This is a genomic window from Edaphobacter sp. FHG110511_03 (assembly GCF_059115365.1).
Genome location: NZ_JBZYWL010000001.1, coordinates 1,607,073 through 1,664,743, shown reverse-complemented (window position 1 = coordinate 1,664,743; position 57,671 = coordinate 1,607,073). Strand labels below are relative to the sequence as shown.

At 55.4% G+C, this 57,671-nt stretch carries 43 protein-coding genes and 2 pseudogenes (1 of these 45 only partly in view); 28 read left to right on the top strand and 17 right to left on the bottom strand.

What is annotated here, in order from left to right; all coding sequences use genetic code 11:
- Positions 1-2 precede the first annotated feature (2 nt).
- Both AC5S26_RS06820 and AC5S26_RS06815 read left to right on the top strand, forming a co-directional pair.
- Positions 3-1,223: a beta-ketoacyl-[acyl-carrier-protein] synthase family protein gene (locus AC5S26_RS06820; RefSeq protein ID WP_494184096.1), complete on the top strand. Its 1,221-nt coding sequence runs from the start codon at positions 3-5 to the stop codon at positions 1,221-1,223.
- A gap of 136 nt (positions 1,224-1,359) precedes the next feature.
- Positions 1,360-1,707 carry a DUF7684 family protein gene (locus AC5S26_RS06815; RefSeq protein ID WP_494184095.1) on the top strand — a complete coding sequence of 116 codons (348 nt, stop codon included), beginning with the start codon at positions 1,360-1,362 and terminating at the stop codon, positions 1,705-1,707.
- Positions 1,708-1,728: 21 nt separating this feature from the next.
- Here AC5S26_RS06815 and AC5S26_RS06810 read toward each other — a convergent pair whose 3' ends face one another.
- The 4 genes from AC5S26_RS06810 to AC5S26_RS06795 form a co-directional block, all read right to left on the bottom strand.
- Positions 1,729-2,055 carry a hypothetical protein gene (locus AC5S26_RS06810; RefSeq protein WP_494184094.1) on the bottom strand — a complete coding sequence of 109 codons (327 nt, stop codon included), beginning with the start codon at positions 2,053-2,055 and terminating at the stop codon, positions 1,729-1,731.
- Positions 2,056-2,202: 147 nt separating this feature from the next.
- On the bottom strand, positions 2,203-2,697 hold the full coding sequence (locus tag AC5S26_RS06805; protein ID WP_494184093.1) for an SRPBCC family protein: 495 nt from the start codon (positions 2,695-2,697) through the stop codon (positions 2,203-2,205).
- 36 nt (positions 2,698-2,733) lie between these two features.
- On the bottom strand, positions 2,734-3,189 hold the full coding sequence (locus AC5S26_RS06800; protein ID WP_494184092.1) for a GyrI-like domain-containing protein: 456 nt from the start codon (positions 3,187-3,189) through the stop codon (positions 2,734-2,736).
- A gap of 25 nt (positions 3,190-3,214) precedes the next feature.
- On the bottom strand, positions 3,215-3,625 hold the full coding sequence (locus tag AC5S26_RS06795; protein WP_494184091.1) for an ArsR/SmtB family transcription factor: 411 nt from the start codon (positions 3,623-3,625) through the stop codon (positions 3,215-3,217).
- Between the two features lie 124 nt (positions 3,626-3,749).
- On the opposite strand from AC5S26_RS06795, the gene AC5S26_RS06790 reads away from it, so the two are divergent.
- The 4 genes from AC5S26_RS06790 to AC5S26_RS06775 all read left to right on the top strand — a co-directional run bounded on the left by AC5S26_RS06790 (position 3,750) and on the right by AC5S26_RS06775 (position 12,170).
- Positions 3,750-5,528: a mechanosensitive ion channel family protein gene (locus AC5S26_RS06790; RefSeq protein WP_494184090.1), complete on the top strand. Its 1,779-nt coding sequence runs from the start codon at positions 3,750-3,752 to the stop codon at positions 5,526-5,528.
- A 39-nt stretch (positions 5,529-5,567) separates the two neighbouring features.
- Positions 5,568-6,773 carry an acetate/propionate family kinase gene (locus AC5S26_RS06785; RefSeq protein ID WP_494184089.1) on the top strand — a complete coding sequence of 402 codons (1,206 nt, stop codon included), beginning with the start codon at positions 5,568-5,570 and terminating at the stop codon, positions 6,771-6,773.
- Positions 6,774-6,844: 71 nt separating this feature from the next.
- Positions 6,845-9,253, top strand: coding sequence for a phosphoketolase family protein (locus AC5S26_RS06780; RefSeq protein WP_494184088.1), 2,409 nt, complete (start codon positions 6,845-6,847; stop codon positions 9,251-9,253).
- A gap of 466 nt (positions 9,254-9,719) precedes the next feature.
- The gene (locus AC5S26_RS06775) at positions 9,720-12,170 is read left to right on the top strand and encodes a TonB-dependent siderophore receptor (protein WP_494184087.1); all 2,451 of its coding nucleotides are present in this window, start codon (positions 9,720-9,722) and stop codon (positions 12,168-12,170) included.
- A gap of 130 nt (positions 12,171-12,300) precedes the next feature.
- Here AC5S26_RS06775 and AC5S26_RS06770 read toward each other — a convergent pair whose 3' ends face one another.
- A complete protein-coding gene (locus AC5S26_RS06770) occupies positions 12,301-13,119 on the bottom strand; it encodes a glycosyltransferase family 2 protein (protein WP_494184086.1) in 819 nt (272 codons plus the stop codon).
- Positions 13,120-13,340: 221 nt separating this feature from the next.
- On the opposite strand from AC5S26_RS06770, the gene AC5S26_RS06765 reads away from it, so the two are divergent.
- The 3 genes from AC5S26_RS06765 to glmS all read left to right on the top strand — a co-directional run bounded on the left by AC5S26_RS06765 (position 13,341) and on the right by glmS (position 17,082).
- The gene (locus AC5S26_RS06765) at positions 13,341-14,792 is read left to right on the top strand and encodes a lipase family protein (RefSeq protein WP_494184085.1); all 1,452 of its coding nucleotides are present in this window, start codon (positions 13,341-13,343) and stop codon (positions 14,790-14,792) included.
- On the top strand, positions 14,789-14,944 hold the full coding sequence (locus AC5S26_RS06760; RefSeq protein WP_494184084.1) for a hypothetical protein: 156 nt from the start codon (positions 14,789-14,791) through the stop codon (positions 14,942-14,944). The genes AC5S26_RS06765 and AC5S26_RS06760 overlap by 4 nt, the downstream gene beginning before the upstream one ends.
- 113 nt (positions 14,945-15,057) lie before the next feature.
- Positions 15,058-17,082, top strand: coding sequence for a glutamine--fructose-6-phosphate transaminase (isomerizing) (gene glmS / locus AC5S26_RS06755; protein ID WP_494184083.1), 2,025 nt, complete (start codon positions 15,058-15,060; stop codon positions 17,080-17,082).
- A gap of 16 nt (positions 17,083-17,098) precedes the next feature.
- Here glmS and AC5S26_RS06750 read toward each other — a convergent pair whose 3' ends face one another.
- Positions 17,099-19,036: a hypothetical protein gene (locus tag AC5S26_RS06750; RefSeq protein ID WP_494184082.1), complete on the bottom strand. Its 1,938-nt coding sequence runs from the start codon at positions 19,034-19,036 to the stop codon at positions 17,099-17,101.
- A gap of 731 nt (positions 19,037-19,767) precedes the next feature.
- Between AC5S26_RS06750 and AC5S26_RS06745 the strand changes: the two genes are divergently transcribed.
- Positions 19,768-20,178: a hypothetical protein gene (locus AC5S26_RS06745; RefSeq protein ID WP_494184081.1), complete on the top strand. Its 411-nt coding sequence runs from the start codon at positions 19,768-19,770 to the stop codon at positions 20,176-20,178.
- A gap of 310 nt (positions 20,179-20,488) precedes the next feature.
- Here the strand turns inward: AC5S26_RS06745 and AC5S26_RS06740 are convergent, their stop codons facing one another.
- From AC5S26_RS06740 to AC5S26_RS06710, 7 genes and pseudogenes are all read right to left on the bottom strand, one after another.
- The gene (locus tag AC5S26_RS06740; protein WP_494184080.1) at positions 20,489-20,794 is read right to left on the bottom strand and encodes a hypothetical protein; all 306 of its coding nucleotides are present in this window, start codon (positions 20,792-20,794) and stop codon (positions 20,489-20,491) included.
- A gap of 75 nt (positions 20,795-20,869) precedes the next feature.
- Complete coding sequence (locus AC5S26_RS06735; RefSeq protein ID WP_494184613.1) at positions 20,870-21,157, bottom strand: outer membrane beta-barrel protein; 288 nt, start codon at positions 21,155-21,157, stop codon at positions 20,870-20,872.
- A 61-nt stretch (positions 21,158-21,218) separates the two neighbouring features.
- Positions 21,219-22,724 (bottom strand): annotated as a pseudogene (locus tag AC5S26_RS06730) (TonB-dependent receptor domain-containing protein); the annotation flags it as partial.
- Between the two features lie 542 nt (positions 22,725-23,266).
- Positions 23,267-26,431, bottom strand: coding sequence for an efflux RND transporter permease subunit (locus AC5S26_RS06725; protein ID WP_494184079.1), 3,165 nt, complete (start codon positions 26,429-26,431; stop codon positions 23,267-23,269).
- A 24-nt stretch (positions 26,432-26,455) separates the two neighbouring features.
- Positions 26,456-27,610, bottom strand: a complete 1,155-nt coding sequence (locus AC5S26_RS06720) for an efflux RND transporter periplasmic adaptor subunit (RefSeq protein ID WP_494184078.1) — start codon at positions 27,608-27,610, stop codon at positions 26,456-26,458.
- 65 nt (positions 27,611-27,675) lie between these two features.
- Positions 27,676-28,947, bottom strand: coding sequence for a TolC family protein (locus AC5S26_RS06715; RefSeq protein WP_494184612.1), 1,272 nt, complete (start codon positions 28,945-28,947; stop codon positions 27,676-27,678).
- Between the two features lie 45 nt (positions 28,948-28,992).
- The gene (locus AC5S26_RS06710; RefSeq protein WP_494184077.1) at positions 28,993-29,754 is read right to left on the bottom strand and encodes a hypothetical protein; all 762 of its coding nucleotides are present in this window, start codon (positions 29,752-29,754) and stop codon (positions 28,993-28,995) included.
- A gap of 137 nt (positions 29,755-29,891) precedes the next feature.
- Here AC5S26_RS06710 and AC5S26_RS06705 point away from each other — a divergent pair, with 137 nt between their 5' ends.
- From AC5S26_RS06705 to AC5S26_RS06665, 9 genes and pseudogenes are all read left to right on the top strand, one after another.
- Positions 29,892-30,581, top strand: coding sequence for a response regulator transcription factor (locus tag AC5S26_RS06705; protein ID WP_494184076.1), 690 nt, complete (start codon positions 29,892-29,894; stop codon positions 30,579-30,581).
- Positions 30,582-30,618: 37 nt separating this feature from the next.
- Positions 30,619-31,986 carry an ATP-binding protein gene (locus tag AC5S26_RS06700; protein ID WP_494184075.1) on the top strand — a complete coding sequence of 456 codons (1,368 nt, stop codon included), beginning with the start codon at positions 30,619-30,621 and terminating at the stop codon, positions 31,984-31,986.
- Between the two features lie 61 nt (positions 31,987-32,047).
- Positions 32,048-32,275 carry a HAMP domain-containing protein gene (locus AC5S26_RS06695; RefSeq protein ID WP_494184074.1) on the top strand — a complete coding sequence of 76 codons (228 nt, stop codon included), beginning with the start codon at positions 32,048-32,050 and terminating at the stop codon, positions 32,273-32,275.
- 15 nt (positions 32,276-32,290) lie between these two features.
- Positions 32,291-32,802: pseudogene (locus AC5S26_RS06690) on the top strand (ATP-binding protein).
- A 231-nt stretch (positions 32,803-33,033) separates the two neighbouring features.
- Complete coding sequence (locus AC5S26_RS06685) at positions 33,034-34,431, top strand: hypothetical protein (RefSeq protein ID WP_494184073.1); 1,398 nt, start codon at positions 33,034-33,036, stop codon at positions 34,429-34,431.
- Positions 34,432-34,741: 310 nt separating this feature from the next.
- Positions 34,742-38,056, top strand: coding sequence for an outer membrane beta-barrel protein (locus AC5S26_RS06680; RefSeq protein WP_494184072.1), 3,315 nt, complete (start codon positions 34,742-34,744; stop codon positions 38,054-38,056).
- 271 nt (positions 38,057-38,327) lie between these two features.
- The gene (locus tag AC5S26_RS06675; RefSeq protein ID WP_494184071.1) at positions 38,328-39,704 is read left to right on the top strand and encodes a hypothetical protein; all 1,377 of its coding nucleotides are present in this window, start codon (positions 38,328-38,330) and stop codon (positions 39,702-39,704) included.
- A gap of 59 nt (positions 39,705-39,763) precedes the next feature.
- A complete protein-coding gene (locus AC5S26_RS06670; protein ID WP_494184070.1) occupies positions 39,764-41,170 on the top strand; it encodes a hypothetical protein in 1,407 nt (468 codons plus the stop codon).
- A gap of 650 nt (positions 41,171-41,820) precedes the next feature.
- A complete protein-coding gene (locus tag AC5S26_RS06665; RefSeq protein WP_494184069.1) occupies positions 41,821-43,323 on the top strand; it encodes a glycoside hydrolase family 140 protein in 1,503 nt (500 codons plus the stop codon).
- Positions 43,324-43,392: 69 nt separating this feature from the next.
- Here AC5S26_RS06665 and AC5S26_RS06660 read toward each other — a convergent pair whose 3' ends face one another.
- Complete coding sequence (locus AC5S26_RS06660; RefSeq protein ID WP_494184068.1) at positions 43,393-43,635, bottom strand: hypothetical protein; 243 nt, start codon at positions 43,633-43,635, stop codon at positions 43,393-43,395.
- A 32-nt stretch (positions 43,636-43,667) separates the two neighbouring features.
- Between AC5S26_RS06660 and AC5S26_RS06655 the strand changes: the two genes are divergently transcribed.
- The 8 genes from AC5S26_RS06655 (at position 43,668) to AC5S26_RS06620 (ending at position 53,935) form a co-directional block, all read left to right on the top strand.
- A complete protein-coding gene (locus AC5S26_RS06655) occupies positions 43,668-46,973 on the top strand; it encodes a PSD1 and planctomycete cytochrome C domain-containing protein (protein WP_494184067.1) in 3,306 nt (1,101 codons plus the stop codon).
- Between the two features lie 6 nt (positions 46,974-46,979).
- Positions 46,980-48,569, top strand: a complete 1,590-nt coding sequence (locus tag AC5S26_RS06650; RefSeq protein WP_494184066.1) for a DUF1501 domain-containing protein — start codon at positions 46,980-46,982, stop codon at positions 48,567-48,569.
- 5 nt (positions 48,570-48,574) lie between these two features.
- The gene (locus tag AC5S26_RS06645) at positions 48,575-50,053 is read left to right on the top strand and encodes a c-type cytochrome domain-containing protein (protein WP_494184065.1); all 1,479 of its coding nucleotides are present in this window, start codon (positions 48,575-48,577) and stop codon (positions 50,051-50,053) included.
- A gap of 396 nt (positions 50,054-50,449) precedes the next feature.
- A complete protein-coding gene (locus AC5S26_RS06640) occupies positions 50,450-50,923 on the top strand; it encodes a hypothetical protein (protein WP_494184064.1) in 474 nt (157 codons plus the stop codon).
- The gene (locus AC5S26_RS06635) at positions 50,920-51,363 is read left to right on the top strand and encodes a hypothetical protein (protein ID WP_494184063.1); all 444 of its coding nucleotides are present in this window, start codon (positions 50,920-50,922) and stop codon (positions 51,361-51,363) included. Before AC5S26_RS06640 ends, AC5S26_RS06635 begins: the two co-directional genes overlap by 4 nt.
- On the top strand, positions 51,356-51,718 hold the full coding sequence (locus tag AC5S26_RS06630) for a hypothetical protein (protein ID WP_494184062.1): 363 nt from the start codon (positions 51,356-51,358) through the stop codon (positions 51,716-51,718). Before AC5S26_RS06635 ends, AC5S26_RS06630 begins: the two co-directional genes overlap by 8 nt.
- 514 nt (positions 51,719-52,232) lie before the next feature.
- Positions 52,233-52,751 (top strand): hypothetical protein, encoded by a 519-nt coding sequence (locus AC5S26_RS06625; protein WP_494184061.1) that lies wholly within the window; start codon positions 52,233-52,235, stop codon positions 52,749-52,751.
- 314 nt (positions 52,752-53,065) lie between these two features.
- Complete coding sequence (locus AC5S26_RS06620) at positions 53,066-53,935, top strand: CPBP family intramembrane glutamic endopeptidase (RefSeq protein ID WP_494184060.1); 870 nt, start codon at positions 53,066-53,068, stop codon at positions 53,933-53,935.
- Positions 53,936-54,183: 248 nt separating this feature from the next.
- On the opposite strand, the gene AC5S26_RS06615 is transcribed toward AC5S26_RS06620, so the two are convergent.
- The gene (locus tag AC5S26_RS06615; protein WP_494184059.1) at positions 54,184-54,720 is read right to left on the bottom strand and encodes a hypothetical protein; all 537 of its coding nucleotides are present in this window, start codon (positions 54,718-54,720) and stop codon (positions 54,184-54,186) included.
- A gap of 258 nt (positions 54,721-54,978) precedes the next feature.
- Between AC5S26_RS06615 and AC5S26_RS06610 the strand changes: the two genes are divergently transcribed.
- Positions 54,979-55,536: a PEP-CTERM sorting domain-containing protein gene (locus AC5S26_RS06610; RefSeq protein WP_494184058.1), complete on the top strand. Its 558-nt coding sequence runs from the start codon at positions 54,979-54,981 to the stop codon at positions 55,534-55,536.
- A 211-nt stretch (positions 55,537-55,747) separates the two neighbouring features.
- On the opposite strand, the gene AC5S26_RS06605 is transcribed toward AC5S26_RS06610, so the two are convergent.
- Together AC5S26_RS06605 and AC5S26_RS06600 are read right to left on the bottom strand one after the other, a co-directional pair.
- Positions 55,748-56,125: a hypothetical protein gene (locus tag AC5S26_RS06605; protein WP_494184057.1), complete on the bottom strand. Its 378-nt coding sequence runs from the start codon at positions 56,123-56,125 to the stop codon at positions 55,748-55,750.
- A gap of 508 nt (positions 56,126-56,633) precedes the next feature.
- Positions 56,634-57,671, bottom strand: the 3' portion of a protein-coding gene (locus AC5S26_RS06600; RefSeq protein ID WP_494184056.1) for a hypothetical protein. 627 nt of this gene lie beyond the right edge of the window; 1,038 of the gene's 1,665 nt are visible here — the last part of the coding sequence; the start codon falls outside the window, past its right edge — the gene reads right to left on this strand; it ends in the stop codon at positions 56,634-56,636.

The window sequence follows — 57,671 nt, the reverse complement described above, 5'->3', positions numbered from 1 at the left end:
TCGTGAACCGTGTCGTCATCACAGGACTTGGCTGCATCACTCCCATCGGCTCCTCCGTCTCCGCCTTTCGCCAGGCTCTCTTTTCGGCGGCAAGCGGAGTCGCGCCTATCGCCGCTGTCCCTGACGCGCCTGACGGAAATCCCGGCATCCGCTATACCCAGGCTGCGCAGGTCTTCGACTTCGATCCTGCCCAGCACCTCGACTCCGGCATCATCACCGCGACCAATCGCAACACGCAATTCGCCATCGTGGCCGCACGCCAGGCCGCGCAACAGGCAGAGTTGATGAAGCACCACGCTCCAGGCGACATCGCCATCATCATGGGCTGCGCCTGCGGGGGCCGCTCCTCAGAAGAACACGAAGTCAAAGGGCTCTATACCCGCAACGCCCGAGCGCATCCACTCACCATCGTTCGCACCATGTCGTCGGCCGGTGCCAGCAACATCTCCATCGATCTCAAAATTACCGGCCCCACGCTCGACATCTCCACCGCCTGTGCCTCCGCGACCCATGCCATCGGTCTTGCGTTCCATATGGTCAGGTCCGGTATGTCCACCGCAGCCATTGCGGGTGGACACGAGGCACCCCTCAGCTGGGGCTTCTACCGCGCCTGGGACTCCATGCGTGTCGTCTCCCCTACACGTTGCCGCCCCTTCGCAGCCGACCGCGATGGTATGACTCTCGGCGAAGGAGCCGCCATGCTGGTCCTCGAGACACTCGAATCCGCCCAGGCCCGCAATGCCCCTATCTTCGGTGAGATCGTCGGCTTCGGCATGTCCGCCGACGCCAACCACATCACCCAGCCCCAGGCCGAAGGCGCCGCCGCCGCCATGCGCAAAGCATTGGCCGATGCAAGCGCCTCGCCCGAAGACGTCGGCTACATCAACGCCCACGGGACCGGGACCCAGGCCAACGACGCCACCGAAGCCAAGGCCATTCACCAGGTCTTCGGAGCCCGCGCCACACACATCCCCATAAGCGCCACCAAAGCCCTGCATGGACACTCCATCGGGGCCAGCGGCGCACTCGAAGCTCTCGCCACCCTACTTGCCCTCCAGGAAGGACGCCTTCCTCAAACCGCCGGCGTCACCAATCCAGATACTTCGCTGAACGTCGATGTCATCATCAACGAACCGCGGCCAACCGGTCCGACGCTCGCTCTCTCCAACTCACTCGCCTTCGGTGGCCTCAACGCCGTCATCGCCCTCCGCTCCTGGCGGTAGCTTCCGTGCAGCTAAACCCCATCAGAGTGAAAAGGGGACAGTCGAATCTTCCAAGTTGGTAATGTCCCTGACATAGAATCTTTGCCGTCATGCCTTAGCTGGCTTTCGAAACCCTTTGTTTTGTTGTTAGCAATGAATGCGTCAGGTCTGTCTGACAATAAGATCCTTGAAACGGCAAGGGATTGTTCCAATCGGCCTTTGCTATTTTTGCGCGTGGGGACCCGATTGCGAGCGAGTTCACGATCTGTTCGACCAAGTGATCATTCCATTTGAGATCAGTGCTCAAAACCCTTTGCAAAAGCTGATCATGACGACTTGGCACGAGCGGGAATCGCTACGTAAAGCGGCTTGGTTCTTTCAAAATTGTGCATGGCCGTCAGAGGCCAAATTACAAGACGACGTCGAATGGGTAGCAATCTCAGTCAAGAACATGCTGTGGCGAAACAAAATTAGCGACACTCTCCTTGGAAATACGCGCCGTTAGCCGTTCAAGCTGTATGTTCCTTCACTGTCCCAGTCCGCAGGCGCCCCCAATCCAGGCACATGGTAACGCCGTCACCGCCAGCAATACCGAATACCAGTGCGGCCCAAGGTCCGTGTTCCACGTGGTGGCGGCTCCTCCAATACAAAGAACCAGTCCAATCGTTCCTCCCACCAGTGCGTGCAGAATCGGCCTGTCGGGCGCGAGTCTGGCAATGACATAACAGCCCAGTACGCTGAAGAGAAGCCGATAAGCGGTCGCTAATACAAACAACCCATCAGACATCGGCCTGCCCCACGGCGGATACACGCCTGTTACATGCAATACCTCATCAACGCCAAGACTGAGCATTGCGCCGACCGCAATCCCCACGACCACGGCGACGACACTGCGGCCCCCAGCGCTGCGATGTTCCGGTCTCGCTCATCTCTCTTCCTCCTGAGTTGAATACGAAGCAGTTCCGGCATGAGCGCCAAGCTCATGCCGGAATATTCTCATCTATGCGAAGCTCGTCTCCAGCAGCTTCTCCAGCCGGTCGTAGCTCGCCGCCACGCCCGTATCCATCGGTGACTGCAGCACACCATCCCGGGCTTCTTTTGAGTCATACCGGACCGTCGTCTCCGCCGTCGTCACTCCCTTTTCCTCGACCAGGATCGTCGTTGTCACGGCGCCACCGGGATACCACGACTGGTCAAACTTCTCCGTCGCCACCAGGCGCTCCTCAGGAACGATCTCGCGGTAAACGCCTCCCATGCCCATCTGACTTCCATTCTCATGGGTCCACTCGTAGCGATACGATCCTCCGACCTTCAGGTCGATCTCGCACACCGTCATCGTCCATCCAACCGGGCCGGCCAACCATCGCTTCAACAATTCGGGCTTCGTCCAGGCGTCGTACACCAACTTGCGTGGCGCGTTGAAATCACGGGTCATAACGATCTCGCGATCGCCCGTCGCAGCAAGCTTCAGTTTTCCTGTCTCTCTCGTCAGCATTCTGTCCTCCTCGGAATATTTTGGTTGGGGCCTGGATTAGGCAGTTGGAACAAGAATCTCGGTCATCAATTTGTCTTCTGGTGTCGTCCTTGGGTCGTTCATGTAGTTCTCGATGGCGAAGTCATCACGCAAAGGAATCTGCTTTTCGGAAACGATCGACCACACGCGGCCAGAGGCTTCCGGCAAATTGGAATAGGGGCCGGTCAGCACGAAGCGGCTGTACTTTCCGCCCCCGAATTGCAGGTATTGGACATCGGGCGGCAACTGTTGCGGCGCGGCTGCAAGCAGGAAGCCGGCGCGATAGATCTTCGGTCCCACCCTGTAGAGGGCCATGGCTCCGTTGATCCGATTGTGTTTTGAAATGGCGGGCTCAAGTCGATGCAGGTCCTGCCAGGCCTGGCCAGCAGTGCTGGAGAACGGCCCGACTCTTTCGAGAAACGCGTAGTGAGTTTCGGGTTGGGTTACAATCTCAGGTTCTGTTGTGAGGTTCATGCCATCTCCTTTTGTGGGCTTCGTCTCAGTTCCCTTTATGGCTCTTTCTCTTCTGTCGTGTGTTCACACTTCTCGTTCGTCCTTCTTCAGCCTTCATCTCTTCCAGCAGGGCATCCAGGCGTTGAAAGTTCTGCTCCCAGCACTCCCGATAGCGCTCCAGCCATTCGTTTGCCTCCTCAAGTGCTCTCGCCTCCAGCCTGCACGGCCTCCGCTGCGCATCCCGCCCGCGCGAGATCAACCCCGCCCTCTCCAGCACCTTCAAGTGCTTTGAAATCGCAGGCTGGCTCATCGCATACGGCTCCGCCAGCTCAATCACCGTGGCCTCTCCCTGAATCAGTCGCGCCAGGATCGATCTCCGCGTTGAATCCGCAAGCGCCGCGAAGATCGCGTCCAGATGTTCTGCCCGTCCATTCGCAGCTACTATTCCATAACTCATAAGTTTTATAACCTATCGGTTATATACACAGGACAGCCAGGCTTCGTCAAGGGTTCAATTAAAATTCATCGAGCCTAAACGCCCCCCTTTGTAGACCACCGCCCTCCCGGTATAGGGTGGGAAGATGAAGGCGTTGAAGAGTCTATCTATTATTGTCCCGGCCCTCCTGCTCGTCGCCGCTCTCATCGGTCTCTTTCTTACCCGGGGTTCCATGGCCAACCTGCCCTTCCTCAGGGGTAAGGGACTTTCCAGAAATACCGCGGGCAGCCTTGTCGATCAACGTCCCTGGCAGACCATCGAGGCGCTCTCCCCTCTCGCTGTCTCCTCCGAAGAAAAGCGCCTCGCCCGGGAAGCCGAGCGGCTCGCCGATCACGAAGTCGACCAGGCTTTCGCCCACGCTCTCCGCCAGGCCACGCTCAATACCCGTACGCTGACTGGCAAGGCGCTTGAGGTTCAGCAGAAGGTCACTGCCCTGCAGGCAGTCATCAAGGAAGATCAGGCCAAGGTCGACAGCCTCACCGCCGCACTGAAGAACCCCACTGTCCCTGGCACGGCCGCTCCCACCAGTGATGACCTCGACATCGCCAAGGCGCAGTTGCAGCTCGACAGCGACAATCTGGACGATGCCAACGAAGAGCTCGCCCGTCTCAGTGGAGACCATCGCGACGAGATTCAGCGCGAGCTCGCCACTCGCCAGGCCGCGATGAAGAAGCGCGACGAGCAGGCCGATGCCGCCGGTCCTTCAGCCGTACAGACCGCGAAGGGTTACCGCACTCTCGCAGGCCGCATCTCTGCCTGGTTTGACCAGCGCAGCCGCACAGATTCCATCGCCCAGGCTCAGGCGCAGGCCAATGCCGATGCAGCATCCTTGGCCGCTCAACAGGCCGAGATTGAAGCGAAGCTGAACGCCGCAAATTCTCCCAACGGCCAGAACGCCGGTGCCATGTCCCGCGTCGCGCGCCTCGCGCAGATGCACTCCCTCTCGCAGATCCGCTCCATTCTCGATGATCGCGTGCAAACCCAGAAGGAGCTCTCCGCCGTCTACGGACGATGGGTAGATCAGGTCGGACGCCAGCATCAGATCGTTGTCCATCTCATCCTTCAATCCGTCGCGGCGATCGCCTTCCTCCTCCTCTGCTCCGCCGTGATCACCGTCCTCGTCGGCAAGCTTCTCGACCGGCTGAAGATCGACCGCCGCACCCTGCTTACGCTACGCACCATCGCTGTCCTGGCCATCCAGTTCGTTACATTGCTTCTCGTTATCCTCATCATCTTCGGGGTCCCCAGCCAGATGCCGACCATCCTCGGCCTCGTCACCGCCGGCCTCACCGTTGTCTTCCAGGACTTCATCCTCGCCTTCTTCGGCTGGTTTGTCCTCATGGGCAAGAACGGTATTCGCGTGGGCGACTGGGTCGAGATCAATGGCGTAGGCGGCGAAGTCCTCGAGGTTGGCCTCTTCCGTACCTCGCTGCTCGAAACCGGCAACTGGACCGACAATGGCCATCCCACCGGTCGCCGCATCAACTTCATCAACAGCTTCGCCATCCGCGGGCAGTACTTCAACTTCTCCACCTCTGGCCAATGGCTCTGGGATGAAATTCACGTCAACATCCCCCCCAGTGAGCACAGCTATAAGGTCATCGAAGCCATCCGCACCGCTGTTCGGCTGGAGACCGAGAAGACTACCAAGCTTGCAATCTACGAGTGGCAGCGAGCCACCGGGTCCCATGACCTCAGCCACTTCAGCGCCGAGCCTTCTGTCGATCTTCGCCCGGCCTCATCCGGAATCGATCTCATCGTCCGCTACATCACTCGCGCCGGCGACCGCTTCAACGTACGCAACCGCCTTTACCAAACCGTCATCGACCTCATGCGCAAAGACGACGAAGCTGCCGCATCCTAATCCGGAGTGAAACAAAGTTAGCCAACGGGGGGAATCATCTTGAACCTGCTCGTCATCAACAGCGGATCGTCCTCCATCAAGTTCTCCATCTTTGCCGCCGACGGCGAATCCCCTCGCTCTCTGTATGAGGGCGAAGCCCTCGGAATCGGTTCCGGTCACGCCACCTTCAGCTTTCACCCCAGCGGCAAAAAATCTCCTCCATCCAGCATCCAGGCCAACGACTCCGTCGAAGCCATCGGGAAGGTCGTCGAGGCCGTCACCCAATCCGGTACTCCATCCATCCATGCCGTCGGCTACCGCGTCGTGCATCCCGGGCCAAAACTGGATCACCACGTCCGCATCGACGATTCCATACTGCACGACCTCGACAAAGCCGCCCTCTTCGCCCCGCTCCACGATCCCTCGGCCGTCAAAATCATCCGCGAAACCATGGCACGCTTCCCCGGTATCCCGCACTTCGCCTGCTTCGACACCATCTTTCATCAGACCATGCCCGAGGTCGCCACCGCCTATCCCATTCCCTCTGAATACCGGAAGCAGGGCGTCCGGCGTTATGGCGCCCATGGCCTCAGCTGTGAATCCATCGTTGAGCAGATGCGCCGATCCGGCGCACCCATCCCAAAACGTATGGCCATCGCCCATCTCGGCAGTGGCTGCAGCGTCACGGCCCTCATGGAGGGCCGCTCCATCGACACCACCATGGGCCTCACTCCCACCGGGGGGGTCGTCATGGGAACCCGCCCCGGCGATCTCGACCCCGGCCTCGTCCTCTATCTTCTGCGCCAGATGCAGGGCGACCGCGACCAGGCCCTCGGCTCCGTCGAGCAGCTCCTCAATCACAACTCCGGAATCGCCGCGCTCTCCGGCCTCCCCAACGACATGCAATCCACCCGCAAGGCCGCAGCTGAGGGCAATGCGCAGGCACAGCTCGCCATCGCCGTCTTTACTCGCAGCGTTCGTAAGGCCATAGGAAGCTTCAGCTGGCTTCTGGAGGGTCTGGACGCCATCGTATTCACCGGCGGCATCGGGGAGCATGACTCCCAATCCCGCGTGGAGATCCTCGACCGACTCCACCCGCTGGGCATCCACATCGATCCTGAGTTAAATGTCGCTGAAAAGAAGGATGTAGAGAGTCCTATACAGAAGATCTCGGCATCTCAATCGAAAACAGAAGTTCTGCTCGTTCCGGCCAAAGAAGACTGGATGATCGCCATACATGTCCAGCGCATGCTCGGCGCAAACTGAACGCCTGCACCACTTCTGCCTGACGGGTCATTGAAGTTGAGTCCTTTTACCTCACTCGAAGGAGATCGCACATGCCGGCAACGCGTCCCGAAAAAACCAGGAAACCAGGAGCAGGCCCCCTCAGCAGCGACGAACTCCGCAAGATGGACGCCTACTGGCGCGCCTGCAACTATCTTTCCGTCGGCATGCTCTACCTTCAGGAAAACCCCCTCCTGCGCCAGCCTCTCAAGCCCGAGCACATTAAAAACCGCCTGCTCGGCCACTGGGGATCCGACCCCGGCCAAAGCTTCACCTGGGTTCATCTCAACCGGCTCATCAAAAAGTACGACCTCGACCTGATCTATCTCTCCGGCCCAGGCCACGGCGCGCCCGCCACCCTCTCCAACTCTTACCTCGAGGGTGTCTACTCCGAGGTCTATCCCGACAAGAGCGAAGACGAAGCCGGGATGCAGAAGTTCTTCAAGCAGTTCTCCTTTCCCGGCGGAATTGGCAGCCACTGCACCCCTGAAACTCCCGGCTCCATCCACGAAGGCGGTGAGCTCGGATACAGCCTCTCCCACGGCTTCGGCGCCGCCTTCGACAATCCCGAGCTCATCGTTACCGTCGTCGTCGGCGACGGCGAGGCCGAGACCGGGCCCTTGGCCACCAGCTGGCACGCTAACAAGTTCCTCGACCCCGTCCGCGACGGAGCCGTTCTCCCCGTCCTGCATCTCAACGGCTACAAGATCGCCAACCCCACCATCCTCGCCCGCATCTCCCACGAAGAGCTCGACGCCCTCTTCCGCGGTTACGGCTGGACACCCTACTTCGTCGAAGGTGACGATCCCGAGCTCATGCACCAGCTCATGGCAGAGGTCACCGAGCGCTGCATCACCGAGATTCGCGACATCCAGTCCAAAGCCCGCAGCAGCAAATCCAAGTCACCCGAGCGCCCCCGCTGGCCCATGATCGTCCTCCGCACCCCCAAGGGCTGGACCGGCCCCAAAGAAGTCGACGGCCACAAGGTCGAAGGCTTCTGGCGCGCACATCAGATTCCCATCCTCGACCCCAAAACCAGTCCCAAACATCTCAAGCAGGTCGAGCAGTGGTTGAAGAGCTATAAGCCCGAAGAGCTCTTCGACAAAAAGGGCCGCCTCATCGAAGAGCTTCGCGAGCTCGCCCCCAAAGGCACGCGTCGCATCACCGGAAATCCCCATGCCAACGGCGGCCTTCTGCGCAAGCCGCTTGAGATGCCCGACTTCCGCAAATACGCCATCGACGTCAAAAAGCCCGGCCAGCTCGAGGTCTCTTCCACCTACACCCTCGGAACCTTTCTCCGCGACGTCATGCGTCAGAACATGACCAGCTTCCGCGTCTTCGGCCCCGACGAGACTGCCTCCAACCGCCTGCAAGTCGTCTACGAAGCCAGCCCTAAAACCTGGATGGCCGAGATCCTCCCCGAGGACGCCGACGGAACCGACATCGCTCCCGATGGCCGTGTCATGGAGATGCTCTCCGAGCACACCCTCGAAGGCTGGTTCGAAGGCTACGTCCTCACCGGACGCCACGGCTTCCTCTCCAGCTACGAGGCCTTCGTCCACATCATCGACTCCATGTTCAACCAGCACGCCAAATGGCTCGAAAAGAGCAAGCTCGAGCTCCGCTGGCGCGCCCCCATCTCCTCCATCAATCTCCTCATCACCTCGCTCGTCTGGCGGCAGGACCACAACGGCTTCACCCACCAGGACCCCGGCTTCATCGACGTCGTCTCCAACAAGAGTCCGCACGTCACCCGTATCTACCTTCCACCCGACGCCAATTGCCTTCTCTCCGTCGCCGACCACTGCCTGCGCAGCGAAAACTACGTCAACGTCATCGTCGCCGATAAGGCTCCTCACCTGCAGTACCTCGACATGGACGAGGCCATCAAGCACTGCACCAAGGGCATCGGCATCTGGGACTTCGCCTCCACCGACGCCGGCACTGAACCCGACGTCGTCATCGCCTGCGCCGGAGACATTCCTACCGCCGAAGCCCTCGCCGCAACCGCCATCCTCCGCGAACACTGCACCGGCCTCAAGATCCGTTTCGTCAATGTCGTCGACCTCTTCCGCCTCATGCCAGATACCGAGCATCCCCACGGCCTCCCCGAGCGCGAGTTCAACTCCCTCTTCACCCTCGACAAGCCCGTCATCTTCAACTTCCACGCCTACGCCTCGCTCATCCACAAATTCACCTACAAGCGGAGGAATCACAGCAACATCCACGTGCGCGGCTACAAGGAGCAGGGCAATATCAACACACCGCTGGAACTTGCCATCCTCAATCAGATCGACCGCTTCGACATCGCTATCGACGTCATCGACCGTGTCCCCGCACTGCAGTCTTCCGCCGCGCACCTCAAGGAGTGGCTCAAAGACCAGATCATCGAGAGCGTCAACTACGCCCACGAAAACGGAATCGATCGCAAGGAGATCACCGACTGGAAGTGGCCTTTCTAACCTTCGCCATCAGCCAAAGAATCACCTGAATTCTCCGAACCTCTGCAAGGTCATCCTTGCAGAGGTCTCTTTCTTGTGCGATCCGTTCACACCCTGCGAAATTTGTCGCTCATCATTGCTGGAAGCGTTGCGTCATGCTACCTTCGCATATAGGACTAATTTAGTCCTGTATTGCCTTCAGAGATCAATTCATGCGGAGTTTTTGGCGAAGCGCCGCGCGATTTGAAGAGATCGACAGAGGATTCCGGCCACGCCTCGGTGTGTGCCGTGTCCTCACACCGGGGAGACGACCATGACCTCTCAATAATTTTGCTCGAGATCACTGCCTGCCCTGCTCCAGCTTCGGGAATGAGGCAACACGTTCCTTTCCTTGCACTCCCAGGCAGGAAGCAGCGGCACGCACGACTCAGTGTGCGACTCGCAGGCTGTCACCCTGAACATTTCAAAAAATATTGGAAGGCTCTTTATGCACTCAAAATCTCTGGTCAAATCCTCCACAGAAATTCTCCGCATCAGCTTCTTCATCTGTCTTCTGTCTGCAATGACAGGCGGCTACGTTTGGGCAGACGGAGAGAAGATCACGCATACCCCGGTTGATTCATCGATGGCAGAGAGCGCGGCCGTTCCCTGCACGAACGCCTCCAACGGCACTCTGCGCAAGCTCACGGGACTCGTCACCGACCAGACCGGAGCCCGCATTCCCTACTCGCAACTCACGCTCGCATGCGGAGACTTTCACGCGAAGGCGACGACCGACGCCAATGGTGCCTATTCGTTTGCAATTCCCGCAGGCGCCTATCAGCTGCTCATCGAAGCCATGAACTTTAGCAACGTCGTTCAGGAGATCACGGTTGCGGATGCGGAGTCCCCCACCGAGCTGAACCCGGTGCTTCAACTTGGTCAGATCCGAAGCGCGGTAACTGTGTCTGCAGGAAATGAGTACGCTACAACCGAGACTCTCAGCGGCACCAAGACCGAGCTTTCGCTCAATGAAGTTCCGCAGGCCATCAGCGTAGTCAACCGCCAGGTCATGGATGCCCAGGACGTCGTAAAGCTTGACGACGCGCTCAAAAACGTCGCCGGTGTCATGCCTGGCGGCTACTACGATGGTTGGGATTACTACCGTATCCGCGGCTTCGACGCTTCGTTTAATACCTACATCGACGGCCTGCGCGGCGGCAACGGCATGATGGAAGAGACCTGGGGACTCGAGTCCGTGGAGGTGCTCAAGGGGCCGTCATCTGCGCTCTATGGGCAGAGCGTCCTCGGCGGACTAGTGAACATCGTGACCCGCAAGCCCGTGCCGGACCGCTTCGCCCACGTGCAGCTCACGGCAGGCTCCTTCAACTTTCTCGATCCGGCCATCGATGTCGGTGGCTCGCTGAACTCCTCGCACACCGTCTACGGACGTCTCGCTGCGCTCTATCACTCCGCGGACTCATATGTGAACTACGCCTACCGGCACCGCTACTACTTCGCACCGTCAATCACCTGGCGACCCGCGCCAACCACTTCGCTGACTTTGATCGGCCGCATTCAGCGTGACAACGGTCGCAATGGAATGCCGCTGCCTGCTCTCGGTACAGCTCTTCCCAACATCAACGGCCCCATCTCCATCCACACATACAACGGCGAGCTTGATGCCAATGCCAACAAGCTTGCCCAGGCGAATCAGCAGTTCGGCTTCCAGTTCCGGCACAGCGTCAACGAGCATCTCGCCCTGCGGCAGAACGCTCGCTTTGCCTGGTACCAGCAGGACTGGAACCGCATCTACTACCCATCTTTTCTGGGTGATGACCAGCGCACACTCTATCGCTACCCGCTGAGCTGGCATGGACCATGGCAGAACCATGAAGTCGATACCAGCATGGAGGGCCGCGCCAGCTTCTGGAACATGGAGCACAGTGCTCTGCTTGGCGTCGATTTCTATCGCAATCCCAACACCGCGCGCGGCTACTCCATCGACTTCGCCGATCCGTCGCAGTATGAACCGATCGATCTCTACAACCCTGTGTATGGCGCCAACCCAATTCGCCCTCTCGCGCTCTACACCAGCAGCGATACCGTAACCCAGTACACAGGCATCTACCTGCAGGACCACGTTCGTCTGCCAAAGCAGCTCACGGTCACCGCGGGCGGCCGCCTCGACTTCGCCAAGAACGAGAGCAAAGGCTCGCCAAACCAGAACGCCACTGGCCTTACTCCGCGCATCGGCGTCACCTGGCAGGCCATCCCGTCGACGACCATCTATGCCAGCTTCAGCAAATCGTTCATGCCGCAGTCAGGCTTCGTCTTTGATGGCTCCGTTACCGGCAGCTTCATCGCTCCCGAGCGCGGCCAGCAGTGGGAAGGCGGCATAAAGAGCGCGGCATGGGGAAGCCGTGTCGTGACGACACTTGCCATCTTCCAGCTCGATCGCCGAAACGTGGCCACGACCGACCCCGGTCATCCGAACTTCTACCTCGTAACCGGCCAGCAGCGCAGCCGCGGCGTGGAGCTTGAAGCGACGCTGCATCTTCTCGCAGGCTGGAACCTGACCACCGCCTACTCCTACATCAACGCTGAGGTGACGCGCGACACCTCGCTCCCGGCGGGAACGCCGACGCTGAACGCACCCAAGAATCTCTTCAACATCTGGACGACCTACGAGATCCCTCGAGGAGTTGCGCGCGGCCTGGGCTTCGGTATCGGTGGACGCCACTACACCGATCAGTCGGGCGATCTGGCCAACAGTTTCCAGCTGCCCGGCTACGGCGTCGTCGATGCTTCGGCCACCTACCGCCGCGGCCATGCCCAATGGCAGCTCAACGCAAACAACCTCGGCAACAAGCGTTACTGGGCAGGCTCCTACAGCGATGTCTACGTGAAACCGGGCGAGCCGCGCGTCATTCGCGGTACTGTCTCATGGAACTTCTAAAAACCTCGGATGTCCGGTTCACTGAGAATGGGGTGATCTCCTCGTCGGGATCACTCCGCTCCTCTGCTGAGTCGTAAAGATCTACGAATCGTCTTACCCACCGCGACCGTTCCGTGGCGATTAGATACTCCTAAGCGCCGCCCCGCTCCAGCTCCCGCGTCTTCACCACAATCAGGTACTCATAAAACGACTGCAGCGTCGAATACATCAGCCCCGCCGCGCCGTCCAGAATCGCCCGCCGGTAAAACATCATGTAAGCCCACTTGATCAGCGGTCGCCCCGGCATCCTGTAAAACAAAGCCTTCTGGTGCAGCCTGCGCGTATGGAAGTCCGGATCGCGTAATGCACTGATCCACGATGGCTGCCGCAGCCCCTGCTGCTTGTAGATCAGCTCCGCTTCCATCGTCGAATACAAATTGTGCTTCGTCACCCAGTGCCCGATTCCCTTCGAGAAGGGATAGTGATCCAGCGGATAACCCAGCTCCGCCACTCGCCCTTCTACCTCCAGCACTTCATTGATCGCTCGCGTAAATCGCGCTTTCTCGGGTCTCACCAGCCGGATGTAAAACGGAGAGATCTGCGCATGCTTCAGCCAGGTCCCGAACAGGAAGTCCCGTCGCCGCATCCGAAATCCCGACACATCATTCCCCGCGGCCACAACAACCTGCTGCATCTCCCGCGAGAGCTCCGGGGTCGGCCGTTCGTCCGCATCCAGCAGAAACACCCAGGGATACTTGAACTTCAATTGCGTCAGCGCGGCGTTCTTATGCGCCGCATAGTTATCGAAGACCCGCTGCGTCACCGTCGCTCCCGCAGCCTTCGCAATCGCCACCGTCTCGTCCGTCGAGTAGGAATCGAACACGTGAACATCGTCCGACCATGCCACCGATTCCAGACACTCCGGCAGGTCGCGCTGCTCATTTTTGGTAAGAATGAGGACCGAGATCATGAGTCTTTATTAGACCATCCTTCCGTCCACCAGACCTACCTGCGTCCGTCCCCAAAAGTCTCACGTCCCTTAGGGTTTGCGCTTGCCTCTCTCAACTGCCTATAATCTCCACCCTCTCCCAGAAAACGGGCCGCGAACCGGGCTTCGATGTGGGCTCCGTATCGCGATGGATAGTGAGCCATTCGTGTGCGGCATTCCTAAGAAACCTGAGGTCAACCTTTATGTCTCAACGAAGACAGCGTTCTGCTCCATGCGGCGTAGATCGTCGCGGCTTCCTTCTTCAGCTCGTTGTCTTTTTGCTCGCCATCTGCGGCTCCGCAACAGCCGCTCCCTCCGTGCCTGTCCTCTTCGTCCCCGGATACGCCGCCTCCTCTCCGCATCAGGGAACGACCCTCCAGTTTGTCTTCAACCGCGGAGCCAACCCGCAGACCCTCGACCTCTCCCCTTCTTATTCTCCCTTCGTTCGCAGCCTCACCAACGCCGGGTACATCGAAGGCAAAACCTTCTTCGGCGCCGTCTACGATTGGCGCATGCCCATGGCGCCCAACGATGGCGTCTACGATGGCAACCTCAATCTGGTCACGCCGCAATTCATCACAAGCGGCAACTACTCCTACGCCATTAATTATCTCGGCTACTGGCTCATGCAGGCCGCAGAGGCGAACCCCGGTCTGCAGTATGTCGACGTCGTCACCCACAGCACCGGCGGATCTCTCATCCGTTCCTACATTCAGTCTCCCGCTTACGGCGCCACCTATACCAATAAGCGAGGACAGAAACGGCTGCTGCCCAGAATTCGCTTCCTCATCCTTGGCGCATGCATTCACTTCGGAACGGTCCATTCCTTTCGCCCCTGGGGCGAAGACTTCCAGGATGTTCTCGGAGGTTTCATTCCCACCACGGAGATCGAAGGCCGCATCACCGCTACCGCATTCGCCTTCGTCAGCTCCGGTGGAACCATCAGCGGCCCCGATCGAAACATCACTCTCAAAGACATCCTCAAAAAAGACAAGAACGGAAGACTTCGCCCCGATCCAGTCACCTTCTTCCGCCTTTACACCACCATGCGGCAAAGTCTCATGCCCATTACCGATTTCCTCACACCACCGGGATCGAACACTCCCCAGAACGTCAATGACGCCCCCTCCGTCCGCAGCGACGTTCTCCTCGACCTCAACACCACCTCATCGCCCGGCAACAACCCTTGGGCACAACTCATAGGAAACCCCGGCATTCCCGGCACGCCCAACATCGACGGCGACGTCATCAACACCTTCTCCACCGGAGCCCGCCAAAAAGGCAGCGACCTCGACTTTCTTGTCGCCGGTCTCGTCGATCGAAACGACTACATCTGCAGCCCGACTGGCATCACGAAACTCAGTAACAATCGAGGCAAATACCTTCCCCTGCTCAACCTTCTCGACCTCAATCCCCGAACCATAAACGTCTCGCAAGCGCTCTTCCCTCGAATCGGCGATACCGAGATCAATCAACCCTGGGCAGGCGACGGAAACGGCTACTTCACTTCCTATGAGGGCTACGTCTATGGCGATCCGCACATCACGCGCGTGCAATGGGGAACGGGCCCTATCCCTCCCGTCCTCCCGGCAAAGGCACCTGCACCAACCCCGTCAGCCTTCCCATTCCCGCCAGCCTCCCCTGGAACCACGTGACCAACTATCCCGTCTGGCACGACGTCCTCTTCTACAACCCCGACGTACGCAAGTACATCGTCACTATTCTCACCGGCAACGTTCCTCCACCTGAGCAGGTCATCACTGCACGAGAGCTCCTTGGCCTGCTCGGCTTTCTTAACGGACTGTAGATCAGCCTTTGCGGGAAGGTTCCTACGCTTCCATGCACCTTCCCCGGTCCCCCTTCTACAAAAGTGATAGAGCTTCTTAGCAAAAATCTGCACTCTCCATCTACACTCAACGCATGTGTGGAATTGTCGGTTACATCGGCCCCCAACCCGTCGTGCCTGTCATCCTTGAAGGCTTGCGTCGTCTCGAATATCGCGGTTATGACTCTGCCGGCATCGCCGTCGCCGGAAACTCTGCCGGACTACAGCTTCGCCGCGCCCCCGGCAAGCTCCGCAACCTTGAAACGGTCATCGCTGACAATCCCCTCCACGGCACCTTCGGCATCGGCCACACCCGCTGGGCCACCCACGGTCGCCCCACCGAAGAGAACGCCCACCCCCACCGCGACTGCACCGGCTCCCTCGTCGTCGTCCACAACGGCATCGTCGAAAACTACCTCGCCCTCAAGAAAGAGCTCACCGACCAGGGCCACAAGTTCGTCACAGAGACCGACACCGAGATCATCGCCCACCTCATCGAGCAGGAAATCACCAACGCAGCCTCCAACGGAAGCAGTCAGGCCAACGGCTCGGCATCCGGACCGCTGCCACTCGAAGAGGCTGTAAGAAGAGCCGTCAAACGCCTCTCCGGAGCCTTCGCCATCGGCGTCATGTCCGCCAACGACCCCGATAAGCTCGTCGCCGCCCGCATGGGTCCACCCGCCGTCATCGGCATCGGCGAAGGCGAGTTCTTCCTCGCCTCCGACGTCCCCGGAATCCTCCACCACACCCGCAACATCCACTTCCTCGCCGACGGCGAGCTCGCCGTCCTCACCCGCTCCGGCGTCACCCTCACCGACTTCAAAGGCCGTCCCCTCCCGCTCAAAGTCCAGCGCATCGCCTGGGATCCCTTCCAGGCCGAAAAAGCCGGCTACAAGCACTTCATGCTTAAGGAGATCAACGAGCAGTCCCGAGCCGTTCGCGACACCACCCTCGGCCGCGTCTCCTTCGACACCGGCAAGGTCTTCCTCGACAACCTCGACCTCACCGACCACGACATCCGCCGCGCCTCCCAGGTCACCATCGCCGCCTGCGGTACCTCCTGGCACGCCGGACTCGCCGGAAAGTTCATGATCGAGCGCCTCGCCCGCCTCCCCGTCGACGTCGACTACGCCTCCGAGTACCGCTACCGCGACCCCATCGCCGACCCCCACGCCATCGGCCTGCTCATCACCCAGTCCGGCGAGACCGCCGACACCATCGCCGCCCAGACCGAGCTCATCGACAAGGGATCCAAGACCCTCGCCATCTGCAACGTCGTCGGCTCCGCCATCACCCGCCGAGCCTCAGGAACCCTCACCACCAACGCCGGCCCCGAGATCGGCGTCGCCTCCACCAAGGCCTTCACCTCGCAGCTCACCGCACTCTTCATCCTCGCGCTCCACCTCGCGCAGGTCCGCGGAACCATCACCCCCGAGCAGTCCCTCCACCTCGCCACCGAGCTCTCCAAAATCCCCGGCAAGCTCGAGTCCATGCTCTCCCTCAACAAGCCCAACATCACCGGCATGTCCGAGGGAGTCGCCGCGCCTTCCCCGCTTCCCCCTCCGGACGACACCGTCCCCCCACTCTTCGTCGAGCGCCGCAAACGCCCCCGCATCTCCCTCGACGAGCACTGCCAGCACCTCGCCAAACTCTTCCACGGCGCCAACGACTTCCTCTTCCTCGGCCGGGGCATCCACTACCCCATCGCCCTCGAAGGCGCCCTCAAGCTGAAGGAGATCTCCTACATCCACGCTGAAGGCTACCCCGCCGGCGAGATGAAGCACGGCCCCAACGCCCTCATCGACGAAGCACTCCCTGTAGTCTGCATCGCCACCAAGGACCCCAACGATCCCGCCAGCGTCCTCAAATACGAAAAGACCCTAAGCAACATACAAGAGGTAACCGCCCGCAGCGGCCGAGTCATCGCCATCGCCATCCAGGGCGACCACGAGATCCAGAACCTGGTAGAACACACCATCTACATCCCCCAGGCCCCCGAACTACTCCTACCCATCCTCGAAGTAGTACCGCTACAACTCCTCGCCTACCACATAGCCGTAAGAAGAGGATGCGACGTGGATCAACCGAGGAATTTAGCAAAGAGCGTGACGGTCGAGTAGCTGCCACGTTGGTCTTTCACGTCGTCGTATTGATTGACAGAGGAATGAACAGTGTCGCAGTGCATTTACGTGCGACATCTTCTATCCCCTTATCTGAAAGCAACGTCTCAAGCTCGTCGGGGGTTATTACTCTAGGAAACTCTGGACGAATCCAATACCGATCTGTAAGCGATGGCATAAATTCTTTGAATGGAGTTACAACTACTGGCAAAATGGCTTCGTAGCCTCTTACGTCGTAATTAGTCCCACTACTGTGTAAAGACAACCACCTGGCTTTGTCATCTACCTGGTCGAGCGCCTTTTCAAATTTTTTGCGACGAAACTCAAGGGCTGCAAAATCTCCTCGTTCATAGCCAATCGATTTCGCATTTGCCTTGCATTCAACAATCACAAGGATTTTCCCACGCCCAAATGCGGCGTCGAATTCTCTCGACTCGCCGTCAACACTTTTGCATTCGCCATCAGGTAGAACGGAAGACGTACCTCCGACTAGAGCCTCAAGCATCTTTCCCTTGAGATCATGCTGCGGGAATGGAACTCCTAAGAATAAATAGTGCAGGCTTGCACTTAGCCATGCATAATCGACGATAAATTTTCCGTCTCCTGCAGGAAGAAAAAGGTATTTAGGTCCGCCAGTGATCAGCGAAATTCCAGAACGATTTTGTTCATCTAAAATTAGAAAAAGAAGCGCTTTTTCCAATTCCCCTTCAGACGGACTTTCGACGGCCAACTGATGTGCGCTCGCCTCTAACCCCTTCCGAATTACCAGACGTATATCTTCCAGCGTTGAGGGGCCCGAATAGGCCCGCTGAAACGCTTGAATAAGATATCTTCGATCGCCGGACCATACCTCTGCCATCCGGTAAAACAAAGACATGACGATTAGAAGCAAGACTTCAAAGCGAAACCCATGTTTTCCGAGAAAAGTTTTAGTAAATATTCTATGAGCTTTGCAAAATCCACCTAGATCAAATAGTTTCCACTCGAAGTTTAATTCGTAATCGGGGCTTACCTTCCACTTAAGGCCCTTAAACAAACTTGCATATGTTCCCATTTTTTTATGTTCAACATTGTATTGGGCTAAAAGGATGTACCCATTCCGTTCAAATTTTCCAAAACTAGATCGAAAAACTGCGGCGGCAGCAGACGCTATGAAAGGGCTTGGACGGTCATCATAATTAACCACTAGCTGATTCAATTCCTCAGATCGGCCGTCAAAAAAGCAGGCCTCAATTTCGTGGTCGACTATGAGCGGTGCACCTTTGCTAATAATCCTTAAGGTTGCCCCACACCGCCACAACTCATAAGCCAACTTTTCGCACTCATAGAATTGAATAAGTTGGTCGAGGCCGAAATTTGTCAGGAGCTGTTGACGAGGACCACCTATGAACTGCTCAATAACAGTTGGAATCCTAAATTCATCCGGAACACCACTGAGAACCTCCTCCGGTTTAAGCTCGGTAGACCAGCCTATGCCATTGCAGCCACTTAATAATCCATATTTTTGGAAAGCAGCTTCAAGTATTCCACGGACAAGCATCACTGTAGCTTGAGATTGGCTGTTCCCAATTGAATAAGGCGCCAACCTTCTATAGACGTGGATCCAATAAGAAATAGAGTGCTTGGTGATCTCAGCGGCAAGCCGTCCTTCTACGGATTTTGCATAGCTGAGTACAAGACCTTGAGCTTCGTGATCGAGGTATAGACCATGAGGTACTAAATGCCAGAACGATTTTCGAATGCCATGTACGGACCCAAGATTCGATGGCAATTGTCCGTGTAGCCATGTGAATGGCAGAGTATAGTAGTCCACGAGTGAAACAGCTGAAGGCTCATCCTCGGAATTTCCGCTCTTACGCGTTCCCAAAGTTGTTGACTGCCCCGGCGTAACGTTTTGCTCAGCCCACTGAAAACGCCTTAGCTTTCTCTGATTCGGCGTCGATATTTTTTTCACCTAGTCCTCGTTCGATAATGCTGTCAACTCTCATATTTTCTTTGGGCGGTGGCCCATACATCGTATCCCACCCATAAGGGTGAGCGGGTGGCCCACACATCGAATTCTACCCACTACGGGTGCCCATTCATGCGGCCTCATTGCATGAGTGGGCATTCGAGCGAAGCTCGAACCCGATAAAATCCAATCCATGCCTATAGGCCTCGAACGAAGACAAAACACAGGCCAACTCCACTTCATCACCTTCAGTTGTTACCGCTGTCTTCCCTACCTCGCACACCCAAACCCAAAGACATCCTCGAACAAGTCATTGAGAAGACACGACGCTGCCACAGCCTCATCATCTGCGGACGGGTGGCCCAGACACGATCTGGGCCCGTCTTTACGAATTACTTATGCCTTTCTCGATAACATAGATTCCATGATGTCGATGAGGTCAGCTATTTTCAAAATGGCCTAAAACAAAACATGGAATACCGGTGGCAAAGGTAGTTCCAACTTACTTTTGGAATGAATTGTCTGCAGAGTGCGATAGCGCCAGCGTGGCCCCTTTTTTCGAAGAGATGTAGGCCTCGCAGAAAAGCATCCAATGCACCGAATTGTAGGTGCATGCACACCGGAGATTCTGCCTCCTGACGAAAGTAGGAGTATGAGTTTCTCCGGAATAAACACCAAACCCCGGTGTTCTTCTTACAACAAGACCTGACGAGCGATCGACTGAAATCAGGGTCATGCTCTATGGAAAGATGTGTGTTCTTAAATTTATCCTCCCCCTGTTTTTGCAAGAAGAAAGGCTTATGAAATTTATTGCGTCAATCTCCCCAATGCTTATTGCTCTAACACTGATGGCACCTCAAGCCGCACATGCCGGAGTAGGGCATCTTGATCTTCTCGCGAACGCTGCAATCGGCAAATCGAAGGTAGTGAAGTTTTTTCTGATGAATGAATCAGGCGCTCCATTAGTGCTTAAAGATGGAGACGATATCATCAAGCTGAAACCGGGTAAGTCCGCCGATGTTAAAGAACCGATAGGCAGCCGTATAGTCGTCGTCGACGGTCCCATGCAGTCACATAAGCCGGGAGACGTGATTGTAGAAGTATCAGGGACGTTGAGTGGTGCGATTCTGCACATTGGGAAATAGTTTTATTTTCGGATCAATTCCGTAGGCCGCCATCCAACCATGGCCAACGGGTCCTATACAGAAAACCCATCATAACGATAGACGGATGACCCACATCTGAAATCGGGTGCCCCATCTTAGTCGGCGGGTAGCCCACACATCCAATCCAACCCATAACAGGTGCCCCATTCATGCGGCCTCATCGCATGAGTGGGGCATTCGAGCAACGCTCGAACCCGTTCCCCGCAGCCCGAAAAAATCCAGACCAGCCCATAGGCCTTCGGACGACCGACAATCAACTACTATCAAAGTCAAAAATGAGCTTCAGTCTTTACTCGAAGAAATGCGCGATCTTCTTCCCTGCGGTCTCTGAGTAATACACCGTAACGTGAGCTCCTTCTTCGCTCCCCGTTGCTATATCTTTTCCCGCCGTTTTTGCAGCATCATCGGTCACGGCGAACGTTGTTTGAGCGCCGTCCTCGGATTTCACCATGATGGTCTTACCCGTCCGGTCGATACTCTCTACCGCGCCCTTCGATTCCTTCAGGCCGTCATCGCCAATCTTGTCAATCGCCCCTGCCGTCTCTTCCGATCCCCGCTTGGTGTAGTGAACCACCACTTCGGAGCCCTTTTGCAATCCGTGCCAGGAATCCTTTAGATAAAAGAATGCGGCCTAATCATATGGGCCGCACAGTAGGGTGAGAGGAGAACATCAGAATGCAAGGCGCGTATTGATCTGAATAAAGCGCGGCTGCGTAACAGCGGTAGCCTGACCGAATGCGGCGTCGGACCAGGTCGTATCGAAGGCAGAGAAGCGGTGCCTGTTGAAGGCATTGAAGAAATTTGCCCCAAATGTCCATGTTAGCCGTTCGGTGAGCCTAGTGTCTTTGATGATCGCGAAGTCTTCGTTGAGGATGTTGAACGCACGGATGTCTGCGTACTGAGGACGTGCGTTGCCGAATGTATATGCAGCCGGTTGTGCGAACGCCGCCGGATTGATAATACGGCTCGACCCAGGCCTTGAACTGGTTCGCGGAGATGTGCATGTTGCGATCTACGCCGGAAACAACATTGGGACGGAGTACACGATTGAAGATCGCCAATCCGTTCGTTGTCTTGATCGGCAACGGGAAGCCGCTCTGATAGCGCTGGATTCCCGTGAACTTCCATCCACCCAACAGCGCATTTCCCACAGCACTATTGGTGAGGAACTTACGATTGCGGCCGAATGGTAGTTCATAAGAGTAAGTGATCACCAAGGCGTGACGCACATCAATCGGGCTGATCGCATACTCCGAATCTGGATCATAGGCATTCTGCAATACATTGTCCGTGGTGCTGTCCATCCAGCTTGGGCTGTTTATGCCCATATTTTTCGAATACGTATAGTTGGCGGAAAGACGCAGACCGAAGCTGAGGCGTTTGGTCGCAATCAACTGAAGCGCGTTGTAGTTCGAGTAAGCCGATTTCGCGGCCACACTGGTCAGTGTCAGGTACTGTGGATAAGGTCGGAGTGCCTGCGCCACCGTACCAGTGAAGCCTGGATACGGCAGCGCGATACCGGCGGCCTGCGCCGCAGGCGAAGTCGCGGAAACAGTCAACAGTGAACCCAACGAAAGATACTTCGGATCGAGTTGGTTGATGTTACGGAATTGCGGATCAAGCTGTTTGTGCGAGCTTGTGCCCACATATGCCGCTTCCAACACCCAGCTTGGCGACGGACTGTACTGCAGGCTGCCGCTCCACTGCTCGATATAAGGCATGTAACCAACGTTCGATTCGAAAACGTCGCCACTCTGTCCATTCAGAAGCGTCGGCGAAATCGAAGGTTGAAGACTCGGTGAGCCAGGAAAGCCCGTAGCAAACGTGAATGCTGGCGTGATGCCGCGGTTTGGCGAACTATAGCTTGCAGCTGGCGTAAAGCCGTAATTATCAAGCCCCGACACCGAGCTCCATCCCAAGTCGGCGTAATATAATCCCGCGCCAGCGCGGAACAGCAGCTTCGGCGTAACACTGTATGCCATGCGAAGGCGTGGGCTGAAGCCTACATACCGCGCAGAAGCGAATGTCGAGCGACCGCTGCGGCCAGTACCATTTCCAGCAAAGATGAGCGCGCCCCCACGATTATTCGCCGCTGGGTTCGGCGTGCTTAGATCGATGAGGGAGCTCTTGTTTTCCTGCTCGTTTGGAATGGTTTCCATCTCCCAACGTACACCAAGGTTGAGAGTAAGTCTTGACATGATCTTCCAGTCATCTTGAAAAAACACACCGCCATAGGAGTAGCGCATGGAAGTAACAGCTGGAGCCACGAGCGATCCACTATCCACCTGCCCAAGTAGGAAACTCGCAAACGCATCACCTGTGGTGGCAGAATTCGTTGGGTCGGCGGTCTCCAGGTTCGAAAGCGAGAGGGTGTTGGTACCTGGATTGGGGATGAGCAGGTTCAGGTGAACGCGTCGGAATTCACCACCGATCCGAAAATTATGCGACCCCTTGTTGATGTACAGTACATCGCTCACGAGGTACTGATGTTCCGCTGTCTTCTGTCCGTTATCAGTGGAAATCGCACCGTAGCCATTAGCAAATGAACTGCAAGACGGAGATTCAACCTATCTCTTTTACCAAGGCAATTCAGATCATGGCAAAAAATCTACTTTATCTCGGTGGTGCGCATCGTGTGGAAATGGGAAGCCGTCGGTTGATGCCAAATGGGCTAATGAACTGAACGCAGAATGAGCATTTCTCTGGGGGGATTGTGCAAACGGTAACAACATGGCGGAAACGAAGCTGCACGGTGAACGAGTGACAAATCGCCAATGCACTCATCGACTTGTCAGAATCGACGGTTTATGAGTCCCTCTATATCACTCCATAAGCCCTGTCACAAACCGACCGAGAAAGTAGTCGGATGCGTGGACAATCGAAAACACTGAGGTTGATCCCTAGCATAGTTATCGACGTCACTTTTCGAATGTAATTTTTGACTGAGCAGAGAGTGGCTCAATGAAGGATATGCCCTGTATATAACATTTAGTAATAACATGCGCGATTGGTCAACGTAAGCTGACCCTATTGGAACTTATCGCCGCGGCCTCCCACGATCACTAATCTAAATGACCGCGTTGTGACTCCTGTAAGCGAGATAGAAACCTGCTGGAACCAGAAAGATGGTGAGCAGAACTGACATGGTCAGACCACCAATCAATGCCTGTGCCAAAGGAGCGTAGGACTCGCTGCCTTCGCCGAGCTTCAATGCCATCGGCAGTAGACCGATCAGCGTGGCGAGCGATGTCATGAGAATTGGTCGGAGGCGAACACGGCACGACGTGACAATGGCATCGCGAACATCTCGCCCATGTTTCATCAGATGATGCGCAAACTCAACGATCAGGATGCTGTTGGAGAGCGCAATACCCGCGAGCATCACGACGCCCATAAGCGACATAACATTCAACGTCGTTCCCCACAGCAACAGAGCGAAGATGACTCCGGCGATACCCGGCGGAAGAGCCAGAAGGATGATGAAGGGATCGAGAAAGGAGCGGAACTGGGCAACAAGAATCAGGTAGAGCAGTACGACAGAGAGTGTGAGGCCGATGGCGAAGCTCTTGAAAGAAGCATTCATGGAGGTCACGCTCCCGGTCAGGGTCACGTCAATGGCGTGTGATGCGTTGGCGCCATCAACGATCTTCTGAATCTGCTTGGTGATAGTCCCAAGGTCTTCTGATCGCGGTCGAACGTAGATGTCGAGGTTGCGCCGGATCTGCGTGTGATCCATCTCCGTAGGCGCGTTGAACTGCTCGATGTTCGCGACCATATCCAGGCGCGTCGGCTGCGTGATGTTCAAGCCGTGCAGTGGGATTGCCTTCAGGTCCTCAAGCGATTTGATCTGGCCTTCCTTGTACATGACAGTTAGAAAGTAGTTGTTGCCGCTGTTCGGATCGATCCAGATGGATGGTGCGATCATCTGGTTTGAGGTCAATGCGGTGATGATGTTTGAGACAGTTTCCTTTTCAGTAAGACCAAGTTCGCTGGCTCGTGTTCGATCGATTGAAATCCGCAACGAAGGATAGTCAACGTCCTGCGGGATGAACACGTCAGCCGCGTCGCGCAGTTGGCGGATTTGTCGAGCGAGCTTTTGAGCGAGAGTGTAATCTGCAGTCACATCGTTGCCCGTGATACGGACGTCGATGGGAGCGGGCGCTCCCATGTTCAACACGCCATCAACGAGACTTCCCGAAGAGTAGAACGTCTGGACTTCAGGAATCTCCTTCGCGATGGCGGTCTTGACCTCATCGATATAGTGGAAGCTGCTCTCTTTGTGGCCATCTGTCAATGCCACCTGCGTAAAGCCGGTATGCATCGCTGCGTTCGGAGAGAAGAGTGCGGAGAAACCTGGATCGACGCCGATGTTTGTAACGACGATACCGAGGTCGTGCTTGTTGACAATTCTGTGTACGATCTCCTCGATGCGTTTGGCTTCATCTTCAGTCGCTTCGAGCTTAGTGCCGGATGGTGCCTTGAAGCTGATCACGAATTGCCCCGCATCCGTACGTGGGAAGAACGAGACCCCCATGAGCGGGAAAAAGCACAAAGAGATAGCTAGGAGTACGGCTCCCGCGCCCAGCATTTGCCACGGTCGTTCGAGAACCTTCGCGACGAGTCTGTCGTAGCGGTGCAACAACGCATCAAAGCTACGCGTGAACGCAGCGTTGAAACGTGCCCACAGGCCGTGATGGGTACTCTTTGGGTCTGCGGTAATGGCAACCTCATCTTCAGCCGACTCGTGCACTACCTCGCCGTGTGGGCTCTTGATGAAGCGAGCGCAAAAAAGAGGCACGACCGTAAGCGCGACGAAGTAAGACGCGAACAGAGAGATCACGACAGCCAGAGCGAGCGCCGAGAAGAGAAACTTGCTGACCCCGTAAAGCATACTGACCGGGAAGAAGACGACGACGGTAGTGAGGGTGCCCGCGAGCACGGGCATTGCAACTTCTCGACCGCCGTTTTCTGCCGCGACCACCGGCGACTCACCTTCTTCCATGTGCCGGAAGATGTTCTCCAGCACGACGACCGAGTTGTCGATCAGGCGAGACAGTGCGAGCGCCAGGCCGCCAAGGACCATGCTGTTCACAGAACTGCCCGTGAGCCTGAGGATGAAGAACGTTCCGAGCAGCGAAAGCGGTATAGAGAAAAAGACAGCGACCGTCGCGCGCATGCTGCCTAGAAAGATCAGGATCATCAAGCAGGTCAGGAAGAGACCAACCCCTCCTTCGTGGACCAGCGTTTCGATGGCGGTCTTCACAAACCGCGATTGGTCGAACTCGACATCGGTCCTGAGAGCCGCAGGCACGTCCACTAGTTTCTTCAGCGTGTCTTTTACTCCGTTGACGATCGCGATAGTGTTCGAATCACCGCCTTGCTTGAAGATAGGCAAATACACGCCGCGCTGACCATCAATTCGGACTATGTTGTACTGCAGGCCGAAGGAATCTTGAGGCGTTGCGACGTCGCCCACGCGAACCGGTGACTGTCCCACCATCTTGAGTGGAACCTGCGCGATGTCCGAGGCGCCTTTGAGCATGGAGTTCGTGTAGATGTTGTAGTCGTAGCGACCGATCTGCACATCGCCAGCCGGAAGAATCACGTTGGCATCGTTGACGGAACGTACCACGTCCATAGGGCTCAGCTGATTCGCTTCGAGCTTGTATGGGTCGGCGTAGAGCATGATCTGCCGCCAGCGCCCGCCGAAGGGCTGCGTTACCGAAGCACCTTGCACGCTAGCCAGTTGGTTGCGTACAAAGTTCTGGCCAACGTCCTTTAGTTTGCTCTCGTTGAGCCCTGATCCACTCAACGTGACCAGCGCGACCGGTGTGCTGGCGGCATCCTGTTTTAGCACGATAGGAGGATAGGTGCCCGGAGGCATGTCGCGGAGATCGCTGCTGGCGAGCGACGAGATGCTCGCCGCGTCTGCATCGGCGTCCGTTCCTGCACGGAAGTAAACCTTGATGAGCGACACACCCGGCAAGGACCGTGACTCCATGTGATCGATGCCTGCCGCGAGTGTGAACTGCCTCTCGAGATGGTAGGTGATGTTCGTCTCGATCTGCTGCGGCGGCATGCCGGAGTAGAACGTGGCTACGGCCACCACAGGAAGATTGACTGCTGGGAACATGTCGACCGGCATGTCCCCAACGCTCACCGTGCCGAGGATTATTACGACCAGGCACAGCACCACAATCAGGTACGGGTTGCGGATGGAGAATCCTGACATGCTACGCTCACGCGTCCTTTCCGGTTAGTTCTGGCTGCTTTCGTATGCCGCTGGACGCGCATCCACCCTCTCGCCATCGGATAATCCGGTATGGCGGCCCACGATGACGGTGTCCCGTTGCTGCAGACCAGACAGGATCTCGACGCGATTTGGTGTTTGCAGTCCAACCTTCACCGTGACCAGATGAACGATTCCATCGCGGACAACATATGCCTGCTGCACGCTGGTTCCCAGCCCATCGACGGCATCCAGCGGGACACTGAGCGCGGCAGGACGATCCGACAGATGGAGATGAACTTCCGCATACATTCCGGGGACGATCGTTCCATCAGGGTTCGGAACATCGACTTCAGTGTCCATCGTGCGTGTTGCCATTTGCACGGCATCGGCGTATCGCGCGATCTTGCCCTGCAGATGGCGTCCGGTGCTCGTTACATTGACATCCACCGTCTGGCCGTCACGGATGTCGGCAACGGCACTCACAGGCACCGGAAGACTGAGGCGCAACACTTTGTTCTGAACGAGGCGGATGACGGGCATCGCCTGTGTCTGCGAAGAGATGCCGGCCTGAATCATAGAGCCGGTGTTGGCGTAGCGCTTGGTTACAACTCCTACAAACGGCGCACGAATCGTTGCGTACCGAACCATCGCCTGAGCGCGAGAGTATTCAGACTCCGCTTGCACCTTACTCTGTTGCGCTGACTTTAGGCTCGACATAGCGCTGGCAAGCTGGGCAGCTGCATCAAGCTGCTTCGCCTGCGCCACGTCGATCTCTTGCCGGGGTACAAGCCCTTTATCGCGGGTGGCGACATCCTGGATGCGCTGAAACGACAGCCTGGCTATGTTCGCACCGGCTTGTGCTCGCTGGACCGTAGCTTGCGCCGTAGAAATGTTCGCCTCAGCAGCGGAAACTCCGGCCTTCGCTTTGGCAAGGTCATCTTGAATTTCAGGAACGTCCAATGTCGCGAGGACGGCGTTCTGCTCCACATGACTGCCGATATCGACGTTGATAGCTCGCACATAACCGGCGACCTTCGCCATCACGTCCACCTCCTGGAAGGGACGAAATTCCGCTGACAAAACGAGGTTGTTCTCGAGGTTTGCCGGTCCGGCGACAGCGACGGGCACGGTTGGAATGGGCGCCGCCGATGGCGGAGCTGACTTGCAGCCCTGCAACATGATTGCGCTTGTGAATAGGCCTGCAGCCAAAGCTCGTTTTGAGTGCTCCACCAATACCTGTCCTTTCAATTCAGAAGCCCTGCCGCGAAGTCGAGCTCAGCCCGTCGTGCAAGGTACGTGTAGTTCGCGTCGGCTGCGCTGATCTCTGCGGATGTCTCATTGAGCTGCGCCTCGTTTAGTTCCACAATGCTGCCGAGACCGGCCTGGTAACGGTCCTGCGCCAGCCGAAGTGCTTCTCTGCTTTGCGCAACTAGGCGCGCCGTCACGTCCAGACCGCGAAACGCCTCGTCCGCCCGGTACCACGCATTGCGCACCTGTTCGCTCACCTGCAGCTGTAGTTCCTGCGTGTCGCGCGTTCTTGCCTGAGCTTGCAGTTCGGCTTCGGCACGGCGGGCGGCGAACAGGTTTCCATTGAAGACAGGGATGTCCAGATTGAACCCGGCCGCAGCATAGTCATCGTGCAGAGTGTGGTCGTGATACGGAATCTTTCCTGCCGCTCCGAGGACATTCAAGGAGGGATAACTGAGCCGCTTTTCCGACAGTGCGAATTCCTTCGAAGCTTTTTCCTCGGATTTGGCCGCTCCGAGATCGGCCCTCTGCGAAAGAGCCTGACGCTGAAGGTCGTCTGGTGACGGTGGAAGTGCATCCCCGCTGGGAGACACCTCGGCGAGCGAAACACTCACGGGTTGTGACGCTCCCATGGACGTCGCGAGCCGCGCTCTCTCTTGCGCCACAGCGCTCTCGGCACGGACAACGGCGAGGTCAGCCTCACTTTCCAGGACTTTGGCAAAGTTTACATCGAGCGTGGAGCGCAACTCACTCTGTGCGAGAGCGCTCAACTGACGTGAGACGAGCTGGCGATTTCCTTGCGCAGCCTTCGCTGCGCGCAAAACGGCTTCGGCTCCCAGCACGCGAAAGTACGACTCTCGCACATTGAGGCAGACTTGTGCGCGGGTCAAAGTCGCAAGGTCGTTCTGTGCGGCAGCCGTATCGCGCGTGCTGTTTACCAGCGCACTCGTGCGGCCGAAGTCCGTGACAAGTTGCGCGAGGCTGGCACCAAACGCGAAGCGATCAGACAACGCGGAAGTGGTGATGTTACCGACTGCGGTGGCTGTGCCTATATCCGCGACCAAAGCTCCTGTCGCATTGAACTGTACCGTCGGAAACAGGCCGGAGCGTGCCTGACGGATTCGCTCCGCCGAGCCACGCGCCCGGAGTTGTGCCGCCAGCAACCGCGGTTGATTCGTCAGGGCGATGCTCTCAGCTTGCTCCAGGGTTAATGGGGATGCTTGTGGAACTACGGAGGGCTGCTGTCCTAAGCAGGGCAACAAGAACACTCCGAGCAGACAAAGGATAGCGAAAGCTCGCGGGATCATCCGTGCTTATCGCTCCAGTGACGCCGTCTGTTGTGGCAGAACTTCCAGCAGTGCGGTTGTGTGCTTCCAAATCTCGGGAGAGCCGTGCATGGAGACAAGAGTCAGCGTGGAAGGCTGGGCGGCCGTACCTCTCCCAGCAAGGCTGACATTGCCGAAGCCGTAGGCCCCGCAGGCTGACGCGGAGAAGATGGCCACCGAAACCTCTACGTCGCTGCCGTCGCAACCACCACCCGCGATCAGGTGTGCGTACACGCCATCGTGCTTGTTGTAGGCCACCACATCGCCATCCATATTGCGAACTTCAGACTGAGAAGGAATGAGCTGATCGCCACCGATCTGGGTGGTAGTGCCCAACGAGTCCATGTCACTGGCTTGCGGCTTCTGCGCGTCCCAGGTGGCGATGGGGCCGGCAATGGCTCGCACTGTCACATTGAGCGGAACTGCCCGGCCGTTTACCTGGATCGAGTCGAAGTGAACGCTGAGGGCAGAGGCCTTCTGACGCGCGTAGGGCGTCTTGTCGTAGGTGAAGCCGTTGGCGCTCACGACATGGCCAAGGACGCGCGCACCGGAGGGGATGCTGCTTTCGTCGGGAAGCTGTACGCGCTGAATCGTTCTGGCTTCGATTGTGTCGCCTACCTTCGCATGGCTCGCGTTAACCGTCCTGGTAAACTCCACCGGAAGAGTGGCAGGAGTAGCCAATGTAGGATTTTGGGCAAGGGCTACGGCTACGCTCGAAGTGAAGACAAGAGCGGCGAAAGGACGAAGCATGGAAACCTCCGGGCAAGAACGCTTGACCGGAGTAAATCAAGTCTTTGACTTACATAGCCTTACATCTTTCTGACATTAAATCCTGGTCTCTTGCCGCATGCGCCATCCCTGATAAATCATAGGATGAGGCCAGGTGAATGGATCAACGAGCTCGCATTCTCATCATTGAAGACGACAGGAAGCTTTCCGCTGCACTCGTCTCCGGGATCGAGAGCGCCGGTTATCAGGTCAAAGCAGCGTCGTCTGCCGAAGAGGGATTCTTCCTTTTCCACCGGTTGCAGCCGGATTTGATCCTGCTCGACCTTACGTTGCCTCAAAGGAACGGTCTCGACATTCTTCAACAACTCCGCGAAGAGGGTGTGGATGTCCGGGTACTCATCCTCACCTCGCATAACGCAGTCGAAGATCGTGTCGCCGGATTGAAAACGGGTGCCGATGATTACATGGGCAAGCCGTTTTCATTTCCTGAACTGATAGCCCGCATCGAAGCGCTTCTGCGCCGCGTGCTTCCGTCTACGCCAAGACGGCTAACCATTGGTGATTTAGAGCTGGACGCCACCGCGCGGAGCGCCTGGAGAGATGGCCAGAAGCTGGATCTTACTGCGCGAGAATTCGACCTGCTCTTTTACCTCTCCAAGAACAAGGGGCGTACTGTATCCCGTGAGATGTTGGCGAAAGACGTGTGGCAAGAGACCTCACGCTACACGCCAATTGACAATGTTATTGATGTCCAGATGGCTCGTCTCCGCAAGAAGGTGGACGACCCATTCCGGGTAAAGCTCCTTCAAACCATTCGTGGCATCGGCTTCTGCCTGCAGGGGCCATAGGATGACTGTCGATGCGCGTTGGAGCATTCGAACACGATTGACCGCATGGTACGTGAGCGTTCTGGCGATCCTGCTCCTCATCTTCGCTATCATCGTCTTCATCTTTCAATACGTGACTCTGACTCGTCAGATCGTCCACGACGAGATGCTGGACGCCGTCACCATTGAGGGTCTCTTGTACTTCGATGGCCATGGTCAACTTCAACTGCGGCAGGATTACTACACGCGTCCACGATCACACCTCCTCGTAGATCGTCTGATGGAGGTCCTTGACTTGAATGGGGCCGTTCTGTATCGCAGTAGTGCACTCGACGGCCAATCTCTGGGAGGGTCTCTCCTTCCTGGTGAAGGTGATGGTTCTTCAAACGAGCGCATTGTGTATCTGAGGGGTGGATCCCATGTCCTGACCATAAGCCATATCCATGGCATGAACGGGCGCGATGTTGTGATACGCATCGGTTATAGTCTTCGTCCCCTGCGGGAACGGATGTGGCAGTTCGTCTGGCTCCTCGGAATTGCGCTACTGACGACGATCCTGCTCGCCAGCATCACCGGACAATGGATTGCAGCCAAAGCCATGAGCCCGATTGCGCTCATGGCGGAACGCGCCGAGGGCATCACGGCGAAGAATCTCCATGATCGTCTCGTTGTCACAAATCAGCGAGATGAGATGGGAGCTCTGGCCACTGTATTCAACCATTTGCTCGAGCGTCTCGAACAGTCCTTCCAACAGCTTCAGCATTTTACTGCCGATGCCGCCCATGAACTGCGCACGCCTCTCGCCTCGCTTCGGACAGTGGGAGAAGTCGCTCTGTCCGAGCTGCGTTCCGTGGAGCAATATCGGGATGCAATCAGCAGCATCTTGGAAGAAACGCAGCGGCTCAACCATACGATCGACAGTCTACTTTTGCTGGCGCGGGCCGAAGCCGGCAATTCTTCATCTACCTCGGAGAACATTGCTCTTGCCCCGCTGGCAGTAGAGGTAGCAAACATGCTATCGGTGCTGGCCGAAGATAATGAGATTCTCCTTCTACAGGAGGAGCAAGGTAGTCCTACGGTATATGGCGATCGAAGCCTTCTCCGAGTCGCGCTAATCAATGTCGTGCATAACGCCATCAAGTTCTCACCACAAGGAGGAACTGTCCAGATCACTATAGCTATTGATCAGAGGGTCGCTTCGATCACCGTTGAAGACCAAGGACCAGGACTTCGGGAAGACGAATGTGAAGCTGTTTTCGAACGGTTTTACAAAGGCCGAATAGACTCTCCAAACAGTGGCAACGGTCTGGGGTTGGCGATCGTCAAACTGATCGTAGAGCGGTTTGGAGGATCGGTGAACTTCGATCGGACAGTCCGTAGCGGAGCCTCGGTAATCTTGCGGATGCCGATAGCAGCGCAGCACTGAGAACACTTTCTATGGACACTTGGGAACTACTCAGTATCGCTCTCGTAGCTGCCATGGCCGCATGTTCTCTGCGAGACAGCTTGCCGAAGGCGACCTGACCACGAGGGTCGAGAAGACTATTGTGGGGAAGGGCTCGCTCGCTCAATCGGATGAGTTTCAGGGACTGGTGCATGACTTCAATCACATGGCAGCGCGTCTGGAATCCCTAGTGGGAGCGCAGATTTGTAATCAAATCGTTCCAGATGCAGACTATGAAGCACAGCAAAGATCATGCACGATCGTCCTCTAAGAAGAAGGACAGTGCATGATTCCGGGAGATCGGGAGCTTCTTTACCTAGCTATCGAAAATGTGGTCCGTAACGGAATTCGATACACCGCCCTAGGAACGCATGTGACGGTTCGAGTCGCACAGAAGATGATCGAGGGCGTGGGGTTTGCGACAGTGTCGATAACTGATCAAGGACCTGGGATTCCGGAGGCAGAGCTACCGCATATTTCCGTCCTTTTTATCGTGTTGACCGGGCTCGCAGCTCCACAACCGGTGGTTATGGCGTCGGTCTGGCAATTACAGAACGCGCGGTGTTCTTGCATGGCGGAACTGTGCGAGCCATCAATCGAAAAGACCAAGGAACGCTTATAGACATTATGTTTTCCCCTCAGCTAGATTTTTCGGCGATCGGAAGATGCAGTACGTATGTCCCAGTCCAGAGCATAGTGTCGCGATCGAGGTCTCCTGCGCGAAAAAGCCCACTCATGACGGTTACTTGCAAGTGCAGACGATTGGGGCCACCGAGATGCCTATATGGTTTGAGATGATCGGGAGCCCTCTCTATTATGCGTAAGCGACTCTCTCACAACGATCAAGGAAGGCATCTCTGATGTGCTTGTGCTGTCAATACGAAGTGTCGTCAGCTTCCTAAATCCGGCTGAGTGAGAATGCATTCTGTTGTGGCAAAAAGCTGCGAACATTCAACTATGGCCTTTGAGAATCCTTGTAGTTGATCCTTTTCTCGATGAAATGCTACGATCCTGATTTTCGAGGGATACTTGAACACGGAGTTCGCCAGTAGCGATAAATCGATTGTGCCATCTGTTGAAGAATGCAGAGAGCAGGTCCGCCGGGTCCTTCTGTCCACAACGTTTCATAATGCGGCCACACTTCAACTTTTATTACAATTTCTTACCGACAGGACTCTTGCAGGCAGTGCAGCCAATCTGAAAGAGTACACCATCGGCGTTGAAGCTTTGGGACGCAAGGAAGACTTCGACCCAAAACTTGATCCGATTGTCCGCGTCCAAGTCCATCGAGTTCGGGTGAAGCTCAGAGAATACTACGATGACGAAGGATCACGAGACCCGATAGTTATCCAGTTCCCAAAAGGCCATTACACCCCGACATTCCAGTTGATGCCAACGACTAGGATCGATAGCCAGCTCGATAAACCCGACACAACCTTGCAAACCGGATCATCCCAAGAATCTGAGACTACAGAAACTCTGAAGAGAGCGGCTGCTCTGGTTCCAATGAAACGCCCGGTCATCATCGCGGTCTGCGCGATGGCATTCTTGGCCCTGGGATATTGGCTCGGCATTTGGCATGGGGCGAGGCGCTTTACCCTAACAGGTTATGCCATTCCGATGCGGCATGACGATCCGGTTGGACTATTTTGGGCACGTTTTCTCGGTAACGACCGTACGCCAGTCATTGCCTACCCAGATGCCGTCTTTCTCCTCGATGATTCCAACGACCTCTTCTGGTTTAGCCATGGTGCAACTGACAGCCGCGGCGCTAAAGTCGATCCGCATGTCGCAAGCCAGGTTTCATCCGTCTCCGCAGTTCTCGCCCAAGAAGGCCATCTATATTATGAAAACGGATACACAGGAACCGGTGAACTCGAATCCATTGCCATGCTCACCCGGCTATTCGGTCAAATGGGCGTCGAGCCAATTGTCAAATCGAGTCGAGATATCACCCCGGATGATCTGAGCCAACATAACGTAATCTTGCTTGGCTCTCCCTTTCAGAATCCCGCTGTGGAGCAACTTCTTACATCGGGCGATTTTAGTTTCAATAACTTGGGAAACCATCGGGCTTGGGGTTCTCAAATTTCGAACGCACGGCCCAAGAACGGTGAAGCGGCTGCGTACCAGACGGAACGAGATCCTGTGAGTCGGGTGCTCCTTGGAGATTACAGTGTCATCACTATCGCTCCCGGAGAGGTACCGGGTAAACGGATCGCAATCTTGGGAGGTCTGGACACCAAAGGTACTCAGGGTGCCACCATGTTTCTGACTTCCGAACATGGAATAGAGCAGTTGAATCGATCAATAAATCCCTTACAAGGGGTTCCATACCAAGCCCTAATTCACGTTCGTTTAGCCAAAGGCTACCAGGTGTTAGGAGCCGATTTGATTTCTGTTCATCCCATCGTCGCCAAGAATTGAACGTCTCGGCGACGTCCTCCTTCTCCCCATGAAATATCCCACCAAAGATTAGCTTCCTAGCCCAGCATTGGGTTCGAATCGCCCCACATGACTTTCGAGGCGCGAGAGTTAACTCTCTGATTTCAATAACTTGGCCGAATAATCTCTGTGTAACGTCCTTGTAACGCGGCTTGAAACGTTGAAGAAAGTGATGGAAAACCCCGGATGTTGCTGCACGGTATCCCTACGTAACTAGTCGATCGTTCCATTGGGTCTTTACGGTTGCAACTGTTTCATAGGCCACATGGCAGGTCATTGGTAGGAGGCAAAAATGAGGAACGAACAGATGCTGAGATCGAAACCGAACCGGACTCGCGAGGCCGCGAGACGATTTGTACTCGCCCTTTGCTTGGGTGCCGCACCGCTCGCATGGACCCAAGGAGTAACCGGTCGAATTGCCGGATCGATCCTCGATCCAAGGGGTGCGGCAATCCAAAATGCGAAGATCACCGTAACCAACCAGGACACCGGCATCGCCACCTCCATAGAGACCGATACACGGGGCGACTATCAAGCGAACAACCTTCCTCCAGGGACCTATCAAGTCAAAGTGGAAGCCCAAGGAATGCAAACTACAGTCTCAAAAGGAATCGTGGTAACGGTCAATAATACGTCCCCTGTCCCCGTTACCCTTCAGGTTGGAACAGCCAGCCAGTCGGTAGAGGTAACAACCGCGGCAGCCCTGATCGACCCCAACAGTTCTTCGCTTGGCGAAGTCTTGGACAGCCGGGACGTAACCACTCTTCCTCTGAATGGTCGTGTGTTTTCTCAACTTGTCCAGACCGTACCTGGATCTATTGCCGCCGGGTTCGGCAGTGCTCCTGAAGCCGCAGCAGGCGCCGGCTCATTCGGCTCAATCACGGCAAGCGTTAATGGAATGCCTTGGGGTGGTACTACCTATACGTTGGATGGCGTTAACAACATGGAACTATTGAATGCCTTCATCAACGTTACCCCTCCCCTCGACTCCATTCAAGAGGTCAAAATCTCAACCAACAATGCGGATATCACCGTCGGAACCTATGGTGGGGCGCAGGTCAACGCGTTTGTAAAATCGGGTACGAACGCCTTGCACGGCTCAGCCTATGAGTTCTTTCGCGATGACTCCTTAAACGCTTATCAATGGCGGGCGACTCAAAAAGCCCCTTATCGCGCAAACCAGTTTGGCGGGTCTTTAGGTGGCCCAATCATTAAGAACAAAGCGTTCTTCTTCGTTGACTATCAAGGTCTCCTTCTCCGAAACGGCATCAGCTACATCCTTACCGTCCCGACCGCACTGATGACGCAAGGTACCTTCCTGAAGAGCCAGTTCCCTGGCCCGATCTATGATCCGCAGACCCGACAGCCATTCCCTACCGTGAATACCGCACAGGGAGATGCATGGCAGATTCCACGGAACCGCTTCGATCCGGTCTCAGCCAACATGGTCGCAGGAAACAGGATCTGGCCGGCGGCCACAGACCAATCAGGCATCAGCAATAACTACAAAGCGAATACGGTCGAACCCGATGATAACCATCAGTTCGACGTCAAAGCCGATTATCAGCTTACGGAGAAGGACCGCATCTTCGGGCGCGAATCCTACCAACGTAGAGACTTATCTGCGCCCTCGCCTGGAACACCATTCATTCAGATCGGCGACGTGAACGCACAGTCGCGCAATCACAACGCAGCGATCGGATATAACCACACATTCTCAGCAACGATGCTGAATGAGTTGCGCTTTGGATTCAACCGATTCTTCACGAAGGACTTCGGCAACGATCTCGGCACGAACGAAAACACTTCGCTCGGTATTCCAAACGGAAATGACCCCGCCTTCGGTGCTACCGGTATGGGGAATTTCAGCATCGGTAATATCACCGCGACCGGCTCGCAGGGATGGACCAACTCACGGAGAATCAGTAATTCCTTCCAGATCACCGACAATCTGACGAAAGTTTTGGGATCTCATACCTTCACGTTTGGTGAGGATTTCCGCAGGCTCGAGGCTTCCCTCACTAATTCAGATGCAAACAAGAACGGAGACTTCAGTTACCTCTCCGACTATACGAGCAGCTGTACGATGAACCCGAGCTGCGTGAACCCCACCGGCGGAAACCAGTTTGCAAGCTTCTTGTTGGGCCTTCCATCGAGCACCGATCGTGGATATGTAGCGACCCTGCCCGCAACACGAGCCATCCTGCTCGGCATCTATACCCAAGACCAGTATCGTGTTCGGCGGAATCTAACCCTCACGCTTGCTCTACGCTGGGACCTGATCACCCCTGCGGTTGACAAGTCAAACCATCAATCGAACTTCAATCTGGCGACTGGACTCCTTGACTTTGCGAACAACGGAAATCGCGCACCCAATGTCAACAGCTACTACGGCGGTTGGTCACCACGCGTGGGCTTTGCCTACACTCCCGAAAACAACACGACTGTGAGCGGCGCCTTCGGTGTTACTCACTTTCCTGGAAACTTCGGTGCGATGGGTGGCTTCCTCGAGCGTAACTATCCCTACTTCGAGGTCTTCACGAATCCTGCCCAACAGCGAAATGTGCCGTTGACTCCTCTGAGCGTTACCGGACTTCCCCAATACATTCCTACTCCGACGAATGCATCCATTGCGCCCCCGCCAGGTATATCAGTCAGCTACATGACAAAAGATATGCAACCTGACGTCGCCTATGCCTGGAATTTCGGCGTTCAACAACAGCTCTCCGACACCATGGCCTTCAGCTTGACTTATGTCGGCACCCGTGGCGTGCATCTCTTCCGGCGCTACAACCTGAATACGCCACCGCCGGGCAGCACCCCCTTCAACTCCCGGTTACCGTACCAGTACTTCGACTCTACGGGGCAGCAATATGCAACCAACATTGGTTTCGCAGGGGCAAACGGAAAGTCCATCTATCACGCTCTACAGGCAGAAATTAAGGTTAACTTCACTCGTTCGTTAGTAGGGCGAGTGAACTATACCTGGTCGAAGGAACTCGACAATATGAACGTCTGGTGGCCTCTGAATGATCGCCTGAATTGGGGTGAAGGAACCAGCCAGGCGCCGAACGTTCCGCAAAACTTCATTGCAAGCCTCATTTATCAACTTCCCTTCGGACGTGGCCAGCAGTGGATGTCCAATGCTGGCAAACCGGTAGATCTCCTGCTGGGAGGTTGGCAGCTCAGCACCGTCACGAAGCTGCAGTCAGGCACACCGCTCACCTTCAACGCGGCCTACGACAATCTTGGCAGTGGGATCACAAACCGCGCGAATGTCGACTGCTCTTCCGTCAGGACGATTGGCTCCGTCTCGCAGTGGTTTGACACGAGCTGCTTCACAACGCCTGCACCATTCCAGCTCGGCAACTCAGGCTTCGGGAAGGTGCACGGCCCTGGCTACTACAACGCGGATCTCTCGCTTTCCAAGACTGCACCAATTCACGAGTCGATGAAGATCACGGTACAGGTCGACGCCTTCAACGTCGCGAACACGCCGCACTATTCGAATCCCGACACGAACCTGGCGGATTCGAACTTCGGTCAGATTAATGGAACGAATGGCAGTCCGAGGCAGTTGCAGCTTGGAGCTCACCTTACTTTTTGACAGAATCTACGTGGTGCGGTGCCAGTAGAGACCCGCGCTATCCAACCTACTTTAGTGCTGAACTCTCCGCAAAGGATTGGATGTGAACAGAAGGAAGTTTGTTTTAAATTCTGCCGCGACAGTAGCAGCTACTCAAACGGGACGATTGTTTAGTAGTGTGAAGTCCTCGCCGAATGAAACCGTCAACTTAATTCCCAAGACGTCCAGTAAAGCTCCTAATTACTGGTGCACATGGGCTGTCCAAAATTACATGTACGGACAAAATACAAAAGTGTTGAATCCAGAGATCCTCGAAGGAGATTCGGGCAGTCAACTCGCACATCAAGCGATGAACGAACAGGTTTTGCTCGGCATGGACGGATGGGGCCGGAACTTCTTTCCCCACGTCCGACAGGATCTCTACCTCATGCTGGACGATGGATGGGAATCAGGAGGGACATCCACGTTTGAACTCGATACAAAGAAGTTCCCTTCATACACGGGCTCAGCTTCGAATCGGCTTCGCGAGTTAAATAAGGCTCTTCAGCAGCAAGGCTGGAGAGGCGCAGCGTTATGGTGCCGTAATACGCCAGGGGGCTCTGAAGACCGCCGCCTGGAAACAATTAGTGCAGAAGCAAGTATTCCCTACTGGAAAGTGGACATCGGAGATCCCAACTTCCACCTCACCAAGGTCCGTAACGCTTCCCATGCACCGCTAACGTTCGAACACGTTCATGGAGAAACCCCACTCAATGGAAATTGGCAACATGAGGGAAGGTTCGGAGCTCAACCACAGGGCTCGAAGCGCCAGGAGATCCTGGCTCGTACCGACGTCTATCGGACATACGACGTAACCTCTATCCTGTCTCTCCCAACCACATTGGATCGATTGTCGGAGATGTTGAAAGGAGCGCAAGGGCGCCTGGGGACCCGTGCGCTCTTGAATGTCGAGGATGAAGTCTATGTCGCGGCCGTGATGGGCTGCACGATGGGCGTGATGCGACATCCTCTTACAGGCTTACGCCCCGGAGAAGACACCGACCTATTCTTCAATGGCCCCCGAAAGGCCAAGCTGCGGATAGATGAGGTTGTTCGGGCCCTCCGGTGGCAGAGGATTGCCGCTCCCTATGGTGCGGGCGAAGGAACTGTCACAGTGAGTGAAGAAGTGCTCACAGACAGTTGGAGGTTCGAGCGTGGCCAGACCTGGCAGAAGGAAGTTGTAGGAAAAACAGCGTATCAGGGGGCACCCGCTTGCATCGCTCGAAATATCGCTCTTCCGAGGGTCCACGCCAAACAGGAAAAGCCATTTGTCTTTGCGGCCAAATTTCCTAATGGGGCAGTAGCTGTCGGCATTCAAGAACGGACTCGTTCCGGCCAAGGATGGTACATGCCTGCTGCGTCGACGGAACTGAATGTAGGGGAAGCTCCAGGGCCGTTCGGCATTTTTGGCTGCTGCAGTTCGCTACAACTCGTTTTTAGTCGTCCCATTGCTGACAGGCGCATCCTTGTACAAGACTTGATGAGTGATGCCGCACATGATGTGACTCCACAGGTTCGCATTGACGGCAATAGGCTGGAGCTCACAGAATCACAGATGCGCAGCTTTGGACTGAGCGGAGCAACCAAAGGAGACCTTTCGTCACCTGGTATGGTTCTGGTCCTCCGTTGAACCGGCACCGAGGAGATTACCAAGTGACTCTACGACACCTTCTATCGGCAACACTTATCTTGGGGCAGTTCGCCATCGCGCAGTCCCACAGTACCTCTTCAATCGAATTTACGTCCTCTATACCTTGGCTAACGCAGTCGTTCGCATGGGCGAAGATAGAGGCCCTCGGATACACAAGAACAGGTTCCGCAACTATAGGACCTTGGTATGAAGCTGCCCTGCCTGGCCGTGACGCGTTTTGCATGCGAGACGTGTCCCATCAAACCGAAGGCGCGGCAGCAATGGGGTTGTACGAGGCAAACCACAATATGCTCCAGAGGTTCGCAGCGTCCGCGGCAAAGTCTCGTGACTGGGCGGCCTATTGGGAGATCACGGGAAAAGGCGCGCCTTCCCCTGCGGACTATGTTTCCGACAACGATTTCTGGTTCAACCTCCCTGCTAACTTCGATGTGCTCGATGCCACTGTTCGCATGATGAATTGGACCGGAGACAGCAGCTATCGGACGTCTTCCATCTTCCACAATTTCTCACGCATCACCATGAGCGATTACTTACGGGCATGGCAGTTGGATCCAGTAATGCTGCTGACACGCCCACGCATTGCCAACCAACGGACAACGGAAGGGCGCTTCGTAGATGCCAGAGGGATTCCTAGCTATTCGGAAGGAACAAAAGACTTCATCTTCGGGGCAGACTTGCTCGCAGCCGAGTATCGAGCGATGCGGTCGTACCAAGAGGTGTCTGAGAACGGTTCGCTCCTGCATAACGAAGAGAAGAATGCCAGCGCGATTCAATCTTTGCTTGAGAAGGTTGCCTGGTCCGAGCAGGACCATCATTACTATGGACCAATCCGCAAAGACCTAAGCGGTTACGGGTCCGGCGACACTATGATTCTCTATTTCGGGGCGGCCAAAGATCCTACACATATTCGGGGAGCTCTCGACTACATCTCTGCCCCCTCTTACTGGAAGCAGATCAATATTGAAGAAGAGACTTATATCGCCCAAACGCTGTTTCGGTATGGCCGTACCTCTGCTGCATACGAAGTCTTAGCAGACATCAGTGCACCAATTAAAGCGAGGCGGGAATATCCGGAAGTCTCCTACTCCGTCGTTAGCGCCATTGTGAGTGGCGTGATGGGAGTTGCCCCTGCGGCTATCGGCGATAACTACGACGTGAGCACTCTCTCGAGGTTGCCAACTAAAATGGACGTTGCTTCCCTCGTGGATATTTCTATTAGACGGAATAGAATACAAGTGACACATCATGGCTCTTCTCTGTCGCGTCTGAAAAATCTCTCCGGTCCACCACTTCGCTGGCGTGCTTCATTCGCAGGAAGATTGGATCGACTCAAAATAATTGAAACGGAAGTTCCAGCACATCATTTCATTGCTTGGGATGGCACACCAATCTCTTGGGCGGACGTGACTGTGGCACGCGGACAAGAGATTACGGTATCGGAATAAACCATTGTTCTCTCTTACCAAACGACCGGGAAATATCGATTACTGTCAAATATTCGTCCAAAATATCGGGAACATTCTCCTCGTATCAAATACTGTGGGCTTTAGTTGAACATTTATTTAGTCGCCCTAGCGAGCACGACCGTAGCTATCAAAAGGAGGGCAATACTAAGCAGGAAACTCTCATAGCCTGTCGCGCAGAACTCTTCCATTCGCCTGCGATCACACCGGCTGAGCAAGCCATAAGCACCATCGTGATCTGGTAGATAGCCCATCCCGCAGAATCTCCAAGTGGCCCCAGTTGATAGGTGGCCAGTCCTTAGACCACAACTGTGGAGATCCATAAGAAACCCATCAATCTACTCCACAGGCAATCGGGAATAGCCTCATGAAATGTCCCCAGCTACGATTGCGGACAAGCAAATAAAACGAATATGCGGCGTTGGGGAGAAAGCCTCCCGCAAGAGCAATTGGCCAGACAGCAACGACTGCAACTGCTGGGTGGACACCACGTCTGGCGACTTGGCCGTCATCGGCAGAGCAGCACCCGGCCTCATTTGCGAACAGCAAACGTCGGCGATTCTGGGATGGTTGAGCACAGGAGCGACTGTCCCGCTACAATGAGAACTTTTGAGAGAGGTCATGACGAGGGTATGCTCCGTTTTTCGCGTCGTAATTTTCTGGGCTCTTCCATCGCTGCTGTCATCTCTTCACCTGAGCTCAATGCCAAGAGTGTAGTGACCTGCTCTTCGCCCTCCTTGCCAGCGCTTCGTGTGCATGCAGGCGGTCACGTGCTGGAGACGGTTGAAGGCACTGCTTTTTTCTGGCTCGGCGATACTGCCTGGGAGCTCATACATTCGACGACACGGGAAGAGTGCAGCTACTACTTACAGACGAGAGCAGCACAGGGTTTTACGGTCATCCAGGCAGTCGTGCTGGCAGAAATGGATGGGGTACATAAGCTATCAGCTTTGGGTTTGGTGCCGTTTGAGAACGATGATCCCGAACGCCCCAACGAAGCCTATTTTCAGCGCGTTGTTGAAGTTGTCGAAGAGGCCGGACGACGCGGGCTCTATGTTGCCCTGCTGCCGACGTGGGGCGACAAACTCACCGCTCCGTGGGGGGCAGGACCACGCCTGTTTCGCAATGACAATCAGGCGGTAGCGCGTTCTTATGCAGCCTACCTCGCACGCAAGGTACAACACTGCACGAACGTCGTGTGGATGCTGGGCGGTGATCGACCTGCACGTCTCGATGAGCACTTTCGCGAAGCAGCCATCAAGTACGGCTTTCCTGAGAATCAGGATTGGACGCCGATCTGGAATGCGATGGCAGAAGGCATCACTTCCGTGTGGCCGACCCCACCGTTGCTTCTCTATCACCCGCAAGGAGGGCCTATTTCAACCTCGATACTGCTACACGATGCAAAGTGGCTTTCTGTCAACGGTATTCAAAGCGGGCACGGAAGCGGACGCGATACACCGACGTGGGAGCTGATCGAGCGGGATTACAACATTGCACCGCCCAGGCCGGTGATCGATCTGGAGCCAAACTACGAGGACCATCCGGTTGATCCGTGGCCCACCTGGAACCCTGCGAACGGATACTTCCGCGATTACGATGTGCGCAAGCAACTCTATCGCTCCGTCTTCGCCGGTGGATGTGGCGTCACCTACGGCCATCATGCGGTCTGGCAGTTCGCTAGTAAACGAAACGGAGTTATCAACCATGCGGATCGGGACTGGACGGACGCGATGGTGCGGCCAGCAGCTCAGCAGGTAATGTACCTGAGCAGGCTCATCGAATCGCGTCCGTTCTTCGAGCGAATTCCTGACCCATCGATGATCGTGACAAAATATGCGAATCACTTTGAACATTCGCAGGCGACGCGTGACGCAAAAGGACGCTACGCGATGATTTATGTACCGAATGCCGGACAGAAGATCACACTGAATCTCGCTAAGCTTCGCGATGGTGAGCGCGTCGGATGGTGGTTCGATCCGAGGACTGGTATCGGACAGCGCATGGACGCGGACCTTTCCATGGCGCAGGTGCAGTTACAGACGCCAACGCATGGGCCGGATTGGGTGATCGTTATCGACGATGCGAGCCAAGGATTTGTTCCGCCCGGCATCGTGGAGCGTTGCCATCCCTAGGCCAGTTTCGGGTACATTGGCCGGCATCTGCCGACAAGCTTCAACTAATCCGCCCGGGGGCGGATATGGTCAAAATTCAGTGGCAGCAATATACCGCATCCAGCTTCGCGATTCTTCACTGGCCTTAGGAGTCTTCATTTCGGAAAAAAAGGATTTCATGGACTGGCGGATCTTCTGTTCGCCTTCGCTGGTGCAGTATTTGCAGGCGAGCTGGAGGAAGACCGAGGTGTAGGGCATCGTCATTGTGGTCTTGAGGAAGAGGATCTCGTAGTCCTTGCCAGCTTCGCTGATCCTGCCGAGGATCTTTTTCATTGAAGGCCACTTCAAGGGAAATCCGCTGTAACATGAAGACCGTGAAACCTTCGCGGCTGCGAACGACGATCACCTCAGTTGCTACTCTCTTTGTAGCTATTGTGGCGGTGGGCTTCGCGAGACACGCTCTGCATAGCCGGGAAGAATCCGGCTTGCGCGAAGGCCACATCAACTTTAGTCGCGATATACGCCCTATCCTCAATCAAAACTGCGTAGGTTGCCACGGCGGAGTACGTCAGAAGGGTGGCGTTTCCTTCATCTTCCGGGACGAGGCACTAGGGACTGGAAAGAGCGGGCATCGCACAATCATTCCGGGGAATCCCGACGGCTCCGAGCTCATCGTGAGGATCCTCTCCGACGATTCCGAAGTCCGCATGCCGTATCACGGGCCCAGGCTGAGCGGTCAGCAGATCGGGGTCCTGCGGCAGTGGATCAAGGAAGGCGCTCAGTTTGACGATTACTGGGCGTTTGTACCGCCAAAGCCGCAACCCCTGCCCGAAGTAAAACAGCAGCGCTGGATTCGGCAGCAGCTGGACACCTTCGTCCTGTCGAGACTTGAACAAGAACACCTGTCTCCTTCTCCGGAGGCAGGCAAGTCCGAGCTACTGCGTCGTGCTTCACTCGACATAACCGGACTACCACCTACGCGTCAGGAAGAAGCTGCATTTGCTGCGGACAACTCTTCGAATGCTTATGAGAAGCAGGTCGATCGACTACTCGCCTCGCCACGATATGGCGAACGCTGGGCCAGCATGTGGCTCGATCTCGCCCGTTATGCAGACTCTATGGGGTTTGAGAAAGACCTGTCTCGCAACGTATGGCCGTATCGCGATTGGGTCGTCAACGCATTTAACAGCAACATGCCGTATGACCAGTTTTTAATTCGTCAGCTCGCCGGTGACCTTCTTCCAAACGCGACGATGAATGACCGCATTGCAACGACATTCCATCGCCTGACACCGAACAATGATGAAGGCGGAACGGACGACGAAGAGTACCGCATGATCGCCGTGATGGATCGGGTTGCAACGACCTGGCAGATTACAAGCGGCGTTACGATGAATTGTGTCCAGTGCCACTCGCATCCGTATGACCCTATCCGTCACACGGACTACTACAAATCACTGGCCTTCTTTAACACACAACGGGATTCCGATCTGACAGACGATGCCCCTGTATTGCCCGTCCCCTCGGATCATGCCCAGTATGCTGCTGCGGACAAACTTGAAGGCGACGTGCGTGCACTTGTGCATTCCATCGAGAATTCGGATCGCGCTATGGAAGCAGCATCCTCTTGGAAACAGCTTCGCATTGACAGTGCTGGTGCGGACGACCTTGTCATCCTGAAAGACAAGATACCGGCGTTGGAAAAAGCGTTGGAAAGCGCGAACAAAGAAACACGACTTCCTGCCGAGCAGAGGACCGAACGTGTCATCTCCACGAAAAAGGCTCTCGATGAATCACGGGCGCAGATGGAGGCCGCAGAAAAGCGTAACGGCGCGGCGAAGACATTTACCCTCACGAACGGTGAAGCCTACGCGAAGCCGGAGACGCCTGCACAGTCGATCTATCAGGTAACTGGCAAATCTCCCGTATCGCAGATTACCGCCCTGCGCCTCCAGGTCCCTCCCATCGACGCAGGAAAGGCATCCCATACTCCCGAAGATGGCTTCATCGCTAATCGCCTCCAGGTGTTTGTCGTGACGGCGGAGGGACAGAAAAAAACTGTTCCCATGGCTTACTTCGCGCAGGATTCAGAGGAAAATCTGATGGCTGCCGAACGAGAAGGCGAGAAGCCGCTTGCCGGAACAGAGAAGTCAGGAGCACCGGCGGTAGCGAAGGACAACCCTTCCAGGGCTGTCTCGGCAAAGGCTTCTCAACACGACAAGAGATCCGAAAAGGCAAAGCCGGTACCAGCTCCACCAATGAAGACCGCTTTCGCGGCGGCCCCGCGCACAATCCAGGAAGAGATTCCAAGCCCCTTCGCAGCGCTTCCAAAGCTCTTTCAAACACGATGGATGATTGGAGTGCCTGCAGAGCCAGTCTCCCTTGCGAAGGATGCGCACATTGAAGTCAACATCAAACAGACTGGAGATATCGACAGCAAACCCGCCAAGGTCATGCGCTTGCGCATCGACGTTAGTGACGATGCAAGATGGACACAGTCGATCACCCAGCACAGAGCCAATACCGATCGCTTGTTCGCACTGGACAAGCAACTCCATGACATCTTGACCGTGCCGGTTCCAGTCATGGTGGAACAGCAGCGCTATGAGCGGCGCCCCACCCTTGAATTTGAACGTGGAAACTTCCTCACGAAGGTTGGCCCTGACCTCGAGCCGGATGTCCCTGCAATCTTTCCGAAGTTTCCAAAGGGAGCGCCACGGAACCGCCTGACGCTGGCGAAGTGGTTTTTTCAGCCAGACCAGCCGCTGACTGCACGCGTCGCCGTGAATCGATATTGGGAAGAGTTATTTGGAGCAGGGATCGTAGAAACACTGGAAAACTTCGGAAGCGTTGGAGAACCACCAAGCCACCCAGAGTTACTGGACTACCTTGCGCTGCACTTTCAGAACGATCTCCACTGGAACGCGAAGGCACTTATTCGTGAGATCGTCACAAGTGCAACCTATCGGCAGAGCGCAGTAGAGACGCAGCAACTGCTCGTACGCGACCCGAAGAACCGGCTGCTTGCGCGCGGTCCGCGGCAACGTCTTACGGCGGAGATGGTTCGCGATCAGGCGCTCTTGGCAAGTGGTCTCCTCGACACAACCGTCGGTGGCCCTCCGGTCATGCCGCCTCAACCGGCCGGCATTTGGAACTCTGTCTACAGTGGGGAAAAGTGGACCGATGCCACAGGCTCTAACCGGTATCGCCGTGCAATCTATACCTTTGTGAAGCGCACCTCTGGATATCCGAGCGCCCTGATCTTCGATGCTTCGGACCGCGATGTCATGCTTCCCCGCCGCATCCCGACTAACACTCCCCTGCAGGCTCTCGTTACGTTGAATGATCCTGTGTATCAAGAGGCATCCACCGCCCTTGCATTGCGTGTCATGAACATGACACGGCCACTGGCAAACAACCCAACGGGAGAGGACATCCTTACAGAACAGCTTCGCAACGCGACCGAGCTCGTGCTCTCTCGCCCGCCGACTGATGGAGAACTGGCATTGCTGCGTCAGGCTTATGTGCGCGCACTTCGCAATCAGGGTTCAGCCAAACTTGTTCGAGCAAACTATCCTTCCTCCACTCACAGTAGTCGCAGTGCCGAGATAACCGGCTTAACCACTGTAGGTAATATTCTCTTCAACCTCGATGCAGCCCTTGTGAGGTGACATACGATGCACGAACACGATCACGACGATCCGAAGACCTACTGCGATCCACACGTCGCCGAAGAGCAGGAACGAGCCGCGTTGGCCGGGATGTTGTCGGCGGAGAAGTTCGCTTATCTGCAGGCGCAGACACGTCGCCACTTTCTCCGCAACTTCACCGCAGGCGTCGGCACGATGTTTCTTGGAGCATCGCTGCCCGAATTATGTCGGTCCGCCCACGCCACAGATCGCAGCATCGATGGCAATCTCCGCATCGATTTCGCACGCGACCCATCTCATCCGCTCTCTGTACTTCCTCCTCAGTTTGCACCGACGGCAAAACGCATCATCTATCTGCACATGGCAGGGGCTCCAAGCCAGCTAGAACTGTTTGATTACAAGCCAGACCTCGCCCATCTGGATGGAAAGGATTGCCCCCAGTCGTTCCTTGCCGGCAAACGTTTTGCGTTCATCACCGGTGTTCCTAAACTGCTTGGGCCGCAGTATCCATTTCATCGTGCAGGCCAAAGCGGTCAGTGGATCTCTGACCGGCTGCCTCATCTCGAAAAGCATGTGGACGACTTATGCTTCATCAAATCGATGAAGACGGATCAGTTCAATCACGCTCCAGCCCAGCTGCTGGTGCAAACAGGCAATGCACGCCTGGGCTATGCATCCATCGGATCATGGGTGACATACGGTTTGGGGACAGAGAACCAGAACCTTCCTGGTTTTATCGTTCTCATCTCCGGCGGCAACATGCCTGACGGCGGCAAGCAGCTGTGGGGCTCCGGCTTTCTGCCGAGCGTCTATCAGGGCGTGCAGTGCCAGTCCCACGGTGATCCTGTGCTCTATTTGAAGAACCCCGAAGGCGTCTCTCGACAGGCTCGGCGCAGCATGCTCGACGCGGTGGATGAGATCAATCGGCAGGAACACAAGGAGTTCGGTGATCCCGAGACCGTAAGCCGTATCGCCCAATACGAGATGGCCTTCCGCATGCAAATGGAAGCAACCGACACCATGGATATCCATAAAGAGTCCGCCACCACACTTGCAGCCTATGGAGCCAGGCCGGGTGAGGCGAGCTTCGCAAATAACTGCTTGGTAGCGCGTCGACTTGCAGAGCGTGGCGTACGCTTCATTCAGCTCTACCACTGGGGTTGGGACTCGCACGGAGCAGCCGCAAAGGAAGCTCTTAATCTCGGCTTTCAGGATCGGTGCCGCGAAACGGATCAACCCATCGGTGCGCTGCTTGACGACTTGAAACAGCGTGGCATGCTGGAGGATACTCTGGTTGTCTGGGGCGGAGAGTTTGGCCGCACCTCGATGAAAGAGAACCGCAACGGTGGCTCACCGTTTGTGGGACGCGATCATAACCCCGGAGCCTTCACCATCTGGATGGCGGGTGGTGGCGTAAAGTCTGGATACACTCACGGCGAAACCGACGCGATGGGTTATGAGATCGTGAAAGATCCGGTGGAGGTGCGTGATCTGCACGCCACCATGCTGTATGCCCTGGGATTCGATCACCGCAAACTCAACTATCCCTATCAGGGACTGGAACAGAAACTAACCACGGTGAATCCCGCACGCGTCGTTGGCGAGGTGCTTGCGTAAGAAGGATGGCATTCTCACCACGTCAACTGATCTGCGCACGCAGACACCGGCTGGTCATAATTGTGCCCATATTGGCACTCGCCTCTCTGTTTCTGGTTTTTCCTCCAGACGGCCAGGAGCGTTCCCCGTGGCTGCTCTTCGCGGGAAAATTTCATCTGCTGACAATCCATTTCCCTATTGCGCTTCTGTATCTCGTTCCACTGCTCGAGCTGATTGGAAGGCATAAACGCTTTCCTCATCTAAAAGCTTCGGTAGAGTTCATGCTGATGCTCGGCCTCCTGGCAAGCCTGTTTGCAGCTTCGCTGGGATGGGCACTTGCCCGCAATGGTGGCTACTCCGGACGCATCGTCGCGCAACACATGTGGGGAGGGCTGCTCACGGCCTTGGCATGCTGGTTGTGTTGGATCCTTCGTGATCATGCAGCATCGCGACGCGGCAATATCGTCTACTGGGCGGCGCTCGCAACCACGGTCTCATTAGTTTCCTGGACGGGTTATCGCGGTGGTCAACTTACGCAAGGCGAGAATCACCTGACAGAGGGAATGCCCGCTCCCCTGCGAACCCTACTCGGCATAAGTACCGACGACAGTGCCGCCACGGGCGCAACCACCGTTGCAGTCGTCGATCGCAACACATTCTATGGCGCACGCGTTGAACCAATCTTTGCGAAGAACTGCTATTCCTGTCATGGCACCAACAAGCAGCGAGGAAATTTACGCCTGGATAGCTACAAAGCAATCCTGCGCGGTGGCAAGCACGGCGCCGTCATTAAAGCTGGCAACACAGCCGGCAGCGAGCTATTTCATCGCATCAATCTTCCGCAGACAGACGACAACGCCATGCCGCCTTCGGGCAAACGGCGTCTCACCCCAGACGAGATCAAAACAATCGAAGCATGGATCAAAGCTGGAGCGAGTGAGGCTTCGCCACTGAATGCAATTCAAGGCGCACCCACCAACGTTGCAGCCGCCCCCAAAGAAATTGAACTACCGGAGTACGATCCTTCCATTGCAGATAAGGCCCGCTCGTCGCACGCTGCAGATGTAGCTGCTCTTCAGAAGCGCTATCCGGATCTCCTGCAATATGAGTCTCGAACCTCAGCAATGCTCAGCTTGAATGCTTCACTTGCTGGTGAAAAATTTGGGGACAGCGACCTCGCATCTTTCAAACTGGTCCTTGAGCAGATAAAGACTGCCGACTTCTCTGGCACCTCCATCAGCGATCACTCCAGTGATCTCATTGCCAGCATGAAAAATCTTCGCCTTCTTCGGCTTTCACACACCCGCGTCACAGACGATGGAGTCAAGCGACTGCATGACCTCGTGCACTTGCAATCCATCAATCTACTGGGAACGCAGGTTACCCCTGCAGTGCTTGGGGTGATCGCCTCCATGCCGAAGATGGAACACCTCTACGTTGCAAACACAAGGATCACGCCGGCGTCAGCGAATACTCCGACATTGAAACAGAAACTAATCTTCTAATAGGGAGCAACTTATGTCGAACCCATCCGGATCCATGAACGTCACAAATCTCTTACCTTCTGCATCGGGACGGCCGCCATTGCTTCACTCGCTTCGGATCCGATAATTCCGATCGAACTGGAAATCGCGGGCACTCCAGAAAAGCGGTATGCACGAGTAACAGAAAGCCAACCCGCTATTCAGACAGGTGGATGAGTATTGGGATTTTAGAGCGAACTGACAATACCTCCTCGACTCGTGCTTTAGGAGTAGGCAGAATTGGCGCACGACACTTGATGCTTGGCGGCACCTAGGCAAGGGCGGTAGGCGAAAATAGCGCACAACCCGGGCTTGGCAGTGCTTTTAAGTCCTTTGGATCACGGCATCGAGTAGGCGGAACTATTATTCAGTTTCAATATGGAAGAAATTCTTAATAACATCGCCCATCGAAAGCTGTTCTTTACCGTAAGCACCTTACTAGCGGTTCTCTGTCTTGTTTTACGCTATTCCGTATTACCCCAGTGGAATAGCAGCCTTTCTCGCCATGGAACAGAGGTATTCGCTCAACTGGCTGAAGGCCTATTTACGACGCTAACAACAACAATTTTTGTTGGCATTTTCATCCTCTGGGTCACTCCATCGAAAATGCGCCGTGCGAACTTTGAGCCAGTCGAATCAACGCAAATCAGAGTACTTCTTAAAGATGCTGCCACAAAGTCGCTTACGTGGACCTTGAAAGGCGGAATGGGAAGATATACAAGAGAGGAAACTCTTTCTACGCTTATAAGCAGCGCAAAAAACACTGGCACGAGACGAAAAATTAGGATCATGTTATTGATCCTGATAACGAAAAACTTTGCCATAGCTATTCGGTATATAGAAACGGAGTGAAGTCTGCCCAAAATGCTCATCCACTAACAGCAGATTCCGTCAGAGACCACGTTCTCGCTACGATACTATCTGCAGTTAAAGCAAGTATCCATGAACCTCTTTTGGATGTTGAGACATTTCTCTTGCCGAGTTGGTCAGTCATGAGACTCGATGTTTCCGATCTTTATATGGTCATGACAAGTGAGGATCCCAGCGAACCTGGGCTTCGAGCGGACAAAGACTCGCACTTCTACAATACTTATGTCAAAGATCTCGACCTGCAGGCCAAACAAGGCAAAAAACTTCAGGGATTCGACAGTCTTTCACAGATATCGATCAAGTCTCCCACCGACTTGCTTTCTGTAATCGATCGACTTGACCTCAAATACAAAGACCTTGATGGTGAGCGTCTGGAAAAAATTTGGAAATTAATGCACGGAAAGAGTCATCAATATGCCTGAAGCTTGGATTGAAACTTTGCTAAGCGCTTTTTCGTGGAACCAAGCATTTCTTCTCAAATCGGAACTACTAGAAACTCTAAAGAAATGCCAGTTCAGACAGCATCCGCTTGGTTTTGTTCATGCCGCGTTGAACGATAGCGAAGACATGGCATTGCGCTTTCATATATGGAAGCCAGGGTTTCGTCAAGTGCAGCAGCCCTCTTGGTTGATACACACGCATACATTCGAACTAACTAGTCTTATTCTCTTTGGAGAGCTTTCCAATTCGGTTTACAGATGGAATGACAACTCTAATACAGGTACAGGCGATAAACAGATTTACGAGGCACACTACCAAAATGGCTTATCTCAATAAGTCGTACGGATCGAACCGGGAGTATTCATCTGGAAGATTCAATTGAGGCAACAAAAGGATCACAATACACAGTACCTCTGCGACAATTCCATGAAACTACTGTAGCCATAGATACCTTCGCCGCAACTATAGCTGTAGCAAAAAAATATGGGGGAAACCCATTAATCATTGGGGACATCACAGGCGACAAATCCTACTCATATCCGAGAGTGGAGCTATCGGACTTTTCGCGCGATTCACTTATCAGAGATGTATGCGACTCGTTTAACAAAGACTCTTGAAGGTAGTTTTCGATAAACTTGGCGCGTGTGTTGGCGGGTGCCCACATCTGACCCGCCCGCAAAAATCGGATGCCCCATATCTCGATTTTGAGATGTGGGCATTCGAGCGAAGCTCGAACCGCTTTTCTCATTCCGGATGGGTGGCCCTACATCCAATCCCCTTCTTACCCATCCTTGCTATACTTCTCGCACCGGCCCCCACACAAGACAACTCCTCCTGAAAGGACGCTCCCATGCGTACCGTCTATCAAGTCCTTGTGCTCGCCTTCACCATCCTCGTCGCTCCGGTCGTAAAAGCCGACACCCTCGACTTCACCATCACCGGACAAGGCTCCATCTACACCTTCTCCCTCGATTCCAGCCCAACACCGGACCTCGACGTAGCAGGCGTCTTCTTCCGGCTCGATAACGTTCTCGTCAACGTCGACAACATGTTCGGCCAGACCTCAAACATCAACTTCTTTAACAACTTCGCCGCAGGTGGCCTGAGCCTGGTTGACCTTGGCAACCTCGCCCTCTCCGGCCCGCAGCTCTACACCGGCACCGAGGCCACGCCCAGCTTCCTCACCGGACAGTTCACCCTGACGTCCGGCCTGGACACCTACAACCTCACCATCACCCCGGAATCCTCCCCCGTACCCGAACCAGGAGGTCTTGTCCTTTTGGCCACCGGAGCTGTCGCAACCCTTCGCTCGATTACTCGAAGAAATGGGCGATCTTCCTCCCTGTGGTCTCTGAGTAATACACCGTAACGTGAGCTCCTTTTTCGCTCCCCGTTGGCGGGTGCCCACACATCTAAACCAACCCATACCTTGGGTGGACGGGGGGCGGGTGGCCCACACATCCAATCCAACCCATAACGGGTGCCCCATTCATGCAGCCTCATCGCATGAGTGGGGCATTCGCGCGAAAGCGCGAACCAGATAAATCCCTCATGACGACAAAGGTCGAGAAGGAGGAGCGCGGGGGTTTTCGAGAAGGAACCGGGCTTCGACATCCCGCTTATATTTAAGCTGTTAGTTGTCCGCTACTCAAGGCAACAAAACTTCAAAGGATTGTAGTTCCCATGTCAGAGTCCAAAGGATCTTGGCGGCAGATCATCATCTTTCTGCTGCTCCTCACCGCGCTCAGTGCGATCTTCAACTTTCTCATTCTCAGTTCTCATAAACTCCGAGGGGCCGAAGGCCTCTATGTCATGGGCATCACGTGGTGTTCAGGCTTGGCGGCAATAGCGACGCTTAAGCTCAGCGGCCGCAAGCTATGCGAATTGGGCTGGAGATGGCCACAATCAAGATATGCCTTCATAAGCTGGAGCATCCCGTTGATCTACGTGACCATCGCTTACGTCATCATCTGGTCCAGCGGTATGGGCGGATTTCCCAACCTCGACTTCATGCAACAGCTTGTTGCAACCATGGGCCTCCATGCCTCTCCCCTCATCTCTACACTCATTTACGTTCTGCTCACCGGTAGTCTGGGCATCATTGGAATCATGTCACGTGCTTTGGGTGAGGAGATCGGCTGGCGTGGCTTCCTGCTTCCAGAGCTCTACAAGAAGATAGGTTTCACCTGTGCAGCGCTGTTCAGCGGCGTGGTATGGACCTTGATTCATTACCCCGTTCTCATCTGGGCCGACTACAACTCCGGAACGCCAACCTGGTATGCTCTGATCTGTTTTTCGGTAATGGTCATGTCGCTCTCCTTCATCTTTGCCTGGATGCGGCTCAAGTCCGGCAGCCTTTGGACGGGCGCAATCTTGCATGCGAGCCACAACCTCTATATCCAGAAGATCTTCACTCCGCTAACCCGCGATACCGGAAAAACCCCTTGGTTCATCGATGAGTTCGGCCTCGTATTGCCACTCGTAGTAACCGTCCTCGCCATCTATTTCTGGCGGAGACGCCACGAGCTGGAAACCGCGACAGCCGCAGCATAGCGATCAAACGGGTGAACTCATGCCTTCAAGGACTCGGGGGCGGGTGGCCCACATCTGCCCCTCTCAAAAATCGGGTGCCCCATCTTCGTCGCAAAGCGACTAAGGTGGGCATTCGAGCGAAAACTGGGGTCCCCGGGCAGCCCGCTGCCCGGGGTGGAAAGCTCGAACCCGATAAAGTCCAGACCATACCCATAGGCTTTCGGGCGACCGACTATCAAGTGCTATCAAGACAAAACGAGCTTCAGTCTTTACTCGAAGAAATGCGCGATCTTCTTCCCTGCGTTCTCTGAGTAATACACCGTAACGTGAGCTCCTTTTTCGCTCCCCGTTGCGATATCTTTTCCCGCCGTCTTTGCAGCATCATCGGTCATGGCGAACGTCGTTTTAGCGCCGTCCTCGGACTTCACCGTGATGGTCTTCCCCGTCCGGTCGATACTCTCTACCGCGCCCTTCGATTCCTTCAGGCCGTCATCGCCAATCTTGTCAATCGCCCCTGCCGTCTCTTCCGATCCCCGCTTGGTGTAGTGAACCACCACTTCGGAGCCCTTTTGCAATCCGTGCCAGGAATCAGCACCCACTTCTTTCGAAGCGTGCGCCGAATGAACCGCCGTTGTGTTGACGAAATGCACGGAGTGCTCCGTGCCGTCGCTTGCTTTGACCAACATCGTTTTGGCTGCAGGATCGATCTTCTCAATCACGCCATGAACCGCACCAACGACGTCGTCTGCCGCATAGGCAGAGGAAACAGCCATAGCGGATAGAAGAATTGCTGCATAAATCTTCATGCTTTGCCTCCTAAGGCTCCCGGGAATGACCACGATTTCACAGATTTTGATTAAAAAGCATAGAACGTACTCCTCAAATCAAACAAATAAATATTCGTAGACGGCTGGCCCACATCCTAATCCAACTCATAATGAGTGCCCGTTCATGCGGAGCTTCGCCCCTAAATATCTGAAAACTTTTTCTCAACGTGCACCTTGAGTTTGCATACAACTCTCCTGTACTGTCTCTCTGTTTAAGAAACCTCCCCGGGAGAAATAATGCCTCGCATATTCTTCGCTCTAATTCTGTCCCTGTTCTTTTCGGCTGCTGCCTACGCCAACCCAATCCAGTACACGCTTATCAACAACACCAACGCCAATGGCCACGGCCCGAGCTGGGGCTTCGATACCGACGGCACTTTCACCTTCACATTGCCGTCTGCTATCACTGTTAACACAATCGTTCATGCGCCCGACTATATAGGTCTCGGGCCTGAGTACATAATTCCCGGATTTACCTACATAACTGCGCCGGATTTCACGCGTCCTGATGGTTCTCACGTGGATGAAATTCTGTTCACGATCGAGTCATACGGCTTACAGGTTCAGATCAACTCACATCCCGGTTCCGCGGTTGTAATATCCCTTATCCCTAGCTTTGGTATTCCTGATCACTATGAGGGGGAAAGCACCTGGAGCGCCGACATTTCCCTCGACGGAAGAGATGTTGGCACGTCTCCCGTACCGGAACCTTCCACCATCGCAATGATTGGAATAGGCTTCCTTGCACTTCTAGGTACTGAAAGAAAACGCTTTGAACGAGCGGCCATACAGTAAGGACGGCTCGCACATCCGGCCCTGCTCACAAATCGGGTGCCCATCTTCGCGACGGCTCTATCGTCGCTAAGGTGGGCATTCAAGCAACGCTCGAACCGTCTTAAAATCCCCCCGGTAAAATGGGTTCCGCCTGGTGGATGCGATGACGGCCTATATCCTGGTTAATGCTCAGCGAAGTACCTGGATTGTCCGCGCGACAAACTCTCTGAGATCAGAGGATGCGCCTTCCTGTGATGGTGTACTTCGCGTGAGAATCGTCTGGCGTGACCGCCTCCTCTTCCACAGGTTTCTTCTCCTCCGCAGGTTTCCTCTCCTCCACAAGTTTTCTCTCCTCCACAGGTTTTTTCACCTCTATACGCTTTAATGTCTCTTGAGGCTTCAATGCCTCTTTAGGCTTTAATGTCACGTCAGGCTTCAATGCCTCTAACGGTGGCATCACCTCTGCAGACTCTTCCGGTGCCATCGACTCCACAGTATTCTTCGCCGCTACAGGGTTCTCTGGAATCATCGCCCACGCGAATCCGTGCGCCAGCCATAAGAAAACGGTGGTGAAGAAGCACCCTGAAGCAAGAACAGCTACGAAGAACATGGCCTGATCTTTATTGTTGGCGTGGGCATAAAACCCGACTCCGAGAAAGCAAAAGGTTACGACCGAGAAGAAGACCGCGAAACGCCCAAGCCGACGAGATAAAACACTCATGCGATGACTCATTCAGGTCCTCCGTCGCTCACCGAAGTAAATCTCGGAGAGTTTACCGCGGTTCGTTGTTCTCCGTCCGCATCTGCGCCGGCTGGCTTGCGGAATAAATTCCTTGACTCACTCTGAAAGCGCGAAGTCATCATTAAATCTCCTGTTTTCCCCGCTGTTTCCGTAGCCACCTGCGGACGGCTGGCCCACAGCCGGCCTGCTCGCAAAAAATCGGTCTGATCGTCGCCAAGGTGGGCATTCGATCCTTGCCGGCCCCCGATTCCGTGGCTTAAAACCACTGACGCAGAGCGCGCTGCGAACGTTTGCATCGCGCTCTGCATCATAAAGGGGCCACAGCTCCCCAGCACCGCAGTTGCCTCAAACAGAGGCCACCTCGAAGCAAAGTATCCTACCTCGAGTTGCCACTGCTCGCCGGAAACAGCGGCTGCAGTCCGGTTGTCTCTCCCCCGAAGACGTGGCTTAGCTGATCTGGAGCCAGGGATCCTGTATGGCACAGAAAGCAACCTTTCGTGTGCTGTTGGTACGTCTCCATCGTCGAGTTGGCGACGTTGGTCGCGCCTGCCTGTCCTCCTGGAGGCGCATTGCCGGCCGTCGTCCAGGTAGCCCCAATCAGGAAGTAATCGGAGCGGATATCACCCTTCGGCATCAGCGCGTTTACGCTGTTGTGAATTGAAATAAGGTTGCTGTTCGCCGCCGCGTTGCTGGCTCCCGCGCCCCATGCATAAGTTCTCAAGGAGTCGCTGGGGCTGATCGTATACCCGCTCGCGGCGAGAATGTTCCCTTCTTTTGCCGTCATATGCTCGGCATTAAACGGGCCGGTCGAATTGGTTGCTGAGAACCGCCAACTCCCGGCTGTGCTCTGAGGAACGGTTACAGGGCCCCCATTCGTATTGGTATACGTGTACGCAGCATTTGGCGTGTCCCCAAAGTGTTCAAACGTAGCCCAGATCATCTCCGGATGGCCTTTGACGCTGCCCACAATATGCAAGCCGAGCAGCCCCAACGTGGCCTTCCTCTGGCCTGTCAGAACCCATTTCTGTGGATTTGACTTGTCGTAAACCGGAATCTTTGCCATCGTCGTGATGTAATTTTTTTTAGTGAGCTCGGTGACCTCAATCCAGGAACTCTTCAATTCCACGGTGAGTGCCTGTGCGTCCGTAAAGCTTGCCTTTCCATTGGCGGCAGCATACTTCTGGATTGCGGCAAGGTCTGTCTGCGTTGTCGGAAATTGCGTGGCATCAATGGCACCATTTTTCACTCCCGTCAGGAAGTAGGCGTAGACATCGTTTGTCATCGTCGAGTAATAGACCAGGCCGTCTTTTTGTGTCTCCAAAACTCCGGAGCCTCCTGCTTGCCCCTGTTCCACGTCGATAATATTGCCGTTGGAGTCGACAAACACCGGTTTTCCGTCGACCATAAATTCCTC

Excerpts from the sequence above, each read along its gene's own strand:
- AC5S26_RS06615 (WP_494184059.1), bottom strand. The coding sequence starts at position 54,720 with ATGAAGATTTATGCAGCAATTCTTCTATCCGCTATGGCTGTTTCCTCT.
- AC5S26_RS06780 (WP_494184088.1), top strand. The coding sequence starts at position 6,845 with ATGCCGGCAACGCGTCCCGAAAAAACCAGGAAACCAGGAGCAGGCCCC.
- AC5S26_RS06630 (WP_494184062.1), top strand. The coding sequence starts at position 51,356 with ATGCCTGAAGCTTGGATTGAAACTTTGCTAAGCGCTTTTTCGTGGAAC.
- AC5S26_RS06790 (WP_494184090.1), top strand. The coding sequence starts at position 3,750 with ATGAAGGCGTTGAAGAGTCTATCTATTATTGTCCCGGCCCTCCTGCTC.
- AC5S26_RS06605 (WP_494184057.1), bottom strand. The coding sequence starts at position 56,125 with ATGTTCTTCGTAGCTGTTCTTGCTTCAGGGTGCTTCTTCACCACCGTT.
- AC5S26_RS06645 (WP_494184065.1), top strand. The coding sequence starts at position 48,575 with ATGGCATTCTCACCACGTCAACTGATCTGCGCACGCAGACACCGGCTG.
- AC5S26_RS06610 (WP_494184058.1), top strand. The coding sequence starts at position 54,979 with ATGCCTCGCATATTCTTCGCTCTAATTCTGTCCCTGTTCTTTTCGGCT.
- AC5S26_RS06795 (WP_494184091.1), bottom strand. The coding sequence starts at position 3,625 with ATGAGTTATGGAATAGTAGCTGCGAATGGACGGGCAGAACATCTGGAC.
- AC5S26_RS06775 (WP_494184087.1), top strand. The coding sequence starts at position 9,720 with ATGCACTCAAAATCTCTGGTCAAATCCTCCACAGAAATTCTCCGCATC.
- AC5S26_RS06720 (WP_494184078.1), bottom strand. The coding sequence starts at position 27,610 with ATGTTGCAGGGCTGCAAGTCAGCTCCGCCATCGGCGGCGCCCATTCCA.
- AC5S26_RS06695 (WP_494184074.1), top strand. The coding sequence starts at position 32,048 with ATGTTCTCTGCGAGACAGCTTGCCGAAGGCGACCTGACCACGAGGGTC.
- AC5S26_RS06640 (WP_494184064.1), top strand. The coding sequence starts at position 50,450 with ATGGAAGAAATTCTTAATAACATCGCCCATCGAAAGCTGTTCTTTACC.
- AC5S26_RS06650 (WP_494184066.1), top strand. The coding sequence starts at position 46,980 with ATGCACGAACACGATCACGACGATCCGAAGACCTACTGCGATCCACAC.
- AC5S26_RS06805 (WP_494184093.1), bottom strand. The coding sequence starts at position 2,697 with ATGCTGACGAGAGAGACAGGAAAACTGAAGCTTGCTGCGACGGGCGAT.
- AC5S26_RS06660 (WP_494184068.1), bottom strand. The coding sequence starts at position 43,635 with ATGAAAAAGATCCTCGGCAGGATCAGCGAAGCTGGCAAGGACTACGAG.
- AC5S26_RS06810 (WP_494184094.1), bottom strand. The coding sequence starts at position 2,055 with ATGCTCAGTCTTGGCGTTGATGAGGTATTGCATGTAACAGGCGTGTAT.
- AC5S26_RS06725 (WP_494184079.1), bottom strand. The coding sequence starts at position 26,431 with ATGTCAGGATTCTCCATCCGCAACCCGTACCTGATTGTGGTGCTGTGC.
- AC5S26_RS06655 (WP_494184067.1), top strand. The coding sequence starts at position 43,668 with ATGAAGACCGTGAAACCTTCGCGGCTGCGAACGACGATCACCTCAGTT.
- glmS (WP_494184083.1), top strand. The coding sequence starts at position 15,058 with ATGTGTGGAATTGTCGGTTACATCGGCCCCCAACCCGTCGTGCCTGTC.
- AC5S26_RS06705 (WP_494184076.1), top strand. The coding sequence starts at position 29,892 with ATGGATCAACGAGCTCGCATTCTCATCATTGAAGACGACAGGAAGCTT.
- AC5S26_RS06815 (WP_494184095.1), top strand. The coding sequence starts at position 1,360 with ATGCGTCAGGTCTGTCTGACAATAAGATCCTTGAAACGGCAAGGGATT.
- AC5S26_RS06710 (WP_494184077.1), bottom strand. The coding sequence starts at position 29,754 with ATGCTTCGTCCTTTCGCCGCTCTTGTCTTCACTTCGAGCGTAGCCGTA.
- AC5S26_RS06620 (WP_494184060.1), top strand. The coding sequence starts at position 53,066 with ATGTCAGAGTCCAAAGGATCTTGGCGGCAGATCATCATCTTTCTGCTG.
- AC5S26_RS06745 (WP_494184081.1), top strand. The coding sequence starts at position 19,768 with ATGCTCTATGGAAAGATGTGTGTTCTTAAATTTATCCTCCCCCTGTTT.
- AC5S26_RS06680 (WP_494184072.1), top strand. The coding sequence starts at position 34,742 with ATGAGGAACGAACAGATGCTGAGATCGAAACCGAACCGGACTCGCGAG.
- AC5S26_RS06770 (WP_494184086.1), bottom strand. The coding sequence starts at position 13,119 with ATGATCTCGGTCCTCATTCTTACCAAAAATGAGCAGCGCGACCTGCCG.
- AC5S26_RS06665 (WP_494184069.1), top strand. The coding sequence starts at position 41,821 with ATGCTCCGTTTTTCGCGTCGTAATTTTCTGGGCTCTTCCATCGCTGCT.
- AC5S26_RS06800 (WP_494184092.1), bottom strand. The coding sequence starts at position 3,189 with ATGAACCTCACAACAGAACCTGAGATTGTAACCCAACCCGAAACTCAC.
- AC5S26_RS06765 (WP_494184085.1), top strand. The coding sequence starts at position 13,341 with ATGTCTCAACGAAGACAGCGTTCTGCTCCATGCGGCGTAGATCGTCGC.
- AC5S26_RS06625 (WP_494184061.1), top strand. The coding sequence starts at position 52,233 with ATGCGTACCGTCTATCAAGTCCTTGTGCTCGCCTTCACCATCCTCGTC.